The following is a 57671-nucleotide window of genomic DNA, read 5'->3' as shown; positions in this document are numbered from 1 at the left end:
TTACCGTTCGGAACCAGACGAACTCCGGTGCAGTCCACCTGCACCAACTGGTCATCATGGCGGTTCGGGTGCAAGTAGAGAACATGATTAGAGGTATCGGAATGCAGCCACGTGAAGAACTCCACGACCTTGGCTTTCAGATCCACCTCGGCACAAATCGCTGCGAGCATCTTCTGCGAGTCAATACCCTTGTCGGTAATACGGGCCACCTCCCACAGCAAGGAGCGATAGGGCTGGTTGGGGCCAATCTCGTAGGCTTTGTCCTTCCAGACGAGATAACCGATATGGTCCCTGTCGCGATAGCACTTTCCGCCGTTCTCGGTGAACCAGCGGAAGATCACTTCGCCTAAATCCTCGGGCGTCGCTCCGAGCACCCGCAAGCGCGGCAGCAACTCTCTGAGATCACGACCGACCAGGCATGACACCTTCAGTGATTCGCGCGCCATGCGTCGCAGGTCGGTGCCGGGGATTCCACCGCGCTTCTCCAGATCGGCCAAGAGCCGATCCTGCTTCCCGGCCGAGAGTACAGGAAATTCCTCCCGGAAGCAGTCTGCCGTCAGTTCTTCCTGCTCGTTGCCCTTGGCGGCAAGGATCCTACCAAGTAAGGCGTCAAGATCCACACAAGTACGCCAGCCGGCGGGCGCTTTCGGTGACCCTGCGGGTAGCTCGAATTCCAGACCTTGTTCACGGAACTTCTCATACGTCTGCGGTCCATGGAAAGCCAGCACTTCATCAAGAATGCGGTCGATCTCCCGCTGGCTGAAGTTCGCCGTGTCCTTGCGGCTAAGCTCAACAAAGCGTTCCCACCCGCCTTTGAAGACGACATAGTTGCTTGCAATCCCAAGCCAGTGATCATAACGCCAGCCAATGGGGCTCTCGACCCATTTCTTGATGATGGGGCAATTCGCTTCCATCTTCTCCAGCCCTGGCTGGTTCTGTTCGATACCGGTACCCTGCTTTGACGACGACGCTGGTGCAGTCGTGTGTGCCTGCAACGGCAGCATCCTGTCGGCAAATTGCTTGGCGTTAGCAGCGTCCCAAGCGTTAAGCGCTGCGCGCTGATCCGCGTACACGGCACCGGTTTCATCGATGAACACGGTTCGGCTAGTTGGCACACCACCTCCCCGACGGCCTTCGCGGGACTTATTGTAAATGGTATCTTCAGCGCCTCCAAAGAGGGGCAGCCACACGAAGTGTCCGATGCCGTTATCCCCCTTGGGAAAGATCTCATTCTGGAAGGGGCCGAATAGCTTCCGGCCTAAATCGCGCAAACTATCGCGGATGAGCCGGGCCGATAATGGTTCATCAAGGCGGATATGCAGGTGGTAGCATCTTCCGTTCAGGTTCTTGCTACGCTCGAGAAGACTGGGAATGCCCAAAGCTTTGAGCTCTTGCTGGTAACGGAACGCGTTCGCCAGACAAATGTCTTCCCAGGCGGTATCACCATCGTGATCTTCAAATTCTACGACGGCCCACTGGGCGGTTCCGTCAGGCAGAAGATCGTAGAGTCCTAGCCGGAGCTCTCCGGAGAGGTGTTTTTGTAATCTCTTTACTACGTCCGCCCGGCCGGATACTGGCGTCGACATGGTAGTGGCCTGTCCGACGCAATCGTCACGGCTGACAAATTTCTCTAAGATTTCTTCGGTAAGGTCATCATGACTATGATCAGCGTGGCAACCGTTCATGGACGGCATGCCTGTGGTCAGCAGGGTCTTTGCCTGCGCTTCTTCATTACATAGTAAATTCTCGTCTATGAAGTTCATATTCTCTATCTCCATATGCTTGTCTCCTCAGGTTGAAAATAAGTGTTTTGATGTGTTTGAGGCTGCTCATAAAATCAGCCACGTTTACTGTCGCGCTGCCGCTGTAGAAGTCTCGTACGAGCTTGTTAGCAAGCTCTGTGTCGCGCCATTCGATCCATACTTGACCCCGCGGGTCAATCTCATGTCCTACCATCTCACAGTGGTTGGATGCCAGAAGGCAGTTAATCCCGTAATCCTTAGTCTTCATTTGTGTCTCCTTGTGTTTGAGAAAGTCGTTCGCTTTCGAAGTATTCCATGATGCGAATGCGATCGCGAAACGACAGGTAATTTCGTATTCCTCCAGCCCCTTCTTCGGAACAGGGAATGCATTGCATCGACTGCTTCGCGAAAAAGTGTATGTTCTGCGCCACCTCTCGTGCATAACGTCTTTGATCTTCTTGCAGGCATGATTTCAGAACCAGCAGAAGTTCTGACGTGCGTGAGAGATCAATTAATTGTCCGCGGAGAAGCATTACGTCGCATGCACCGTATGCGTAAAATTGTGCCCCTGCTTGCTGAAGTCTCTGCAGTAATTCTCGGGCTCTGTCCACAATGTAGTCCCACTTCACTTGCTCGCTCCACGTGGACGGTTTTGTCGGTTGTTCCATTTCTAATCTCCATATCGTTTGTTGGAACATGCCGGCCATAAAAAAGCCGGCAGTCAATGCGACTCCGGCCTGGAAATTCTGAATGTAAGGGATCATCTACATACGTGTCATTTCATAGGCGAAGAAGTCGCGGGTAATACGCGCGATTCGGTCGTTTGAGAAAACGAGAATATCCGAATGCGCTCGCTCTTCGGTCTGTCGTAGGTAGTCGATCGTCTATGGGTTTGCTAGTCGTCAGGGCAGATAGGTCCCTTTCGTGTTTGGCTAGGTAGTCTTGGGGGGACGGGCGGCCTGACTATTCAAATATAATCAAGTGCCATAAATTGTCAAGAACACCACCCATATTACAATATAATCAAAACCAGAGGCGATTGCAAGTCGCTTGACTTTTCGCGGACTTTTTCGTAGAATCCAACCCCTACCAAACCGCCCATTTCCCCTCCGGGCGCAGAGTCTCCACTATTCCCAAAAACGACAATATCTCCGACCGCGCAAAGGCGGTTCTTTGCCGTTTCCGGAATAAGCTAATAAAGGAGGCTTTCCATGTTCCATTTCTCTCCCAAGATCGTGAATTCCCGCGATTCCCTTGACCAAACACCGGTGATCACCGCCGAAATCCCCGAGGGCCATCCGCTTCACGCCGTTGCGACCGAACTAGCGCGCGATCTGTTTCTGGCCAGCCTTGACTGGGATTGGCCGGAGCCAGCCGGCGATTGCTTCAAGAAGCGAATCCCCGGCAGTGCCTGGGAATGAATCGAGCCAGCGATTGCGCTGGCTTTTCTCGCTTATGGCTTCCTTCTCTCCTGATTGACTTTCTTATGTTTCCCGAAAGCCTAACTGGGGCATTTTCCGTCGGCCAGGCCGGATGACGAGCGAATCGGACCCAGTTTGGCAGAGTGTCAAGGTTAACTTTCGAATAAACAATGTCGGTGCTTGCAAGTGGTATAATGCGCGCCGGGACTTCCGTCGATTGGCCGAGAGACCGGCCTTCATGCGTATCATGTCTTCAGCCTGGAAGGCATGGGCCAGCGAAAGAGACGGCGGTGGGTCAAACGCCGCAGTGCGGAACAGGAGATCATTGCGAATGTCAAGAACAAATTGCATCCCGAGGTCACACGACGCCATGATGCCCACGACGGCGAAAAGTCTATTTTCAGAATTGCCGGTAACACTTGACTCTGTGATCCTAAACAACTTAATTATGGAGCCAGGCTGGGTAACATAGACGAACTGGATACCCAGTGCAACCACATCTCGATGTTGAAGAACACGTGTGCCGCCGACCGGCCTTGAATAAACTTCAACACGATAGGCACAGTCATCGATTTGACTGAGGATTTTTCGGAAGCACAGACGACCACACATGGGCGAACTAAGTGGACGCAGAGGAAATGCACAAGAGTCTCCTGCATTCGTTAGTGGACGCTCTGACAGTGCAATGGTCAGACAACGGGAAAATTTCTGCTGATGCGGCGCGCAGCATGCCCTTCCATAAAATGATCTAGAGATACCTATGGTCCGCTACGACCTAAGTGAACCTGATTACAATCTTACATCAGTCATCAACAGCATTGTTGCTGGACCGCGCGCGCAACGCGGTGCTTTGGCAGTTTCTGGTGGCGCAGAACCCAAGAAGGATGCGTACTTGGAAGATTTCTGGCCATGTCCATCTGACCTGCTTACGCAAGCACTCGAAGTACGCAGTTTGCTCCGGGAGTGCGAGCCGCTGCTCACGAAAAGGAGAATGGTGACAGCGCTGACTCGCGAGCTTCACAAGTTACCCGATCCTTGGGTCGAAGACCCACCTCTTCTCTATCAGATGGCGCTCAGGTTATTCCAGTGGCAGAAACGTGACTTGGAGTTGTCGTTTCTGGAACGAGCAACGGTAGCGCAAATTCACGTGTCTGTGCATGCGTTATGGCAATCCTGTTTGGTGGCAACCCAGATGAGATTGCGGGCGTGCATCGCGGAGATCAGGGACCTTGTCAGCCACGGAGGATTCGCAACAGCAAATCGGCTCTTCATGGATATACGTCGCAATCTGCTAGAAGGACACCTTGCATTTCGAGTCGGCCGCGACGAACAATTCGTCGAATTGCTGCACCAAGTTGCAGAGCTGAGGTCTGAGGCTCAATATCTGTTCCGCCCGAGAACTCTCAACCTCGCCGATAGTTACAGTGCGGCGATTGAGCATGCGGACACAAGAAGGCTGACCGAACTTGGTAGCGCGGTTGTTCCATTGCCGGTAGAGATGGGGATCGGCTCTGAATATCGTGAAGCCACATCTCCAGTAAGCGTGAGTCCCTTTCGCCGCGTGTGGAATATTCGCCGGAACCTGCCGAGGGCAACGCGACTGATTCACGAGAACGAGCGGCTGAAATGGAACACTCACGATCAATGCACCGATGAATTTGTTAACGCAGTCAAACTCAACGAGGTGTTGGAACGTGCGGATGTGAGCGATCTCAGCATGTTATGGGAGATGCTTCCTGTGCTAATGCCAGGAAACGACTTGGGTGAGATCGACCCTCTGCAGGAAGACGCGGAATCGTTGCGGCGCCTCCGCGTTCTTTGCATGGATTCCCGAAATCCCTTCATGGCCAAAGCGGCGATCGATCTCATGTTGCCCGTGTATTTTGCATTCTTCTCACGGGGTGTGCCTGCACCGGTAGTTCATCGGGCGGCTCGCATCCTTTTACCGGTAATCGCTAAGCTGGACAGTTTCGGAGCTGAGTCCTGTCAGCACTTAGCGCGCGCGGCAGCGTTGATCGCGCCTGACTGTCATCTGAGTTTTGGCGAGGCCTGTCAGATATTCATTCAAATGCAGGATAGCCCAAAAGCTCCTCGCACGTACCCGGAATTAGGGACATGGATGCGTAATCAGTACGGCTTGAATTTCAGGTTCAAGGACGAAGCGCTCTTCAGCCAGCCAATGTACGGCGCGGCATATGCTGTCGCCAACATGATGAGAGCCTCGTTAGGTACGGATTTCGTCCAGCACCAGTACTCTCGTTTCGGGCTCCTTGTACCGGATATATCGTTGGAGCCTGATCGCCTGCAGAAATATCGCAACTGGTGGGACATTGCACAGCGTCCACGTGTTCCTGCATTCGAGGAATGCGAATGGTGCATTCCCTTGTTTGGCTTGGAGTGGAACGACGATTTCAAGTCTGATTATGAGAAACTGCTGGATTGGCGGAACGAGCGGAACACGCACACAATTCGGGATCGAGTAATCCGGCCGAAAGCGCGTGAAATCCTTGATGAGATTGCGGATCAGGGCTCACTCGGTAAGACACTGGCCGTAAGGGTGATGGAGCGAAATACAGGGTGCCCCGCCATTGTGGGTAAATGCGTTGCCAGGCTTGTGGTCAAGCAAATAAGTGGGCAGAAGCGAATCACCAGGAGCGATGCCATTCACTGGCTTGGTTTTGACAGGCCTGCACTGAGAGAAAAACTGACCAAGGTGACAGAGCCCAAGTCAAAAAGGGCCGAATCAAAGTCGACTCCAAAACGGATTCGGGAGCCGCTCGGTAACCAAGTAGCGCACCTTCAGGATAGTCTTCGTCAGTGGGGATTGGCGGGGTTTGATGTGGAGCAGCCGGCGGAGCTGGATCGCTGGACTGACGACGAACTCAGTTTCGTGTACCCGTAAACACTTTGCGTTTTCCCGACCACAGCCCGGCCAGCGCCGGGTTTTTTTGTTGCCTCGACTGGCGCCCAAAGAGGCGTGTTTTTTGGATCTGTGCACCGCGCGGCACCCAACGTCGTAAGGTGTCACGCGTAAGTAGTTCAAGAACAATTAGTTGGGTTGACTTCGGCCATGAGATTCGGTATATTGGCGCATAGAGGAATTCGTGCGGCCGAAATTCCGCAATTGCACGATAATAGGTAATGCCAGAACCATGGGAGACAAAAGTGACCAGGACGACCAAAACGCTCAGCACCGTAGAGGTGCAGAAGGCCCTTTCGCAGGAAGACCCTTTCGACGCGGAATTGGCCAGAGCCACTGACATGATCGCCAAGAACCCGACCGATCCGAAGGCCTATGTAGCGCGTGCTCTGCTCTACCTCGACGATGGCTATGATGAGGCGGTGATGCGCGACGTCGAGAAAGCCATCGAGTTGAATCCCGACGACCCGAAGGCGTTTGCTATCCGTGGGCTGTGCTACTCGAGCAGTTTCTTCGATGATGATGCCAAGGCGCAGGCGGATTTCTCGACCGCCATGAACCTCCTTGCCAAGAACCATTCTGTCCGTTTGGCTTCCCGCGAAAGCGACGTGAAACCCCGCACCGAACTGATGTCAATCATACAGCAGGCCACCAAGGATATCCGAAACAAGAAAATGGTTGACGATGCACTGATCCGTAGGGGACGTGCCTATTATGATCTGGGTGCTGCGACGAAAGCGCTCCGTGACGTCGAAAGGGCGATTGCCAAGAACACGGCGAACGTCGATGCCTATTTGCTGCGAGCAAAACTGTGCCGGGCAGACGAAGATGACGTGCGAATGAAGGCCGATGTTGAAATGGCGCATCGTCTTGATACTTCGCGTCCCGAGGGATACACTTTCCTCGCGGAGGCTTACTTTCATGCGGGCGCCGGTCTCACCGATTTGGCCTTGGACGCGGCCGACAAGGCCCTTGCCATTGATAACGACTATTCGTCGGCGCATCTTGTCCGCGGGCAGATCCTCTGCGAATTGGGCAAGCGGTCTGATGCCCTGGCAGAGTTCCGAGCGGCGCTGTCGCTGGATCCGTTGTACGCGGATGCGCATCTCGAATTTGCAGAGTGCCTTGAAGAAGAAGGGCTGATCCCGGACGCCATCGAGGAATTTAAGGCGTACATTTCAAACGCCGATAGGGTGGATGTTCTCGCAATTATTGAGACCATCGAGCACGTCGATGAGCTGAAAGCGGCCGCCAACTAACACGATGAAAAGCGCACAATCAACACCGAGCGCCGTCCGGCGCGTGACCGACTTGGAAACTCGGGTGCTCTGCGCCACGGTGACTGAGGCCGTCCCGGAAGCCGAAAGTGTGAGCGACAACATCGCCGTCGCTGCGCAGCACCTCAACCGAGCCCAGTGGAGCGCCATCGGGTATAGCAGCCTGTCACAGATTCGGCGCAAGGAGGCACTTGGTGCGGCGTGCAGGATCCGCGGCCACATGAAGGCGATCTCTTCGGTAGTCCCGTTTCATTTCGAGGGCGAACTGGCGGACAAGATGACTCTGACGATTGCGGACACGTCCGCGGACGAAATTCGCACTGCGACCATCGTGGACGATGGCCTTGTCCGGCGCCTTCCCGAGATGTTCCACAGCCACCACATGCTGGACTTTCTCGGCTGTCCCGTGACCCTTCCCACGTTTAGCTCTGGCGGGAAGTTTACCGGGTTGGACTACCGGTTTCTATTGGCGGATGTGGCCCTGTCCGATGATCCCCTCCAGATCATCATGGCAACGCCGGAGGAAACCTTGGCCGCGGAACAGCGGGTGAAGAAGCTGTCCCGAAAAGATGGCGCTCTGATGGCCTATATCCGCGATCAACTGATCAAGTCGATCGGCATCAGGGGGATTGAGAAGGCGCCACACTTGGACCGCAGCCTTTCCGCCGTTATCCTCCAGTCGGTGTCCGACGGATACGACTCCAAACGGTCGCTACCGCATCGGCTTCACAACTTGTTCGTCGGCTCGCCAGCCGTGGGCAAAAAATTGCTGGTCGAAGCGGCGAAGATCCTGAATCCGGTATTCACGGAGGCGCACCCGGCAAAGATAAGTGTGGCGGGCATCGCGGGTCGTGCGGTCAGCAAAGACGGCGGCTGGACATCGGAGCCCGGCCTTATCCCGCAGGCGCATCGCGGCTGTTTCGCTGTGCAGGATTTTCACCACGTTCCAGACAACGTAAAAAAGGAGGTTATGGGCGTGTTGTCGATGGCAATGGAGGACGGTAAAGTTATTGACTCGACCGCTGCGAAGCGCACTCATCACGCGCTGACCGCCGTTCACATCGACATGAACAAACACAGCGATGTTTACTTATCTGAGTCGGAGGGCGTAGACAGCGGACATGCGCGCCTGCGCGATCTCGGGCTTTCGATAAACGTGCTGAGCCGATTCGATTTCGCGATCGAGATTCCGCGCGATACCGAGCGGCAGGCAGAGATCGCGCTGGACATGCACGACGGTGCTCAGCACACCGCCCGCTACCCTTCCGTGAAAGCTCAAGATGCGGTCGAAAGGCAGCTAAAGGTGTTGGTGGCCTACCTTCGGTCGAAATATGCTGAGGTGGAGATTCCAGCCGAGGTTGTGCAGTACATTCGTGAGAAGCAGCAGGCGCTGCTCGATGAGAACCGAGACCGACGGGAGCAACTCAAGCTGCTGGGTGATTTCCAGACGCGGCTTTCGAATAGCGTCGACAAGCTGATTTTCGCCATCGCGCGCGGCAACGCGCGGTCCGTCGCGACGCGTGAAGACGTGGGCAAGGCGTTCGAGTTCATTGCGGTGAAAATGGAGTTCCTCTCGAATATCGAGGCGTTCACAACGCCGGAATCATGGCGGCAGGCGGGTTCCGAGGCCAAAATCGATGTCCGCCGGCGGTTTATCCGTGAGACCTTCTCCGACACGGACGTGACTGCCGAGGAGGTCCGAGCGGCTGTGTGCAAGAAATTCGACGCCGAGTTCTCCGCTTCAACGATCCGACGGGACTTGGCAGAGGTGGCCGACAAACGCGAGCACGGGAAGTTTCGCGTGCGAAAATGAAAAGATGGTGATTTGCTTTTGCGGTAATGACTTACGGATGCAATTTGTCAAGTTTCCATCTTGCCATCCTCGCGAAACCGCTCACCTACGCGGGAAGGGCGGGGGGATGGCAAGCCATCAGGGGTCGAACAAGGGTTTCTTACAACCAACAAGGAGAGAATCATCATGGAAAACATCCTGGATTTGAAGGTGGGGACGATGTCACGCGCGGGGGTTGTGTTGGAGGTCAGCGTTGAACAGCGCCGCGACGGGGCTGGCAAGTTGTCCCCGAAGGTAATCCTGACAGTGGAGGGGGAGGATAAGCTGAAGTACATCGTAGATAGCGCTTGGGTAGAACGTTCTGGCAAGGGGTCTGAATCACGCGGTCTGTGGCTGCGACGGGATTTCAATGGCCAGATATTGCATACGAGTACGGTGGCCGAAGTCCTCCGGCATCATAGCGTAGACACTCTCGGCGGATTGATCGGCCGCGAAGTCACACTGCACCCGAAACACAACGGCTTTCTTGCCATCGTGGTTACGAATGCCGAGATCACGCCCCGGAAGGCGAAGGGCGTGGGCTCTAATCCACCTAATGCGTAGCGGCGCGCCTCACCGCCACATTTTCTCGTTCGAAAACTTAGTTCACTGTCAATTTCTGAAACACAACCAAAACTGGAGAATTCCCATGGAAGAACTTTTCCCGATTCTCGATGATGACGAGGATATCGGCATCTACCAATTCAACCTGGATCCGGATGACGAACTCGAGGACATGTACAATCGGTCGGCGCCGGCCGAAGCTGCTGCTGGGGTGACTCTTTTCTACCGCGACGATGAAGGACGAGCGAGCGCGTCGGCACTGATCGGCGAACTCGCAGCCGAAGGCCATATGGAGTCAATTTCGCCATTTGAATTCGCGCCGGATGTGATGACCTACTTGGGTCTGCATCGGCTCCCGACCTACTTGGAGGACATGATGTCGCCGGCACAGGATGAATGGTGGTACCGGGGCGTATATGTTCAGGTGGGGTTTTGGCGCCCAGAGTTGGCGGATGAGGAGTCTCTAATCCGAGGCATCGCTGTCGCGATGACCTTTTACGACGCTACCGTCAAACCTTACTCCATGCACCAGAAGATCAGGGCAGAGGCGAGGGCTTTTGAGGGGCAGTACGAGGACGACCCCACACCTGGCGTTATCGCCCGGAATTACCGTCTTACCGTGGGCGACATCTTTCGCGAAGGGGTGGGAGTGTGGTGCCGCGACCTGGTGATGCCGCGGAACGAAATTCTTGTGAAGGTGCGGGCGCGTCTGGCAAATGCAGACCCGCAGCAGGAGTGGGAGCGCTTCAAAGCGTCGGGAATGCCGTACTACTTGGACCTCGATCCGGTCTCACCGTAATACGCGGGGCGCGGCGACCAATCGATCGAAATTCTATATCGTGTGCGAGTGTACACTGGCGTCAAAACCGGGCATAAGGGAATAGTGGACGACCACAGCGCGAAAATCGACCGGATACAGGGCCTGCTTGAAGAAATTCGGGCAGGCCTTCGTGCGCCACCCAAGGTGTGGCTCAGTCCGGCCGAGGCTGCGTCGTATCTGGGCGTGTCGGTCACCCGCATATCAACGGTGTGAGATGCTTGCGAGAAAGGCGGCATGAGGAATCTGAGAAAAGTGCAAGGAACCGGCGAGGAGGTACAAATAGCGAAATGCTAGTCACAACACGGCTGAGGGCGACTCGCCTGAGTGGGGTAAGGGGGGACCCATGAGGCTGCGGGCCTTTGCGAGGGACTACCTCGAATACTCCCGCGCAACCAAGGCGCTCAAGACCTGTCAGGCCGACGCGAGTGCTCTCAAGGACTTCACGCGGGTAGTGGGCAACCTTGAAGTTAAAGCTATCCGCAGGGAGCATTTCGAGCAATTCAGATTGGTACGGTTGCAGCAGATCAAACCTACCTCTGTAAATATTGCTTTGCGCCACTTGAGAGCAGCGTTTTCATGGGCCGCAGATCGGGGCTATGTTTCGATTAACCCCGCGACACGAGTCAAGCTGAATCGAGTTCCGCATGATCTGCACCCGCGGTTCCTTAGTGCGAGCGAGATCGAGCGGTTGAGAGGTGCTGCTCAGCAGGACGCTCCTCTGTTGAACGCAATCAACGTGGCCCTCTGGACTGGTATGCGCCGCAACGAGCTGGTGAACCTGCGATGGGCAGACGTGGATCTGAACCGCCGAGTGATCACCGTGCAGTGTTACGGCAATTACCGCACGAAGTCCGGGAAGTCGCGGATGATTCCTTTGAACGACGCGCTCCACGCACTTCTGACGGGTATCTTGCCTGAGAACGTGTCGCGCGAAGATCATGTGATCTCGCTTCGCTACGGAACGCTGGCGCGGCGGTTTCGACAGGCGGTGAAAAGGGCAGGTCTGGATGGCGGAGTCTCCCTGCACGTGTTGCGGCACACATTCGCCTCGCATCTCGCGATGGCTGGTGTGGACTTGCGGTCGATTCAAGCGATTCTGGGCCACTCCGATATTTCGATCACGATGATCTACAGTCACCTGAGCCCGGAGCACCTGGCCCGGACTGTGGAAAGACTGCCGTATTAATGCGGCACACATGGGGCGATTCTTGTCCCCATGTTTTTAGCTGGAAGAGAAGGACTCCTATGCTAGACACCCCAATAAGGTTGTTGAAATCGTCAGAGGCGGCCACGCGACTTGGCATCAGCAAATCCACGTTGCACCGCTGGGTCAAGGCGGGGAAGATCGAATGCATTCAGGTCGAGCGCAATGCCGTGTACTTCACCGAAGCCGCGTTGGCGGCGTTCGTGGAGCGGCACCGCAAGCTCTATGCGCCACGGAAGGTGGCATAAGAAATGAGACGAGCCCGTCTTCGCGGGCTCTGTGATATTAACCGGCACCAAAGGAGGTGATGATCTGTGCCGTCATTGAGAAAACGCATTCTGAAATCTGGGACCGTCGTGTGGGACATTCGTTATTCGGTGGGCGGCAAGCAGAAGTCTTATCACATCGGCGAGACCGATCGGCGAACTGCGGAGAAGATCTTCCACAAGTTCTGCAACTCTATTGTGGAAGGGAAGGCTGACGGCACGCAGTCATCGCCGGCTGAGTCCACCGGTCCTACGCTCAGTCAACTTGCCAGCGAAACTGCGATCTACGCGGGGTCGAACAAGAGCCCGAAGACCCAAGAACGGGAGGCATTGGTGTTCCAAGCTGTGATCCGGGAATTGGGCGATATCCCGCTAGTGGAGTTGACGCCGGCCAAAATCGAGGGTTACAAGGCCGCACGTCTGACCGTGGCGTCGCCTTCCACGGTGAATATTGAGATTCGCGTGCTCAATACGGCCTTGAATCAGGCCGCGGAATTGGGATGGTACAGGCTGGACGGTAGGAAGGCGTTCAAACAACTTCGACTCCCCGAGTCAGAACCGCTTGTGTGGCTGACGAAGGAACAGATCACGGACGTCCTGAGCACTCCAGATCCGGAGTTTAGGCGGTTTCTCCAGTTCCTGCTTCAGACAGGCTGCCGGCGGAATGAGGCACTAGGGATGACCTGGCAGGACATAGACCTTGCCAGGAAACAATTGGTGGTTCGCGGGGAAATTGGCAAGATGGGAAAGCGGCGCACCGTTCCGGTCAGTACTGTCCTACTTCGGGTGTTAGATGAATGGCCCGGTCCCCGGATTGGCAGGCTGTTTCCGCATTACGAGCCAAACCAGATTTCCATGAAGTTCAGACGGTGGGCGCGCCAGATTGGCCTACCGCCGGGTCTGTCGCTCCACAGCCTGCGTGCGACGTTCGGGTCGCAGTTAGTAGCGGCCGGAGTCAATATCTACGTTGTTTCGCGGTTGCTTGGCCACAGCAGCGTCCGTGTCACCGAAAAGCATTATTTGACCCTGGCTCCAGAGCACGTTCACGATGCCGTGAACCGACTGGATTTCGAATGACCGAATGTTCAAGATCACCGCTTGGACACGCCACGTAAATTCGGCTGGCTGTTGGTTTCGTACGACCTTGATGGACACGCATGGACACATTGTGGACACGGCCACTATGGCATACCTTTGGCAGACACAACAAAAAAGGTAAGTAGATGACTCTACTTACCTTTAGGTGTACCGCCTAGGGGATTCGAACCCCTGTTACCGGCGTGAGAGGCCAGCGTCCTGGACCACTAGACGAAGGCGGCAAGGTCCAAAACTTAAGAACTCTTAATATAACGATTCCCGACTTTACTGTCAAGCCACCGCTTCATACGGACAATGCATGCCGGTAGCGTTCGTTATGGGATCTTTCTGAATGGACGCGAGGTGTCACGCTCGGACCTTTTGCACGGAGTAGGCGACCTTGCGGATGTGATGCGGAAAGATGGTCACAGCATAACTGAGTGAGGATTCAATTCAGTCGGCAAGTAATAGGTCGGGAAAAAGGAGAGGACATATGGCAGAATCGAAACAGATCGCCATGTATCGTGCTGTATGCGAAGACGGAATCGGCAAGGGAGACCTGAAGGTCGTTGACCGCTTCATCGCCCCCAACATGAAGGAACATGAGACGGGAGTGGAGCCGCCGAACAGTGAAGGGCTCAAGAATTTGATCCGGATGATGCACACTGCGTTTCCCGACCTGCGGGTGACCGTGGAAGACGTCTGGGAAATGGGCGACACGGTCATTGGCCGCATCACCTGGACCGGCACGCATACGGGACCGCTGGGCGACATTCCGCCCACCCGCAAGAAGGTGAATGTTACCGGGATTGACATTGTCCGCTTTTCCGGGGACAAATGCGTTGAGCATTGGGGGGTGACGGATCGCATGTCGATGATGGAACAACTCGGAGTTGTGCAGCCGATGCAGGCCTGAACTTGCCTTGAATCTAAGGGGAAGGGCGGCCGCACTGGCTGCCCTTTCTCCATATTCAGGACCCAGCTTCAAGCGGTGGAACTTCGGTGTGGAGTAGACGAGTTTTTGAAAGGGAGTGGGTTGTTGCAACCTACTCCTTTTTGTTCAAAGACTTACAGGTTGAAGGACTTCGCACCGGCAAGAACAAGCCATTGCGGGGCGATGATTTGTAAGCAATTATTAATAGTATTGTTATTCGGGAAGTTCGGGGCTTGACAATCGGGTCAAAGTTCCGTATTTTTCATGGTTAGAGTTTTTGGGAGAAAAGGCCAACGGGTTTGGCTGCCAAAAGAAGCAGATTCTCTCTGTGAATACCCATGCGGAAGAGGGGCAAGGTGCTTCAGCGCCTTGTCTCAGCACCTTCCCCCTTGGAACAAAGGGGAAGTAGAAAGGCGTTCTGCTTCAGCTTAAGGTCTGGTTTTCAGAATGAATTCAGCGAACAACAAGATGCCCGTTCTGACCACGCGTGAAAGGCAGATCCTCAGCGCCGTGGTTCAGCATTTCATCCTCACGGCTATGCCGGTGGGGTCGCGGCAGCTTGCCCGCAAACGAAACCTCGATCTTTCTCCCGCCACGATCCGCAATGTGATGGCCGATCTGGAGGAGATGGGGCTGCTGGTGCATCCGCACACGTCGGCAGGGAGAATCCCCTCCGATCTGGGATACCGGATCTACGTCAATGACCTGATGGACACCCGCGAATTATCCTCCGAGGAGCGGGAAGCCATCGAACGCGAGTTCGAGGGCGTGTCGCAGGAACTCGATGAGATTATGGCCGTCACGGCTCGTGTGCTGTCATCGTCATCCAAGCTGCTGTCCATTGCCATGATGCCCGCCCTCGATGAGGCCGTGCTCAATCGCATCGATCTGGTGCGCCTTTCCGAGAACAGGGTGCTGGTGGTCATCGCCCTCGAAAGTGGGCCGGTGCGCACGATCATGGTGGAACTCGAGCAGAGTGTTCCCGAAGAGCAACTCCGGCACATCAGCCGTTCGATGAACAACCGCCTGGCGGGCTTGACGCTCGATGAAGTGAAGGCGGAAATCGGCGAACGCTTTGCCAGCATGTCGGTCGGCCATCCGGGTTTGGTAAGGTTCTTTGTAGACTCTGCGGAAAAACTGTTCAACTTCGGCGAACACGAAGATCTGAAGATCAGTGGCCGGGCCGAAGTGCTGTCGCAACCGGAATTCTCCGATCCCCGCACCATGCGCGGTATCATCGAGCTGATCGAAGACAAGGATATTATCGTCCATCTTCTGCAAGGCTTGCAGGCCGAAAACCACGTGCTGATCACCATCGGCAGCGAAAATCCGGACATGCGGGCCAAGGATCTTTCCGTGCTGACCTCCAGTTACCGGGTGAAGACGATTTCCGGCAAGCTTGGCGTCATCGGCCCGACACGGATGGACTACTCGAAGATGAAGAGCATTGTAGAATTTACCGCCCACACCATCGGCCGCCACCTCAGCGGCGGATCCCAGGTGCGCTGAACCCGCAAAGGCGGGCGTAGGGGCCGATGGCATCGGCCCGCTTGAAATTCCCGCATCTGCACCCCGACCGAAACGCAAAGAATCAAAACCGACAAAACGATACCATGAGTACGGACGACAAGAATCAGACGCCGGAAGAGCAGAACACGCTCGACAACGGCGCGGCGGAATTGGAGGTCGCCAAAGCGGAGGCCGCCGACTGGCGCGACAAGTATCTGCGCAAGCTGGCGGAATTCGATAATTTCCGCAAACGGTCGCGGCAGGAACTCTCTTCCGTGCGGGATCTGGTCGGCGAAGAGCTGATCGTGAGCCTGCTTCCGGCGATCGATGACTTCGACCGCCTGCTGCAAAACCCGTCGATCTCCGAAGAGCAGTACCGCCGGGCCGTGGACATGATTTACGGCAAGCTGCGGTCTTACCTCGATGCCCGGGGCATCACCAAGTTCGAATGCGTCGGCCAGCCCTTCGACCCCGCCCTGCACGATGCCATGCTCATGCAGCCGACTCCCGACTTTCCGGCGGGCACCGTGCTGGCCGTAATGACGCCGGGATACAAACTCGGTGACCGCGTGATCCGCCACGCGCAGGTGATTGTTTCCGCCGAGCCCGCACTCACCGCCGGCGCCGATGACGGATCTTCGGGCGAGTCCTCGAACGGACAATAGACTACTCAGGGTCTCCGGGGATGCCCTGCGTCCCCGCACGACGTGTAACTTTCTCCACCTCAGACAATTCCAACAGGCAGATGGCAGACGAACCAAAGGCGGCGTGGCTGAACTGGCTCGCCATCACGACGATTATCTTTTCGGCGTGCGCAACTCTTTCCACCTTCAAAGGCGGTGGATATTCTACCAAATCGGTGCTGGCCCAGACCAGTGCTTCCAATCAGTGGGCATACTTCCAGTCCAAGAGCGTCAAGCAGCACACCTGTGAATTGCAGCGCGACGCCTTCGAAATGCAGCTTCTGCAAGTGTCCGATTCGGGCATTGCGCACACCTACCAGACACGGCTTGCCGATCTGCAAAAGGACATCGATCGCTACAACAAAGAGAAGAATCAGATCAGCGACAGTGCCAAGGCACTGGAGCAGGCTAAGGTTGACTTTCAGCAGCACAGCGGGCGCTTCGGCCTTGCCGTGGTCTATCTGCAGGTTGCCATTATGTTCTCCGCCCTCGCTGCCCTGATCAAGAAGAAATACGTGTGGGTGCTGGGCGTAGTGGTAGGCGCTTTTGGCCTGCTGAATTTTGTGAACGGCATCCTGGCGACAATGAAATAGGTTTCCGAATATACCCTACATGGCGAACAAGCGAGATTATTACGAAGTTTTGGGCGTGAACCGCGACGCGAGCGCCGACGACATCAAGAAGGCCTACCGCGCCCTGGCAATGCAGTACCACCCCGACCGCAACAAGGGGGATGCCGCTGCTGAGGAGAAGTTCAAAGAGGTGGGCGAAGCTTACGCCGTGCTCTCCGATCAACAGAAACGCGCCCAGTATGACCGCTTCGGACAGGCGGGCATGGGCATGGGTGCCGGCGCGGGCGCTCCCGGTGGCGGCGGTGGCTACGGCGGCTTCGAGTTCGACCTGTCGGATGCTCTGCGCCAGTTCATGGAAGGCGGCATGTTCGGCGGCGGCTTCGGCCAGCAGCGCGGCGGCGGCGGTCCGGCCCGCGTGCGCGGCACCGATCTTCAGGTGAAGCTCAACCTCAGCCTTGAGGAGATCGCCACCGGCGTGCAAAAGAAGCTGAAGGTCAAACGCTATCAGGCCTGCGCCGAGTGCGGCGGCAGCGGCGCCAGGAAGGGCACCCAGCGCAAAACCTGTCCCACCTGCCACGGCACCGGACAGGTGCGGCAGGTGTCCAACACGTTTCTCGGACAGTTTGTCAATATTCAGATCTGCCCTCAGTGCCATGGTGAAGGCAAAATCACTTCCGATCCCTGCCCCGTCTGCAAGGGCGACGGACGTGTGCGCGAAGAGACCGTCGTCACGGTGGACATCCCCGCAGGTGTCTCCGCCGGGCAATATCTGACGCTGCGTAACGAAGGCAATGCCGGACCGCACGGCGGGCCTTCGGGTGATCTTGTGGTGGTGATCGACGAACTGCCGCACGAATATTTCACGCGTGACGGCGACAACATCATCTACGTGCTGCCGCTCACCATTCCGCAGGCTATCCTTGGTGACGAGGTGGAAGTGCCGACCCTCACCGGGCGTGCCCGCTTGAAAATTGATCCGGGCACCGAGCCGGGCCGCATTCTGCGCATGCGCGGCAAAGGTCTGCCGTCGCTTAACGGCTACCGCGCCGGTGATGAACTGGTGGAAATCCGGCTGATGGTCCCCAAGCGGATGAACGCCCGCGAAAAAGAGATGATCAACGAACTGCGGAACTCGGACAATTTCCGCACGCCCACGGGCGAAAAGAGTTTCTTCAAACGTTCCCGGGAAACCTCAGGCACATGAGATGATCGGTAATTTCGGCTTCCGCCCGCGTACCATGCTCTGGTTGCTCGGCATCGCCTTCGCCGCGGGGCTGGGAACCCGTGTGGTGCAGGAGATCCGTCACAAACCCGTGCAGTATCCGCTGACGGTCGTCGAAAATGACGTCGCGGCGCAGGACCTGAAACGGCGCGCCGATTCCATCATGGCGGCGCGGTTCGCCGCGCAGAACGCGCCCATTGACATCAACACTGCCACCGCAACGGACTTCGAGCGGCTCGACGGCATCGGCCCGGTGCTCGCCGCGCGCATGGTGCAGTACCGCGAGCAGCACGGGCACTTTGCCTCGGTCGACCAACTCGATGATGTGCCCGGCATCGGTCCCAAACGCCTCGCCGCCATCCGCGACAAATGCATAGTGGGCACGGAAGAAAATCGAAAATAGGAAATGTGAAATAGAAAAGGAGTCCCCTGCGTTTCTGCTCTTTGCTTTTTGATTTTTGCTTTCTTTCCTATTTCCAATTTCTAATTTCAAATTTTCTTCGGAGGTGGCCCGTGGCTGTTCGACTTTCCTCCGGTTCCAAACGCAATAGTCATCACGGAGAGCTTCGCCCGACGGCGGCGCGCACGCTGCAATCGGTGTTCGGCATGCTCACCGATGAGATCGAAAATCGCCGCGTGCTCGATCTGTTTGCCGGAGTCGGCTCCTATGGAGTCATGGCCCTGCGGCAGGGAGCGGCGCAGGCGGTGTTCGTGGACAAATCCCACGAATCCGAAAAACGGATGATGCGCGTCATCGAGAAGTTCCACCTCGAAGACCGCGCCTTCATTTTTCGTGAAGATGTGTCCCATTTTCTCCATAAATCCGACCGCTGGATGGAGCCCTTCGACCTGATCTTCGCCGACCCTCCCTACTCGGACGTCCTGCCCGCGCGGGTGATCGAGGAAATTCTCGACGCCGGAATGCTGCTGCACGGCGGCGTGCTGGTCTTCGAACATTCCCGCCGCAACGCTCCGCCGGATATTCCGCCGCTGGTCCTGCGCAAATCGCGCATCTTCGGCGAAACCACCGTCAGCATCTGGGACATGCCATGAGCGCCGTCCTTGCCAAAGGTCTTCGCAAATCTTTCGGGAATGTGACCGCGCTGGGCGGCGTGGATCTGGACATTCAGAGCGGCGAATTCTACGGCCTGCTCGGACCCAACGGAGCGGGGAAGACCACGCTGCTGAGAATCCTCTCCGGTCTGCTTCAGCCGGACGATGGACAGTTGACCATCGCTTCCGCTCCCAACGGGATGCGCGCCATCGGCGTCGTCCCGCAGGAGATCGCGCTCTACGACGTGCTCACCGCGCGCCAGAATCTTGAAGTCTTCGGTTCGCTCTCCGGACTGCGCGGCGGCGCGCTGTCCTCGCGCATCCGCACGGTGCTGGACGCCGTGGGACTGGAGGACCGCGCGACCCACAAGGTCAAAACCTTTTCCGGCGGCATGAAACGGCGGCTGAACCTTGCCGTGGGGCTGCTGGCCGATCCGCCCATTCTGTTGCTCGATGAACCCACCGTCGGCGTGGACCCGCAATCGCGCGCCCGCATCTTCACGCTGCTGCATGATCTTCATGCCGCGGGCAAAACGCTGATCTATACCACGCACTACATGGAAGAGGCCGAACGCCTCTGCCGCCGCATCGGCATCATTGATCACGGTGCGCTGCTGGCCGAAGGCACCCTCAGCGAACTCCTGTCGCTGGTGAAGACGCCGCGGGTCGTGCGCGTGCACGGCGCCAAGGCGGCGCTGCCGCGGCTCGATTCCGTCACCAGCGTGGCGGAAGGAGACCATGTGGATTACATTCCACAGCGCACGCAGGATCTCGGTGACATCGTGACGCGCCTTCATGGCAGCAACGTCCCCTTCGACCGCCTCGAAATCACCGGACCGAATCTCGAAGCGCTCTTTCTGCAATTGACCGGAAAGGAGCTGCGCAATTGATCCGCCGTCTCTTCACTCTGGTCGGCAAGGACTTTCGCATTTTTGTTGCCGATCCTGTGGCCATGGGCCTCGGCTTCATCGTGCCCGCCGTCATGATCCTGGTCTTCGGTCTGGTCTTTGGCCGCTCGGGCGACGCCCTCAGCGAGATGACCGTGCTGGCCGTCAATGAAGATCAGGGCCCCGCGGGAAAACGGCTGCTGCGCGCACTCGATGATCTGGATGAAATCGAGATCGTGCAGAAAGCAAAGGCGGACTCGTCGCTGCTCGACAGCGTTTCGGCAAGGCAGCGGGTGGAGCGCGGTGCCAACAGCGTGGCCCTCATCGTCCCGCGCGACTTTTCCGATGGCCTGAAGAGCGGTCAGGTGCGCCTTAGCATGCTGCAGGACCCGCGTGATCCCTTGGCATCGGGCATCGTCTCCGGCCTGTTGCAGCGGCAGGTCTTCTCCGCCTTTCCCGGTCTCATGCCCATAAGCATGATGAATCAGTCCGCGTTCGGCGCGGATTCCCTGATCCAGAAGAGCTTCAACGGCGACATTCGCCGCGCCATCGAGAAAAATTTCGGCTTCACGTTTCCCGATACGCTCGATGTCGGCAAGATGTTCCCCGAGCAGATGGTGCTCGGCAGCGATCCGGACTCGAGCAAAAAGGCCGATACCTCGGGCTTCAGCTTCGACAAGGCCTTAAGCGGCATGTTCAAGATCAAAAATGAAGCCGTCGTCGGCCAGAACATCGTCAATCCCGGCATTGCCCAGAGCGTCGCCGGCCCCGCCGTTATGTTTCTGCTGTTTGCCGTCGGTGCCATCGCTGCGTCGCTGCTGCGCGAAATGCGCGACGGCACGGCCAGCCGCCTGCGCGTCACCGGCGTCTCGCCCGGCGAGATGCTCTTCTCCAAATACCTTTACGCGGTGCTGCTGGGCAGCACGCAGCTCGCCGTCATGATGGTCTATGGCCGTCTCATTTTCGGGCTGAACGTCATGGCGCATCCGCTGGCGCTGCTGCTGATGATTGTCGTTACCGCCCTCGCCACCAGCAGCCTCGGTCTGATCATCGCCGCCTTCAGCCGCACCGAAGAACAGGCCAGCGGCCTTCAGGTGACGATTATTCTGGCCATGTCGGCCATCGGCGGGGCCATGATCCCCAGCTTCCTCATGCCGCAGGCCATTCGCAATCTGGCGGTCATCACGCCGGTGCATTGGGCCATGCAGGGCTTTCTGAATATCTTCTGGCGCGACCACGGCCTCGGCGGCATTCTCACCGAGTGCGGAATGCTGCTGGGCATGGCCGCGCTGCTCGTAACGGTTTCCGTCGTTGTGTTCTACAAGCGGTTGCAAACAGAACTGAGTTAACGGCAAGGCAACTTACTGAGGGAAAGAACATGGACAAGAGAATTTTGGCGCTGGACGGCGTGAACTTCGTGGGGATGCTGCTCGTCGTGCTGGGGCTGGTGCAGTGCGTGGCCGCGCCGCTGTTCACGATGGAAAACACCCTGAAGCAGCTCTACCCCGAAAACAAAAACGAAGTGCTGTACATGGTGCTGGCCACTGGGGTGGCGGTGGCCTTTGCCGGAACACTCCTCATGTCGGCCTCCAAAGATATGCGCCGCATGCAGTGGTGGGCGTGGCGGCTGGGCTGGCGCGTCACGTGGTTTCTGGTGATCCTCGGCGTCGGCGCCATGGTCGCCATGTGGCAGAATCCGTTCTCCGAAATTCTGATCGTCCTCGACGTCATTCTGCTCCTGCTCCTCAGCAAAGCCAAAGAAATTCTCCGCCCCGACCCCAACAAGGAATGGCCGAAGTAGTTGCAGAAAACGTGAGATAGCAAGGGCTGCTGTAGCGCCGCACGGCTGTGCGCTCTTCACTTTCTTCCTGAAGCACATACACAACCCGGACGAAACGCAACGATACCGATTTTCTTTCGATACCCCCAAATAGCAATTTCAACCCCCATTTTCCTATGGCAAAACATTCAATCGCATGGCTTCCCGGCGACGGCGTCGGCGTCGAAGTAATGGAAGCGGCACGCATTTGTTTAGACGCACTTGAATTCGACGCGGAATACACCCACGGCGACATCGGCTGGGAATTCTGGAAGAGCGAAGGCAATGCCCTTCCCGACCGCACGCTGAAAATCCTCTCCCAGACCGAATGCGCGCTGTTCGGCGCCATCACCTCCAAGCCCCGCGACGAAGCCAACGCCGAACTCGACCCGTCCCTGCGCGGCAAGGGCTATGACTATTTTTCGCCCATCGTCCGCCTCCGCCAGGAACTTAACCTGCACACCAATATCCGGCCCACCAAGGCCTATCCGGGCAACCCGCTGAACTACAAAGAAGGCATCGACATCGTCGTCTTCCGCGAGAATACCGAAGGCATGTACGGCGGCGTGGAGTTCCATCCTCTGCCGCAAAGCGTCTTCGATGCCATTTCCGCCGCCAACAAGAAGATGAAGAAGTTCGGTGACTACGGCCTCGATAATCTGGCGGTGACGCTCCGTATCATGTCCCGTCAGGGCTGCCGCAGTATCACCAAGGAAGCCTTCAAGTTCGCCAAGCGTCACGGCCGCCGCAGCGTCACCGTCTGCGACAAGCCCAACGTGCTGCGCGAGACCGGCGGCCTGATGGTCCGCACCGCGCGCGAAGTCGCCAAGGAATACCCCAGCATCCCGCTGTACGAAACCAACATCGACGCGCAGTGCATGTGGCTGGTCAAGAATCCCTTCGACTACGATATCATCGTGGCGGAAAATATGTTCGGTGATATTCTCTCCGATCTGTGCGCGCAGCTCGTCGGCGGCCTCGGCTTTGCGGCCGCGGGCAACATCGGCGACACCTACGCCGTGTTCGAACCGACCCACGGCAGCGCGCCGAAATATACCGGCATGTACAAGGTCAACCCCATTGCCACGTTCCTCGCCGCCAAGATGATGCTGGACTGGCTGGGCGAGACCGAAAAGGCCGTGCGGCTGGAAAACGCCATCGCCGCGGTGATCGCCGACGGCAAGGTCCGCACCTATGACATGGGCGGCAAGTCCACCACCATCGAAATGGCCAACGCCGTTGTAGAGAAACTCAAAGCGCGCGTCGCGGTTGCCTGATGACTATGCCTGATTCTCCGCCACGCGGTGCTCTGACGCACCGCGTGGCGGTGGGTGCCTATCTCTTTCGAGGCGAGCGGATTCTGCTCCTCCTGCGGGCGAATCCGCCGCTCACATTTGCCCCTCCCGGAGGCAAATTGAATGTCGCCGAGGACCCCGAAGAAGGTCTGCGCCGCGAAGTGCGCGAAGAGACCGGACTCGACATCGAGATCCTTGGTGTGGCCCACACATGGTTCGGCGCTATTCTTGATCACCTGCCGCCGATGTTAGGGATCGATTATATCGCCGAGTGCGCTTCCGGTGACGTGACCATCAGCGACGAGCACCACGAGTTCGTGTGGGCAACCCGCGAGCAGGTTGCCGCAGGCACTCTCAAGATGCTCGACGAAAAAAAATACGGCTACGCCCCGGAGTATATTCTGCAGGCCTTTGACCTGTACGAGCGGCTGAAAAAATGAAATTCCTCAATCGCCTCATTCTGGCGCTACAACGCTCGGATGACCTGCAGGGGCAGTTGATGACCTTTCTGCGGAGCCCCGGCGAGGAGTTTCCGATGCTGAGCGGCAAGACGCTCTCCCGCGAGGAAGCCCGCGCGCTTGTTCAGGAATTGATACCGGCGCGGATCGAAATGCGCGGCGTGTGCGGACGTTCGCTGGCTGTAGTGGCGGCGGCACCGCATGTCAGCTTTGACAACTGGTCGGAGTACTTCTGCAACCGCGTGGCCCAGCGCTACCGTCTCGGCTGGGTGGTCGCAAAAAATTACCGGGATCAGGATCCGCATACCATACCTGCGGCCATTGGGCGGCACATTCACGTCAACCGTCCCACCGAATCGGCCGGACCGGGGCGCATCGAGCGAACCACCGAGCGCGCGCAGGACATTCACCGCCTGTATGTGCAGGCGCTGGCCGAAGCCTCCGGACGTGGCGCACTGCCGCTGGATCTGCTGATCGAGTTTCATGCTCACCACCGCACGCCATACCTTGAGGTGGCAACTCAAGGCGTGGAACGGGAACTGGCCGAGCAGATTGCCGGTTGGTATGCGGGAATGCGCGGCAAATTGCCGATGCTTCCGGAGATGGCCATTGAACCGCTGCATGCCATCCGCATGACGGCGGAAAACACAAAGCAGACCGGTTCACTGCGGTCCGACGTGACGCGGCGTGCGCTGCACATCGAGATTCCGCGCGGTTCGCGGCGCAGCGACATGGGCCGGCGCGCAATGTGCAAGGCCCTGTTTAAGGTGACGGAAGAACTTCTGAAGACCCTTTCTGCGAAAGCCGCTGCGTGATCGCTCCGCCGCTGATCTGGGCATTGCCCTTCGTGCTGATTCTGCTGAGCATTGCGGTCTTTCCGCTGCTCGCCCCGGACTGGTGGGGCAAGCGGTATCCGTGGGTGATTCTGCCGCTGGGCCTGCTGGTGGTCGTGTATTACACGGCGTTCTTCGGACACGGCGAGCGCATGGTCGAGACCGCGCACGATTACGTCGCATTCATCGTCCTCATCGGGTCGCTGTTCATCGTGGCGGGCGGAATCCATGTCGGCATGTATGGTGAACTGACGCCGAAACAGAATGTACTTTTGCTGGCCGTCGGCGCGGCGCTGGCCAACATCATAGGAACCACCGGCGCGTCGATGGTGCTGATAAGGCCCTATCTGCGCGGCAACCGGTGGCGGTTCGCGCCGTTCCACGCCGTGTTCTTCATCTTCATCATCGCCAATTGCGGCGGCGCGCTCACGCCCATCGGCGATCCCCCGCTGTTTCTCGGGTATCTGAAGGGTGTGCCCTTCTTCTGGGTGATTCAGCACCTCTGGTACAGGTGGCTGGTTGCTATCGGACTTTTGCTGGCCATGTTCTTCTGGCTCGACAACCGCCATTACCACAGACAATCGCTGGGCGAGCAGGAGATGGCCGCCGCGCCGGATGTGTTCACGCTGGAAGGCAAACGCAACCTCTTCTTCCTCGCGCTGATTCTTGCGGCGGTGCTGGTGGGCGCCTTTCTGCCGGAGAATCTGGTGTGGATCCGCGAACTGATCATGGTCACTGCTGCCGTTGGCTCATATCTCAGTACGCCGCGCGCGATTCACCGGAAAAACGGCTTCACCTTTCACCCGATCCGCGAAGTGGCTATCTTGTTCGCGGGGATTTTCGCGGCTATGGTCCCGGCCCTCGACTGGCTGGCTTCCAATGCGTCACTCTTGGGACTGACCACCCCCGGCGGGTTCTACTGGGCCACTGGCGCCACCTCCTCCGTGCTGGACAACGCGCCATCCTATCTGAATTTTCTGGCGGCGGCCATGGGTCTCGAAGGGCTGTCGGTCAATGACAAGCTGCACGTCCTGCAGTGGATCGAAACCCACAGCCACATGCTGCGTGCCATCAGTATCTCTGCCGTGTTCTTCGGCGCGGCCACCTATATCGGCAACGGGCCGAACTTTATGGTGAAGTCCATCTGCGACCATGCGGGCGCAAAGACTCCGGGCTTTGTCGAGTACATTTACAAGTACTCGCTGCCGTTTCTGCTTCCTGTGTTGATCATCACCTATTTTCTGGTACGGTGACGTAGTGATCCGTTTGTGCTGCATAGTCCTGCTCTGCACGGCGCTGCTCCTGGGCGGCTGCGGTCTGTTCTCCACGCGTCCTGCCGAAACGCCGGACACGGGACGGCACACCTGGACCACGCCGGTCAATCCGCAGGACGTGCTGACCAACATGCGCTCGGCGCTGTTTGAGCATGACCAGAACAACTATCTGCTGTCTTTCGATCCCGACCACTTCCAGTTCGTCGCCGATCCCGTCACCGTGGCAAGTTTTCCGGCGATGGGCCACTGGGACTACGAGGCCGAATCCCACCACGCCACTCAGCTTTTCAATCCCGGCACGCTGCCCGCCGACAGCATAATCATTGTGGTGTTCAGTTCTCTGGTCACGCCGCAGCCGCTGGGCGACAGCGCAGAGGTGATCGCACGCTATGACCTCACCGCCGGCGTGGCCCTCACCAACGTGCCGCATCACGTGACAGGCACCGCCGATTTCTGGTTCCGCAAGGGCCGGGCGAATTACTGGCAAATCTACCGCTGGCAGGACACACGCACACAGGACGCCGCCACATGGAGCGATTTCAAGTCGCAATTGCCCTGAGTCTCACGCTGCTGATGCTGCTCGCGGGAGGCTGCGCGAATCCCTTCGCCCCGGCGCTCAGCGGCAACTCCGAGTCGCTGTGGACCGACGCGTCGACCGTCGGCGGTCTGCTGAAGAATTTCTCCACGGCCTATCAGCTCGGCGATTCGCTGCAATATGCGGATCTGCTCGATGAGCAGTTCCAGTTTCAATATTACGATCCGAACCTGCAGCGCACGGACGGCTGGTACCGCGACACGGATCTGCGCGCCACTTCGCGCATGTTTCGCAGTTTCCACGACGTCTCGCTGATCTGGGGCGGTCTCACTCCCGCCGACGAGGCGATCTCCGCGCCGGACAGCATGATTGAAATCCGCGTGCAGTATCAGTTGATTCTTGATGAGCTATCGCCGCTGCTGGGCTTTGCCCGTTTTACGGTGTTCAAACCGCGCGGAGGAAAATTCCGAATTGTCCTCTGGCGCGACGACTTCTGATTTCTTTCCCCATTCCGGTATCCACACTATGCCAACGTACGAATATCGCTGCGAGAAGGGTCACGTGTTCGAAGAGTTCCAGAGCATTCTCGCCGATCCGATTCAGGTCTGTCCCGTTTGCGGCGCCCATGCCGAACGCATTATCTCCGGAGGCACCGGGCTGATTTTCAAAGGCTCCGGATTTTACATTACGGATTATGCCCACAAGAACAGCGCGGGCGGGCGCAATCCGAAGTCGCTGAAATCGTACGACTCCGAGATGGCGGCGGACTCTAAGGCGTCGTCCGACAGCGCGTCTCCCGCGCCCGCGGCGGAAACCAAGACGGAGAGCACTCCGGCGGTGAAGACAGATGAGAAGAAGAGTAAACCGGAAGGCTGATCGTGCGACTATTTGACCGCTATGCCAAATTGCGCGACGCCGTACAGACCGGCACCGTGCACACGGGACAAAAGGAAATCCTCACCTTTTTGAAGGGCCGCCTTGGCAAAGAAGATTTGCCCGATGTGGTGGTGGAGCCTGCCAATGATGAGGAATTGCGCGCGGTATTCGAGTACGCCGCGTCCAAAGAGATGAAGGTGGCGGTGGCTTCGGGGCTGCGCCCGGTGGAGGTGCGGGACTTGAAAGGGCAGACGCTTGTGCTGACCACGCGCATGATGGGCACGCCGGCATTCTCGGCGTCGCGCAGCAGTGTGCGCGTCAATGGCGGGTTGCCGCTCGAGGCCTTGGCGATTGACCTGACGCGCGCCGGGCAGCGCTGGGTGCCGCTGATGCCGGTTCCCGCGCGGACGTCGGTGGGGGAGATGCTGGCGACGGGATGGGAAGGGCTGCGCAACTGGCGGGACGGCGGAGTGCTGTCGCACATCAGCGCGGTGGAGTGGATGGGCACGGACGGTGTGGTGCACCGCACGGGGCCTGCCGTGGCCACGGCGGCGGCGCTGGATGTGTCGGGGTTTCTGTTCGGATCACGCGGGACCGCGGGGGTGATTACCGCGCTGGAATTGAATGTGCAGCCCGCGCCGCAATCGCGCGCGTCGGGTCTGTTCGAACTGCCTTCCGCGCGGGCGGCGGTGGAGGTGATGGCCGCGCTGCGGGAGTTTGAGCCGCTGGCCGAGACGGTGATTTACTGGGGCGAAGCGGCGACGGATGTGCTGCGCAAGGGCAATGACGGCACGGTGTCGGACAAGGCGGCGGTGCTGATTTCGGCGGAGTGGCGGGATGAGATCCGCTGGCCGGATGCCTGGCGCGCGTTCGGCAGGCCGTTTTTCGATGATCTGGCGATTGACGCGCTGTGGCAGGATCTATTCCGCTTCTCACGCACGGCGGCGAGGCTGTACCCCGAGCGCACGACCGCGAGATTGCGCGTCCCCGCGCCATCGGTGCCGGAACTCGAAGAGGCGGTCAAGGAACTGGGCCGCGATTTCAATTTCCCGGTTGCGCTGTGGGGCACGGTGGAAGCGGGCCATATGAACGTGTGGATCTTGCAGCCCGATGCCGAGCCGCGCACAACGGTCCGCGCTGAAGAACTGCTGAAGAAGATCATCGAGGTGGCGGTCACGCTGGGCGGCTGCTGCGCGGCGGGCAACTTGCTTCCCTTCGATATCCGCAATGGCCGCACGTCCATCACCCGCACACTCCGGGAGCAGTTCCTGAAGAAGTGCGACCCCGCAGGCGTGGTGGTGCCGCTGTGCAAGTAAGGATGAAGGCGGAAGGATGAAGGATGAAGGGAAGACGCTTCCTTCAGCCGCAGGGGCAACGGCCTTGTGTAAATGTCTTCTTAACGGAAAATATATTTGTGACCAAACGAACTGTCTTACCTTAGGGAAATGCTGAAATTCTGAAAGACTGAAACGCTGAAAAAGTGCGTTTTTTGTGAGCATTTGGGCGCGGTGTCATAGTGTGGAATGTGTGCGTGTTTTGAGGTGATGGTGCGAAGAGAAATGCGCACGCTGTAACGGGAATTGGCAGGGATAAGATACGATGGCGGACAGGGGGAACGCAAGGGGGAGCGGCGCGAAGGTGCTATGTGCCGGTTGCGGAAGATCATAGCCTGCGGCGCATCACAAGGGAACTTGCGTGTGCATTGTAAGATAGCCGTTTGTGAGTTTCGGTGCATGGCACATGGGTGCATGAGGCGGGGAGGCATGATGGGCCTCGGCTGATGCGAAAGGGAATTCGCAGTGCATTAGTGGGTAGGGGCTGATTGCATTGCCCCTTGCAAGCATGCCGAGCTGGGTTGAGCCGAATTAGATGGTGACCGAACCACGAACACAACCCGGTCTTATGAAGGGCAACGCCGAACGGATTTGTGACTCCAAAACCCCGCCGCGTTTGCGGGAACGGTAATGAAGCACTGTGGGAACTTGGTATCCAACGGAGGTCCAGTGAGAGCAGAAGGTAGGAGGCCGAGGCGAGTTTTGACATCCATCGTCGCGGCGAGTGTTGTGCTGTTGCTGTGGCTGCTTGCCGGTTGTGCATCGCCGCAAGAAAAGGCGCAGAAGCTGTTCGGGGAAGGGAAGTATCAGGAAGTGGTGGCACAGTATCCCGACACTCCGGCTGCCGAGCAGGCGAGGCAGAAGCTGGCCGAGAAGTTGTACAACGAAGGGAAGTTCGAGGACCTGATCAAGACCTACGGTCAGACGCCGCTGGCGCTCAAGGCCAAGGCTCAACTCGATGAGCAGGCGGCAAAGAAGCTGTTCGACGTAAAGGATTACGAGGCGGTTCTGAAGCAATACCCGAACTCGTCGCTCGCCGGCATCGCCCGTGATTCTCTGGCCCAAAAACTCTACGGCGATATGTACTCCAACCCGGAAGGCTGGGAGAAGGTGCAAGCGCAATATCCGAACATCAATGATCCGAACCCCAGGGCCACCGTCGCCAAGGAAGAATTGGAGCGGATCATGCACTTGTCGAAGAAGGAGAAGATGGCGGCGCTCGAAACGTTCGTCCAGAATCCTAAGGTCCAGAAGACACTGGCTGACGCCAAGGCCCGCAAAGAACTGGCGAAGATGAAGGCGGGAAAGTAGAGCGAAATCCATTCAGGCCGCACGGCGGACTTCTGGTCGAAGACTCCTGTGAGGTTTGGGATTCCGTTCCGAAGACGGAACGGAATGACAAGGATTGGTAGCGGGTTGGCGGGGATCCGTTTTTCGCCCACCCCCGGAGGGTGTGGAGTAGTGTCGTTAGGGGGGCAAGGCGATGAAGAGGCGACCGGGAGGCCGCCGGAAGTAAACGGTGGGAGGTCGCGCCATAGGGGGACAGCCGACCGCCGTATCTACGACTGAACCGGGTTGGTACGGACAACTACCTGCTATCTACTCTGCGCGGCAGAGTCAGATAAGAACTTCGATAACCCTCAAATACGCTGAGGTCAGCACATGGTCAAGGTCATCTCCGTAAGTGTCATGGCGCTTTTTGTTGCGGCTCTCCTGTCCACATCTTGCAAGAAAGATGACAGTGATAACAGTAATGAGGAACCGCTGCCGGCAGGGTTACAGTACGTGTACAACGACACCCTGTATATCATACCGGATTCGGCTGTTGCGTATGCCGGCCCGCGTGACACGCCGAATCATTTAGATGTGCATGCCTACCTGTATGCAGAGTATCTTATTGCCTCAGATTCGATTCGAAATGGGGGACGACAGGTCTTTCATGGCGAGTTTGCTCAGTATCGATTGTTACCCTGGAACGAACGGTACATGCATTTGCCTGCGCCGTTCACCCACGATGTGATGACAGACACCCTTGCGAGCTACTACTTCATGATTGGCCATTTCTCCTCACAGTTTGGTTGGGGCTGGCAGGATACCTACAACGGCGGAAGCAATCCGTGGGCTCAGGCGGGAAGCGCGGATTGGACGCAGCCTGCTGCGGGTTTGGCAGCCGATAATGTGAACACTATCGCATTTGATGGTGAATCAACTATGATGAGCCGTTACCGCGCGATGATTACCAAACGGCCAAGGTAGACCATCTATCAGGCGACGCAGTCTGGTCCTCAGGCCGCAAGACGGGAAGTACGGCCTTGAGGGTAAAGCGCCTTAGGAATTCTATTTTTCGCCCACACCCGGAGGGTGTGGAGTAGTAATAGTTAGGCGGGCCGGTCTTAGACCGGCCCCTACATCCGGCGGCGCACTGCTGTGAGCCCCTACGATCGTGTCCACGACATATGCATGGCGGGCGAGGCAATTGGCCCCTACACGGAGGGTAATCATGGCGGCTACTGAGCTTGTTCTTGATCCAAAGACCACGGCACTGGTGGTGATTGATTTGCAGAAGGGGATTGCCAGCCGGACGACGGCGCCGCATGCGGCGGAGACGGTGGTGAAGAATTGCGCGCGGTTGGCCGATGAATTTCGCAAGCGGGGCGGGACGGTGGTGCTGGTGCATGTGGTCTTCTCCGGGGACTACGGCGACAGGCTGGTGCCGCTCTCGGACATGCCGCAGACCATTCCCGCGGTGCTGCCGCCGGATTGGAGTGACTTTGTTCCGGAGATCAAACCGCGCAAGGGTGATCTGGTCATCATTAAGCGGCAGTGGGGCGCGTTTTACGGAACCGATCTGGATCTGCAACTGCGGCGGCGGGGGATTGTCACCGTGGTGCTGGGCGGCATTGCGACGAACATGGGTGTGGAGTCTACGGGACGCAGCGCCTTCGAGCATGGCTATCAGCAGATTTATGTCGAAGACGGCATGGCCTCCTTCAGCGCGGAAATGCACACGTTTGCGATTCAGAATATTTTTCCGAGGATCGGACGGGTGCGGAGTGCGGAAGAGGTTTTGGCGGGGTTGGCGGGGTAGGAAGATGCATCCCTTAGTTCCCTCGTGAGCGCAACCCCCTTGCCCCCGCTGAAGCGGAGGGAATGTGAGGAAGATTCGGGAACGGGTATGTTTCGGCCGGGTTGTGTTTGTGGGTGCGGCCAGTGCGTGATCCGGCTCAACCCGGCTCGGCAGGGGTGGGATGCAGTCGGGACGACACATTGGGGCGAAGAGAAAGCCCGCTCCTTGCGGAACGGGCTTTCGAAACGAACGATCTTTGAAAGCGACTACGCCGGGACGGCGGCCGACTTCTTGGCGACGATGGCCTTGAGATCTTCGAAGGTGATGGACTTGGGACGTTCAATGGGCTCGCCCCACGCGCGGCTCATCACGAGCTGGGCACACATGCCGAGCGCGCGGGAGACGCCGAACATCACGGTGTAATACTGCGCCTGCGTCACGCCGTAGCTGTGAATCAAGCTGCCCGACATGGCATCCACGTTTGGCCATGGATCTTTGATCTTCTGGATGGTTTGCAGGATCTTCGGCACGACGTCGTAGACCTGGCAGGCCAGCTTGAAGACCGGCGAATTCGGAATGTGCTTCTCGCCGAAGGCGCGGAAGGCCACAAACCGGGGATCGGTGATGCGCAGCACGGCATGGCCGTAGCCCGGGATCACGCGACCGGCGCCGAGAGTTTCGCGCGCGAACTTGTCGAGTTCTTCATCCGACGGATTGCCGCCGAACTGCTTCAGAGTGGCTTCGAGCCACGCGAGGCATTCCTGATTGGCCAGACCATGCAGCGGGCCGGCCAGACCGTTGAGACCGGCGCTGATGGCATAGTACGGATCGGACAGCGCGGACGCGACGCAATGCGAGGTGTGCGCGGAGACGTTGCCGCCTTCATGATCACTGTGCAGCACCATGTACAGACGCATAAGGTCCGCAAAGCTGCCGTCGGGATCCTTGGTGCCCATCATGTACGCGTAGTTGCCGGCCCAATCCAGATCGGCATTCGGCTCGATACGCGGACCGAGATCATACTTCCAGCGATAGACTGCCGCGCCGATGGTGCCGATGCGGGCGATAATGTCGAGGGAATCTTCGAGCGCGGCTTCCCAGTATACGTCCTTCTTCATGCCTTCGTCGTAGCGCTTGCGGAAAATCGAATCGCGCTCCATCGCAAGAATCAGGGTGTTGAACACGGCCATCGGATGGCTGTCCTTGGGGAAGGCATCCAGCATCTTCCACACATAGCCGGGGACCTTGTTACGCTTGGCAAGATCCGCCTGCAGGTCCTTGACTTCGGCCTTCGTCGGCAGATCGCCGGTCAGCAGCAGCCAGAGGGTTTCTTCGGGCGATTTTTCCACGAGATCCATGAGGGGGATGCCGCGGATAATGAGGCCCTTGTCCGGCGGTACCAGAGAGGTATCGCAAAGCAGACCCAGAACTCCGCGTTGACCGCCGAGCAGGGCACCGACCGAGACTTGAGAAATGACAACGTCGCCGTTCGCTTTCTGAAAGTCTTTCAACGCATTTCTGTACTCGGGCACAGTGGTGCGCAGTTTTTCAACAAGCAGTGACATGACTATCATCCTTTTGAATTTCTTTAAATTGCAGAGTGATCTGCACCGCCCACGGGTGTAATTTCCAGTGGACAACTTTGTTCAGAATATCGCATTTTGGGCTGACAAAGTCAACTCAATTGCGTAAATTGATAATCGATGAGCCGTTCCCCTACCGTTTTACTGCTTGAGCAGCTCGACCTCTTCGCTGTTCCCCCTCCTCCCCCGCCGCCTTCTGCCGAGCCTGTGGTGCGCCCTCGCGGCCCCCGCCACCAGCCGCAAGGTGATGTTTATGATATGGAAAAGTTCTTCACTGTGATCAATCGCACGGCATTCCGGAACGGTATCGCACCGTGTGTGCTGCGCTGGTCACGGAATCGCTGGCGGGTGACACTGGGGTTGTGCGATGTCAAACGGCGTGTGATCACGCTGAACTGTGCGCTGGACGACGCCCGCGTTCCGGATATGGTGATTGCACAAGTCATGCATCATGAGATGCTGCATCTGCTGTATGGCTTCTCCGAGGCGAAGAACGGCACGCGGCGTTTCCACACTCCGGAATTCCGTCGCTCGGAGAAGGCTTTCCCCGGTTATGCCGACGTGGACACGTGGCTGGGACAGAATTGGCCGATGAGAGGCCGTCCGGCAAAAAAACAGAAAACCACGGACAGTCAGTTTCTGAAATACCTTGAGCTGATGTGCCCTTGAAGAAAAGGCTGAAAGGCTGAAAGAATACCGGGCGTAGGGGAGGGTTAAGGTCTTCCGCAACCCTCCCGTCTTGGCGATTGCCGGGATCATAACGGGCGGGTTGCGCGTGAGGCATTCTCTGAGGTGTGGCATCTTCTGCTTAACCCGCCCCTACACGGGGTGTACACGCAGGGATCACAACGGGCGGGTTGCGCATGTTGCATTCTCTAACATGTAGCATCTGTCCGCTTAACCCGCCCCTACAAGATTTTGCGGTGGATGGCGCAGCCACATTCATCAGTCGCGGTCGTAGAGAGCTGGATCGCGGGGGATGTCGAAGGTTTCGCCACGGTGGCCGTTGAGGGTTACTCGCGCTGTGAAGGGAATGGAGCGGTCAATCGAAAGGGAAACCGAGCAGTATTTGGTGAGCGAGAGCACAAGTGCGCGGCGGACGAGTTCTTCGGTGATCTCATCTCCAGTTATACGCGCGTGGAAGCAAAGAGATTTCGCGATTTTGGGAGGGTGATCCGCCCGCGTGACTTCGACATCGAGTTCGTAAAGTGTAAAGTCCTTGCGGCTTTTTTTCAGAATGTCCACGACGTCAATCGAGACGCAGCCGCCGCAGGCGATGATGAAAAGTTGAAAAGGATCATTGGCGCCGCCTCCGCCTCCACTGGCAACGCCGGTGTCGAAGGCTACCCAATGATTGGAATCGGATTTGGCCACGAAGGCGTGACCGTCAACGTGTCTGATGCATACTTTCAAGGGAACCTCAATCTGGTTTCCTGTGTACTACAGTGGGAAAATACGGAGTAGAGTTTTGAAGAGCTACGCTTTGCTGATGGCGATTCTGCTGGCCGCCTGCGCGGCGGTATTCGCCCAGGAAGGGCCGCCTGTACCTGTGAAGGCCGTGTGGAACCAGTCGGGAATTTCCGCCGGCGGCAGCGCCGTGCTGGCGGTGGTGTTTGACGTGCCCAAGGGGCATCACATTACCGACGTGGATAACGGCCTGTTTCTTGTTGAGACCCATGACACGCTGGGGCTGACCTTCGATAGCGCGCAGTTTCCGGCGGGGACCAAATACAAAGGCGACCGGGTTTATCAGGGCAAGGTGGTAGTGCGGGTGCCGGTGAAAGCGGCCGGCGACGCCAAAGCGGGGCAGTATGCGTGGCCGATTCACATCGGTTACCAGATGTGCCAGGAGTTCGGGCAGGAGGTATGCTTCCTGCCGATGGACCGGGACCTGGAGGTGACGGCGACGATTGTGCCGCAGGGCACCGCGGTCACGGCGGCGAATGCAGATGTGTTCTCGCCGCAGGCGGCTCCGGCAGAAGATACCGGCGGAACGACTCTGGAAGCGCGGCTGATTGCGGCGCTGAACAAGGGATCGTGGCTGGCGTTTCTGCTGGTGTTTGTCGGTGGAATTCTGGCGAGCTTTACGCCGTGCGTCTATCCGGTGATTCCGATTACCATCGGCTACATCGGCGGGGCGAGCCGGGGCAAATTGCACGGCCTGTGGCTGTCGTTTATCTATGTGCTGGGCATTGCGGTGATCTACAGTTCACTGGGGCTGATCTCCGCGGCGACGGGCACGCTGTTCGGTTCGATTTCGGGTTCGCCGATTGTGACCTTTACGGTGGCGGCGATCTTTGCGATCATGGGTGTCAGCATGCTGGGCGCGTTTGAAATCGCGCTGCCGTCCTCATTGCAGTCGAAGATGCAGGGGGGAGGCCCCAAGCGCGGACTGTTCGCGCCGCTGGTGCTGGGCATGGTGTCGGGACTGGTGATGGCGCCGTGCGTCGGCCCGGTGATTGTGGCGCTGTTGGCGTGGGTTTCGCGCAACGGCAATCTGCTGTTCGGCTGGTCGCTGCTGTTCGTATTCTCGCTGGGATTGGGCGTGCTGTTTTTGGTGATCGGCACGTTTTCCGGAGCGATTCAGGCGCTGCCGAAGGCCGGCGCGTGGATGGACAATGTGAAGAAGGGTTTCGGCTGGATCATGTTGTTCGGCGCACTGTACATGCTGCGCCTGGCGATTCCCGAGCCCTTCAAGACCGGCGCGTGGGCGGTGCTGTTGATTACGATGTCGGTGTTTGTCGGCGCGTTCGATTCGCTTGGGGAGTATCCCAGCGGAGCGCGGCGGCTGGGCAAAGCGGTGGCGCTGATGGTGTTTCTGGTCGGCGCGATTTTCCTCTTCAAGGCGATAGGTCCCGCCGGAAACATGGCGGCGGTGGCCGATAAGCAGGAAGTGGCGTGGCTGGTGAACAGGGAGCCGGAAGCGTGGACGACGGCGAAGGATCAGAGCAAGCCGCTGCTGGTGGACGTTTACGCCGACTGGTGCGTGGCCTGCAAAGAGCTGGACGAAAAGACCTACGTGGTGCCCAACGTGATTCAGCGCACGGGCAGTTTTGTGCGGCTCAAACTGGACTTTACCAAGCAGAACGCATGGGTGGAAGATATGAAGAAGAAATATAAGATCACCGGCATGCCGACGGTGATGTTGTTCAGTCCGTCCGGCGAGGAAATCACGCGGTTTACCGGGTTCAAGTCAGCGGACGACTTTGTGGCCCTGCTCGATCAGCACAATCTGTAACTCATCTTCGCAAGGAGCGATAACGCATGTCTCATTTGATGGAAATTAATGACGCGGATTTTGAAGAGAAGATTCTCCGCGCGGATAAACTGGCGGTACTGGATTTCGGAGCCGAGTGGTGCGCCCCCTGCAAAAAGGTGGAGGCCATGCTTGCGGAGCTGGCCCCCAAATGGCAGGACAAGGTGGTGATCGGAACGCTGGATATTTCGGCCAGTCCCGAAGTGCCGCGCCGCTACGGCGTGCTCAATATTCCGCAGGTGCTGTTCTTCAAGAACGGCCAGCTTGTGGAGACGGTGACCGGCGTTCTGCCGCGCGCCAAGTTCGAGGAGAAACTGAAGAACCACTCTGCATAACAGGATCCGGAGCGGGCACGGCATGCCGTGCCCCTACGACGGACCCGTGATCGCGAATCCTTGCGTCTATTTCTTCGTCGTTTTCTTAGGTGTTTTGGTGGCTGCCGCGGCTTTGGTCGCGGCAGCTTTTTTTGGTGCGCGCTTGGGCGGGGCGGCGGGCTCTGCGACGGGAGTCTCGGCGGCCACCGGGGCCGGAGCCTCTTCGGTTCCGCTGAGGGCCTCCAGCTTCGTCTTCAGGTCCTCGAGCTTGTCTTCGAGGCGTTTGCGTTCGCGCTCGCTGGTGCGGGCAATCTGTCCGGCATGGCCGGCACCCAGCCACTGGCCGAGTCCCGCGTTATGTTTCGTGGCCTGCAGTTCCTTTTCGACGTGGAGGATCTTGAGCTTCAGATCCCGAGCTTTATGCGCAGTAGCGTCATCCATGACTCTTCTCCTTGCGTGTTAGGTTCGCCATCGGGGGCAGCATCTCGCGGGGAGGCCTGATCCCGGTTGCATCACAAAAAAATGTCAGTAACGGCTGCGGCGCAGAAGGAGCATCCTCAATGCGGATGGCCTGCTCCAGCCGGCGCAGCCCCTCGCCGGCGTCAATCGCCTTTGACCAGCAGACCGTGGCAATGAGATCGCCGGCGGCCACCGGGTCGCCCTGCTGCCGTTCGAAAACTACGCCGGCGCTGTGGTCCACCGGATCGGTGGCCTTGCGCCGCCCCGCTCCCAAATCCACCAGCGCAAAACCCACATCGCGGGCCGCGACGCGGGAGATAAATCCGTCGCGCGGAGCGCGAATTTCACAGCGATGGGCCGGCGTCCACTGCAGGTGGTAAGACTCAATGGCTTCCGCATTCGATCCCTGCGCGGCGGCGATTTCCTTGAACTTCTCGAATCCCGCACCGCTGGCCAGAGTGTGGTCAAACAGCGCCGCCGCATCGGTCATAGTGGCGGATTCCCCGCCGAGCCAGAGCATGGCCGCGCCGAGAGCCCGGCAGAGATCGAGCAGCCGCTTGTCCCCTTCACCGCTGCGCAGAATCTGGAGGCACTCGATAATCTCCGGGGCATTGCCCGCGGCTTTGCCGAGGGGCTGCTCCATGCCGGTGCCGAAAACGACCGTGCGGACACCTTCGGCAGCAGACCAGCGTACCAGCATCTGTGCCAGTTCACGCGCTTCCTCTTCGCTGCGCAGAAAGCCGCCGTCGCCGACCTTAACGTCCATCACCAGCGCATTGGTACCCTCGGCGATCTTCTTGGAGAGAATACTGGCGGCGATGAGCGGCGGAATGGACACCGTAGAGGTCACGTCGCGCAGCGCGTAGAGCTTGCGGTCGGCAGGCACCAGTTCGGCGGTCTGCGCGCCGAAGGCACAACCGGTCTCGCGCAGGACCTTCTCGAATTCGCACTCACTAAGGCCGACGCGGAAACCGGGGATGCTCTCCAGTTTGTCAAGCGTGCCGCCGGTGTGCCCCAGGGCCCGTCCGGAGATCATCGGCACATGCACGCCCGCCGCGGCGACCACGGGCGCGACGATGAGCGAGGTCTTGTCGCCGACACCGCCGGTGGAGTGCTTGTCCACCTTGATTCCGGGTACGGACGACAGATTGAGCCGCTTGCCGGAATCGATCATCGCCTTCAGGAAACAGCGGCCTTCATCTTCCGTCAATCCCTGAAAGTAGATGGCCATGAGCAGCGCGGACATCTGGTAGTCCGGCACGTCGCCGTGGGTGAAGCCTTCCATCAGCGCGGAGATTTCCTGACAAGCCAGCGTGCCGCCGCCCTGCTTTTTTGCAATCAGTTCGACAACCAGCACGCTATTTTTTCCTCTCCGGGATGCGCATCCCGTCGGGAATCGTGGAATCCTTTTCGATGATCACAATCCCGTCGCGTACCGCGTAGCCCGCGCCGTCGATGTCCGGGCAATCGTCGCCCGGGTCAATGGTCACGCCATAGCCGATGCGCGCGTTTTTGTCCACGATGGCGCGGCGGATCATGGTATCGCCGCCGATGCCTACGTCGGGCCGGTGCAATTCACGGTTCTCTTCCAGCATATCGGGAGTTTCGAAATAGTCCGCGCCGACCATGACCGTGTCGGAAATGTTGACGCCGCTCTTGAACATGCCGCGCGTTCCGAGAATACTGTGGTCCACGGTAATGGCGTCACCCTGTACGCCGGAGCAGATCAGGCTCTGGTTGATGCGGCTGTTGCCGAGACGGGCTCCGGGAAGGAAACGCGCGCGGGTGAACAGGCGCATCTGGGGATCGAACAGCTCAAAGCGGGGAGAGTGATCGGTGAGCGCGAGGTTCGCTTCATAGAACGTGCCGATCGTTCCGATGTCTTCCCAATAGCCGGAAAACGGATAGGCGTATACCCGGTGCTGCCGGATGGCATTGGGGATGACGTCCCTGCCGAAGTCCGGGCCCACATCCTGATGGACAATATCTTTCATCGCATCATAGCGAAGAGCGTAGATGCCCATGGAGGCCATGAACACCGGACCATGTCCCGGCAGATTCTTGTCGCCGTTGAACAGCCCGGGGGCGAGATCCCAGCCTTTCACCAGATCGAGGGACTTGGGCTTTTCGCAGAAGTCCGTCACGCGTCCTTCGGAATTCATGCGCAAGATGCCGAACCGGCCGATTTCCGAGGCGCGCACGGGCAACGCGGCGATAGTGATGTCGGCCCTTTGCTGACGGTGCAGCGCCACCATCACGCGGTAATCCATGCGGTAGATGTGATCGCCGGAGAGGATCAGCACATCATCCGACTGGGTGGGACGGATGTGGCGCAGATTTTTGCGCACGGCATCCGCCGTCCCCTGATACCAATCCATGTTTTCGGGAGTCTGCTCGGCGGCGAGAATCGTCACAAAGCCTTCGCGGAAAGCGTCGAAATTGTAGGTGAGGGCAATGTGGCGATTGAGGGAAGCCGAGTTGAACTGGGTGACGACAAAGATGCGATAGACATCCGAGTTCAGGCAATTGGACACCGGAATGTCAATCAGGCGATACATCCCACCGAACGGCACAGCCGGTTTGGAGCGATGTTTGGTTAGCGGATGCAGACGCGTGCCGCGCCCGCCGCCGAGAATTACGGCAACGGTTCTTTCCATGTTCGTTAATCCAGTTGCGGTTTCAAACTTCCGTTCACGACATCTCTTCAAGTTTATGCAGGACCGTCTCTGCCAGCGATTGGGCTTCCTTCTCATCGGGCGCTTCGGCAAAGACGCGCACGATGGGCTCGGTATTGGAGGCGCGCACCTGCACCCAGGATTGCGGCAGAGTCCACTTGAGCCCGTCCAGATGATCGGCATCGCCGAGCGAGACTTTTGATTCGACGGTTTGAAGGGCGCGGCGCAGTTGCTGAACGTCGTCGAAGGCCAGACGCCGCTTGACCAGATGGTAGCGGGGAAGGGAGGCGAAATATCCCGACGCCGTCTGGCCGGACTCGAGCAGCGCCTCAAGGATCAGAGCGATACCGACTGCGGTGTCGCGCGCGGCATGAATGGCGGGAAACATGACGCCGCCGTTGCCTTCGCCGCCGATGACCGCGCCGATCTCCTTCATCTTTCGCGCCACGTGCGCTTCGCCGACCTTGGTGCGGGTAACCGATACACCATAGCGTGCGGCAATATCTTCGATGGCACGGGTGGTGGAGCAGTTGGCGACGACCGGGCCGCGCTGATACCGCAGCACGATATCCGATGCGGCAACGACGGTGAGTTCCTCGCCGGCGGGCTGGCCATTCTCGAGGATCACGACGAGGCGGTCCGCGTCGGGGTCCACCACAAAGCCAATATCCACCTGCGCGGCTTTCATCGCGGTGCAGACGTCGCCCAAGTGTTCGGGCACCGGTTCGGGATTGCGCGGAAAGATACCCGTGGGGGCCAGATGGAAGCCGACGACCTCGCATCCCAATTCTTCAAGGAGTGTTTTGAGCAGCATGCCGCCGGCGCCGTTGACGGCATCGAGCCCGACCTTGAAGCGGCGGGCTTGCAGTTCGGCGCGGCGGAGAAAGGGGATGGCGAGCACGGCGTCCACGTGGCGATAGAAGGCGAGGTCATCCTTCTCGAATGAACCCACTTCCACCACCGTGACGGAGAACTGAGCATCGGATTCCACCATGGCGCGCAGCTTGTTGCCGTCGGCCTCATCGAGGAAGATTCCATCCGGACCGTAGAACTTGAAGGCGTTCCACTCGAGAGGATTGTGGCTGGCGGTAATGGCGATGCCGCCGCGCGCATGATGATGCTCGACCGCAAGGCCGATGGTGGGCGTGGGGACGATGCCGACATCGATGACGCGGGCGCCCGACCCGGACAGACCGGCGAAGGCCGCCGCGCGCATCATCCATTTGGAGATGCGGCTGTCACCGCCCACGACCACCGGGCCGGGTTTACAGAGGCCGCCGAAAGCTTCCGCCCAGCGCAGCGCGACTTGCGGAGTCATGGATTTGCCGATCACGCCCCGGACGCCCGAGACGGAGATCATAAGAGGGGGATCTACCATTTGCCGGGCCATTGGTTGCCGATGTATTCCGCAAGGGCTTCAAGAAACTGTTTGTCTTCAGCGGTGAAGGCGGCTTTCTCTTTGCCGTCGATGTCAATTTCGCCGATAATTTTGCCTTTGGCGCGGATGGGAACGACGATTTCCGAGCGCGTATCGGCGAAGCAGGCGAGGTAGCGCGGATCGCTCTGCACGTCGTCGACGATGATCGTCTGTTTCTCGCGCACGGCGGCGCCGCAGACGCCTTCGCTGATGGGTATCTTTTTGTGTTCGGTTTCTTCGGGGCCGCTCCACGGGCCGAGGACGAGGTTTTCGCCCTTTACCCAGTAGATGCCGACCCAGTCATAATGCCGGTCCAGTTCGCGCAAACCGCCGCAGATGCTGAGGCAGAGTTCGCGGAAGTCTTCGTCTTCGACACCGCTTAGGAATTCTTGAAGATTCGTCACGTTTCTCTCGTATGAATGTTACACCAGTTTAAGAAGGTATCTACCGGCCATGTCGAGGGACAGTTCGCCGCCGTGAGCGGGCCTTTGGCAGCGACCTCCACGCCATAACGAATTTCCCACAGGCCGTCTACAATGTGAGCATCGGGGTTGAGCGGCACGGGGACGCGCGCGGCTTCGCACTGTGCCAGCCAGCGCCAGTCCAGATCAAGTCGGTGCGGATTGCTGTTGAGTTCGATGGCTTTGCCGTGCCGGGCGGCGCACTCGATGAGCCGCTCGTGGTTTACCGGGTAGCCGATGCGCTCGAGGAGCAGCCTTCCCGTGGCGTGACCGAGGATGTCCACGTGGGGATTCTCCAGCGCGCGGCAGAGGCGATTCGTCGCTTCGTCCTCGGTCATGGCAAAGCCGGTGTGAATCGAGGCGATCACGAAATCGAAGCCTGCGAGCAGGTCATCATCGAAGTCGAGACGGCCATCGGCGTGAATATCGACCTCCGTTCCCTTAAGAACGCGGAACGGGGCGACTTCACGATTCAGCTCATCGATCTCTTTCCACTGGGCGCGGACGCGGTCGGGGGTGAGGCCGTGGGCGTAAGCTGCCGCCTGCGAATGGTCGGCAATGCCCAGATATTCATAGCCCTTGTCGATCATGGCCGTGACCAGTTCGCGCAAGGTGCTGTGGCCGTCGGACGCGGGCGTGTGGCAATGCAGAATGCCGCGAATGTCGGACAGCGCGACCGGAGTGGGGAAGGTGCAGCTACCGGCGGCAACGACCGTATCGGCGCTCTCGCGCAAGGCAGGCGGAACGTATTCCAAGCCGAGGGCGGAGTAGACGTCTTGCTCTGATTGCGCCGGAAGCTGCTCGGGATCGACGCCGCGCCGGGCCGCAATGGCGAGCAGGGCGCGGACATGGTCCTTTGATCCGGTGACGATGACCTTGCGCAGCGCCGCCTGTTGCGGCGGGATCAGGGACAGTTCGACGGGGAACCGTGCCGCGGTTGCGCCGCGCAGAATTGGGCCGGTGTCTGTCCAGGTGAAGCCGGAGTGCTGCTCGATGCTGCGGCGGACCGATGACAGGGCATCGGGCAAGGCGATGACGAGCACATCCAGGTCGCCGACGGTCTCCAAGCATCGCCGCAAGCTGCCGCCGAAGAAGACCTCTTGAATTCCGGGAATGGCTGCGAGGCTCTGGCGAACGGCTTCGGCGGCGCGGTCGGCATGGTGCCGCAGATGGCGGCCCGATACCGTCTTTAAAAACTCCAGACTGATGCGGAATTTCTCCGCAGTTTTGGCGCCGAAGCCCGGGAGCCGGGAGACGATGTCCTGATGCAGGGCCGATTCCAGCTCATCCAGCGAGGTGACGCGGCCTTCTTTCCAAAGGACGCGGGCCTTTTTGACGCCGAGGCCTTCGATGCGAAGCAGATCGAGCACGCCGGGCGGGACCTTTTGCTGCGCGGCATCGAGATCGGAGAAAGTGCCGCGGGACGAGATCTCGATCAGGGCGGACGCAATGCCGGGTCCGATGCCTTTGATTTGCTGGAGGCGGTTCTGGGCAATCAGGGCATCGAGGGGCTCTGCTTGAGCTTCCAGCATGCGGGCGGCATTGTCATAGGTGCGGGCGCGGAAAGAATCCTCGCCGAGCAGGTCGAGCAACAATGCATAGTGCCGCAGAAGGGCGGAAGCTGCTTGAGGAGTCACTTAAGAAAAGGCTGAAAGGCTGAAACGCTGAAATACTGAAAAGGGAACGTAGCCGCGCAAGGCAGCCCTGCGCGGCTACGGACCGATTATGCTTCGACTTCTGCCATATGGAACAGGCCGACGAACTCGCGCATGAACGCGGGGAGGTCATCGGGACGGCGGGAGGTGACCAGATTGCCGTCCACGATCACTTCGGCATCGTGCCATTTGGCGCCGGCGTTGATCATATCATCTTTGATGCCCGGATAGCTGGTGACCTCCCGGCCCTTTAAGACTTCCGCCGAGGCGAGTACCCAGCCGCCGTGACAGATACAAGCCACAGGTTTGTTCTTGCGGAACATGTCGCGCACGAGGTTGCGGATGGAACTGGATTGGCGGAGCTTATCGGGAGCCCAGCCGCCGGGGATCACCAGCCCGGCCAACTCGGATTCCTTGATCTGATCGGCGGTGCGGTCTACGGTGGCCGGGTAGCCATGCTTGCTTTTGTAGACGTCGGCGCTGCCTGTGCCGACGAGCAGCACTTCGGCGCCGGTTTCCCGCAGGCGATAGACGGGGTACCACACTTCCATGTCCTGATAATCCTGCTCGATGAGCACGGCGAATACGGCTTTCTTTAAGTTCATGATTACTCCTTGGCGAGATGGGTTCTTTTTAATAGTTCAGCGACGCGACGATTTGCAAGCAGGACGGGAGCCTGCATGAGCAGGACTCCGCCGATGACCAGCAGGCCGCCGGTAATCAGCGGCAGGCTGAGAGCTTCTCCGAGAATCAACACCGAGAGGGCCGTGGTGACCACCGGCTGCGGGGTGGTCATGATGGCCACCTGCGAGGGGTCCACGCGCTTGAGCAGCGCGAACCAGACCGTATATGAAATACAGGTGCTCATGATACCCGAGTAGGCGGTGCCGATCCACCCGCGCCACGTCAGGATGGAATAGTCCTGCGCGAGGGCGGGTTTGATCAGAAAGGGCAGCCCCATCAACGTTCCGACCATCAGGCAGGCGAGGGTGGCCTGCACCGCGCCGTACTTGGCGACTAATGGCTTGGCGAACACGGTGTACCCGGCCCAGGCAAACATGCTGACGGTGATGAGCGCATCGCCGCCGAAATTCTCGGTGCCGAGAATCGGCGTGCGGCTGGAGGTGACCACCAGCACCAGTCCGAGAACGGACACGCTGATGGCGACGACTTTGAACCGTTGCAGCTTTTCATAGCCGAGGACGGTGGAGAGCACGAGGGCGATGACCGCCGTAGCACCGTAGATCAGCGATGCGTGGGACGGTACCGAGTGTTTCATGCCCACCAGATAGAACAGTTGATTGGCCGGTACCGCCAGCGCGCCGAGCAGCAGGACGCGCGGCCAATCCTTGCGGTCAATCCTCGGCCAGGCTTTCAGGACAACCGTGGCGGTGAGCAGGCCGGCCAGGCCGATGACAAAGCGCCAGAAGGCGAAGGCCAAGGACGAGAATTCGGCGAGTCCGACCTTTACAAACAGATAGCCGCCCGAACTGATAGCCACATGCAGCAGCATCAGGCTGAAAACGGTTCTGCGAAACTGCGGCATCATCCGGCGCGGTGAACTCTCTTCGGCTGTAGATGGGCGAGCGAGGGCTTCGCCGGGACTATGGGATGTTCGAAAGATTGCTGACGGCCTCCGGCCGCGGTCAAGTTCACAAAAAAGGGGCTGTGCCGGTTGGGCTTAATCAAGCCCGAAGGCTGACAGGACGGCTGCCGTATCGGACAGATCATTGAACACGACGTCCGCATTGGATACTCTCAGATCCTCCGCCGTAAAGGCTCCGCCGGTGGCCACGCCCATCGTCATCAATCCGGCCAATTTGCCGCCTTCGATGTCATGGATGGTGTCCCCGATGACCCATGTGTCCTCAGGGGCAAAGTCCCGGTGATAGAAGGCTGAAGCGTTGCGCAGCGCATCGTGCAGAATATCGAGTCGGCGGTGATGGACGTCGCCGAAACCGCCGACCGGGAAATAGGAGTTCAAGCCAAAGAAACCGATCTTGAGCCGCGCCCCTGCCTCCATGTTGCCGGTGCCGAGGGCGAGGGCCGCCGTGTTTTCCCGGACTTTAAGGGCCTCGAGGAGGTCGATGACTCCGGGCAGCACCTTGGCTTTGGGGGTGGCGGCGATAGAGGCCGGCAATTCTTCGAGGTAGACCTCTCGGAAGCGGGCAAAGTTGTCCTCCGGAGTGCCACTCAGGCCGGAGAGTTCATGGAGTTCGCGGAAAATGATCGGATCGGTGCGGCCATGGAGTTGGAGGCGGTCGACGGCCGCATGCATTCCGAAGACTTTGACATAGGCGGCATCGAAAGCCCGCCGTGTGGCCCCATCCAAGTGCGTGAGAGTCCCGTCGATATCGAAGATTAGAAGCTTCACAAGAATCCCTGAACAATTGAGTTAGCAACAATCTATGACAAGGCGAGCAGAAAATCAAGAGACTCCCACGGCGTTCACCCTTGACAATTCGCTGCGAGACTCCTATCTTAGAGTTGTCCATCAAACTGTAAATTAGCCTTTTGCGACAGGCCGCGGCTTTGGTGCCGCTGGGGCCCGACAGACTCTCCTTGAAACTGACTCCCACCTGCTACGGTTTCACTATTGCAAGTACTGAACCTACCCGATCACCTCCTCTCGCGCTCTTCCTTTACGGCGGAGTTTCCACTGGATCGTCCGGCCTGGCCGGCGCTGCTGACTGTGCCTCTGGCGGCCCTTTATGGGCCTGCCGCGGATGTTTACCATCGTGTCTTCGATGCGATGCACGTTTTTCACGCGCCCGCACCGGTGATCTCTGTGGGGAACATTGTAGTGGGAGGCACAGGCAAAACGCCCTGCACGATCGCTCTGGCGCAGATGCTTGCAGACCTTGAGCCGGCATTGGCAGAGCCTAATGCCGTTGCGATCCTCAGCCGGGGATTCGGGAGGGCCACCAGCGATATGGTGGTGGTGGATACGGATTCGGACTACCACCGCACCGGGGATGAACCGCTGCTGATCAAACAGGCAGTGCCGAAACTGGCCGTGCTGGTGCATGTCAATCGGAACAAAACGGCAGTCTTTGCCGTGTCGAAATTCGGGTCGAAGATCCTGCTGCTGGATGACGGCTTTCAGAATCGGAGGCTGGCGCGGGACTTGGACCTTGTGCTGCTGGATGGTGCGCATCCCTTCGGGAATGGCAAGGTGCTGCCTGCCGGGCCGCTGCGGGAAGGAATCCGGGCCTTAGAGCGCGCCTCGGCGATTATCGGCGTTGGCAAGGACTTTCTGGCCGCCGAGCAGGTAGCCAAGAGGTATGGCAAGCCCTTCGCGGCGGCGATTCCCAAACTGACCCTGCCGACCGAGTTATCCACAGAGTTATCCACACCTGTCTATCTGCTGACCTCCATTGCCCGGCCTTCCCGCTTCTATAATATGTTGATTGCCAAGGGATTGAATGTGCTGGGCGGCGAGGCCTTTGGGGACCACCACCGCTTTACCCAGAAGGAACTGGCTCGCGTGGCAAATGCTGCTCAGAGTGCGGGTGCGCATTATGTGTTAACCACAGGCAAGGACCGCACACGGATCCGAACCTGGCCGTATGATATTCCGGTACTGGTGGCGGATCTGCGGCTGGATTTTGTACACCGTGAAAAGATAGAAATTCTCCTGAGGCCGATTATCCAAAAGGCTCTGGGCAAGGTGGAGTAATATGCCGAGAGGAGACTATCCATTCGATTGATTCATCTAATCGTTGTTATTTGTGTAAATAAGCGCTATTGAAGAGTGGTTTGTCCCCTTGACATTGCCGCCATGTTTCGTATATTTTAAAGATTAGCTGTGGCGGCTGCTCTCGGGCGCGTGTTAGGCTGCTTTTCCACATTCAGCGGGGGTCTGGGACCGTGCGCGGAGGGTGGAAACGGTACGACAGGTGGGGCCTTGCGGGGAGGCGGTGGCCTTCTGTCGGGACAGGGCTCTTAGCTCAGCGGTTAGAGCAGCGGACTCATAATCCGTCGGTCCCAGGTTCGAATCCTGGAGGGCCCACGAGTGATCACAGCATCCCAAGCTTTATGAAGTTGCCAAATGTTCCTTGTCTTGAAATGCTTAGACGACGTCGCCGCTGCTTACTCTGTTCGGGGTACGTTGCGACTGCTTGTGTCAGGCGGATGACGAGGTGTGAGGTGTGCATGGGATTACTGGCACACCTTTTTTTTGGCTTTTACCGATAAACCAACCTTGATGAGGAAACGTGAGTAACGAAGTCGGTTTGGAGAACAAGGTCCGCGACGCGGTCAAGCTTCTTACGGAACTTCAACAGATTGACGATGAGTTGAAAGACATCGCCATGGAACGCGGCGATTTGCCCGAAGAAGTTGAGCGGCTGAATAGCAGTATCGTCGAGAGTGAAGCCTTTTTGGAGAGCCGTACGGCCGAACTTCAAGACGGCGAGAAGGCGATTATTGACCGCCGGAAGGAGCTGGAAGAGGCACTGGACAAGCAGAAGAAGCTCCAGCAGCAGCTCTACGCGGTGAAGAACACGCGCGAGTACGATGCGGTAACGGCGGAACTCACTTTTGTGAAAGAGGAGATCACCCGTTGCGAGACGGCCATTACGGCGACGACTGCCCGCAAGGCCGAACTGGAACGCCTGCTCGATGAACGCCACACGGATCTGACTTCGGTGCGCGCCGAGCATAAGGTGAAGAATGCCGATCTGCAGGAGAAGCTTTCCGAGACCGCCGAGGATGAGCGGCAGCTCATGCAGCGCCGGGACGCCGTCGTGGCCAAGATCATGAAACCGCTGTACGCCCACTATGAGCGCATCCGCAAGGCCAAGGATGGCCGCGGCGTGGCCCATATAACCGATAGCGCCTGTGGCGGCTGCTTTGCCGTGATCCCCCCGCAGACTCAGGTCAACATCCGCAAGCTGATGGACATCGTGCTTTGCGAGACCTGCGGGCGGATTATTGTTCCTTAAGAAAAGGCTGAAGGCGGAAGGATGAAGGATGAAGGAAGACATCCAGAGTCTGCGTGATCGCACACGGCAATTTGCCCACCGCATCATCCGTCTGTACATGGCATTGCCTAAGACCGATCCCGCGCATGTGTTGGGACGGCAAATTCTGCGGTCTGGAACATCCATGGGCGCGCAATATCGCGAAGCTTGCCAGCAAAGTCTAATGCGGATTTCATTTCCAAGATGGAAGGCGCATTGCAAGAACTTGACGAAACCGCCTACTGGATGGAACTGTTGGCAGACACTGCAATCGTGAATCCCAAGAATTTGAAACCGTTGCAGGAAGAGGCCGACCAGCTAACGGCGATTATCGTGACCGTGACCAAAAAAGTCAAACAGAAAGCATCCGCATGATATTCGGGACGCTGCTTCATCCTTCATCCTTCCGCCTTCATCCTTGGATTTAATAGCGCATATTGATGGCGGCGCCCGAGGGAATCCGGGGCCCGCGGCGATTGGAGTGGTGGTCAAAGACAGTGACGGGAAGCTGCTCTTCGAAGAAGGGCGGTGCATCGGGCACGGCACCAACAACGAAGCGGAGTACCGGGCGCTGATCCGGCTGCTGGAAGTGGTGGGACAGAATCCCGCGTTGCGGGAATCCGGCGCAAAGACGCTGCGGGTGCACTGCGACAGCAAGCTGATTGTGATGCAGGTGATCGGCGAGTGGAAGATCAAGGAACCGCGGCTGCGGGAACTCTACGATCAGGTGCAGCTTGTCAAACGCCACGTGCCGTTTGTGCTGCGCATCAAGCATGTTCCCCGCGAGGAGAACAGGGACGCGGACCGGATGGTGAATATGGCGCTGGACAAGGCGTAAGCCATCCCCGCGAGCCGTTCGTTCTGTCCATTGTTTTCGAGTTATTGCACTTCTGGTTCCGGTCGAATCCGCTTCGGCATCGCGTCAGGCGTTCGAGCCGGGCCGCACTTCACTTACACTGCATGGAGAGACCATGAAGCGTTGTACTTCCTGTATTATGCCGGACACGGTTCCGGGAATCACCTTTGATGAAAAGGGCAAATGCTCTCTCTGCCGCAGCTACGTGCCACAGGTGCTGGCAGGCGAAGCGGCCTTCTCTGCGCTGCTGTCCAAGAGCAAGAAGACGGCTTCCGGATATGACAGTGTGGTGCCGCTGAGCGGCGGGCGGGACAGCACCTATGTGCTTTACCTTGCGAAGAAGGTGTACGGTTGAATCCGCTGGCCGTGAACCACGACAACGAGTTTGTCAACCCGCAGGCGGCAAAGAACATGCGCAGCGCCTGCAAGGCACTCGGGGTGGATCTTTCCGTCGTGCGTTCGAAGAAAGATGTTGCGACGAGCATTGTGCGGTCCAATACCAAGGCTTCGGTGCCGCTGGGGCTGGCGGAAATGGCGCGGGGCTTCTGCCGCCAGTGTGCGTACGGTTATCACAGCGCGGTTTATATCGAAGCCGAGAAGCACGGCGTGCCGCTGATTTTGTGGGGAACATCGGCGGCGGAATCCACGGAGAAGGTGCGACGCAAGGCGTTGCAGGGGATGTTGAAGTCCCGCTGGAACAAGCTGGCGGACGTCAATTTTTACAAGACCGAATACTTCTCGTTCATGCAGCGGCTGGAGTTTCCCGTGAGCGGCAACCCGCTGTTCGGACGGGCCGAGCCGAAGTTGAAGAATCCGGCGATTCAGGAAGTCAGCGTCTTTGATTATCTGCCGTGGGAGCGGCAGAAGCTTAAAGAGACCATTCAGCGTGAACTGGGGTGGGAGAAGCCGGTCGGGCATGTGACGACGTGGCGGTCGGACTGCACGCTGCATCAGGTCGTGAACTTCTTCTTTGTCAAGACCGTGGGCTGCACGCAGGACTGCATGGGTTACTGCAATATGATCAATGCGGGCCAGATGACGCGGGACGAAGCTCTCGGGCAGGAGGAGCAGGCGATCTTGCAGCCGTGGCAGGAAGTGGAGAAGTTCCTGCGCGAGCAGATCGGGCTTTCCTCCGGCGAACTGGAGCGGATCAATGCTATGCAGAAGGCATCACCGCTGCCGGGAGTTTGAAGAAGAAGGGATAAGGGCTTAAGGATAAGGGATAAGTGGCGGCGGGGGCCGCCAAATGTAGATTTCGAGTTCGCCAGGCGATCGCGGCGGGGAGAGATCTTCGTCGAGGAAAGTCCGAACTCCATAGGGCAGGACGCCGGCTAACGGCCGGGTGCGGCGACGCAACGGAAAGTGCCACAGAAAAAATAACGCCGGAAGACGAAATTAAAAATCAAAAATGAAAAACTAAAAAGAGAATGCGTGCAGACGTTCATTCCTGTTTATCGTTTCTAATTTTTCATTTCTAATTTCGTCTTTCGGTAAGTGTGAAAAGGTGCGGTAAGAGCGCACCGCGTTTCTGGCAACAGGAACGGCAGGGTAAACCCCGTCCGGAGCAAGACCAAGTAAGCCGTCAGTCCTCGCGGCCCGTGGGGCACAAGTGGCGGCGGGTAGGTCGCATCGAGGTGGTCAGTAATGGCCACCCCAGACAGATGATCGTCGCCCGATCCGCCGGGCGGATCTATGGATCCATCCGGCGAGATTTGGGAACAGAATTCGGCTTACCGGCGAACTCGAAGAAAAGGATGAAGGCGGAAGGATGAAGGATGAAACGCGGCGAGACGCCGCCCTTCAGACATAGGAGATGGCGGTGGGGTTTGTGAACGTCTATGAAGACGCGGAGCGGGCGAAGGCGTATGCGGCGCTGGAGTTTCCGGGGACCTATTACTTAGCCTACCGGGATTTGCCGCAGATTATACGTGCGCACGTGAAGGGATCGAAGGCGCTGGACTTCGGTTGCGGCGCGGGGCGTTCGACGCGATTTGTGAAGTCCCTCGGATTTGACGCGGTGGGGATCGACATTTCCGAGGACATGCTCACACTGGCACGGGAACGGGATCCGCAAGGGGATTACCGGCTGGCCGGTGTGGGTGGATTGCGGGAACTCGGTCCTGCGGCTTATGACCTCGTGATCTCCGTGTTCACATTCGACAATATTCCCCTGCTGGAAACCAAGGTGGCGCTGTTTCGCGGGCTGAAAGACCTGCTCGGACCGGAGGGCCGGATCATCAGTCTGGTGTCCGCACCGGAGATTTACACGCACGATTGGGCCTCCTTCAAGACGAGCTGTTTTCCGGGGAACAAGACGGCCCGGCGCGGGGATTCGGTGTACACGATCATGAACGACGTGGTGGACCGCCGACCCGTGCATGACATTCTGTGGCCGGATGAGGCCTATCGCGAGACCTATGAGTTGGCGGGGCTCGAGGTTGTAGAGGTGTACAGGCCGCTGGGAAGAACGGAAGACTCCTGCGAGTACGTCAACGAAATGACGGTCGCGCCGTGGGTAATCTACGTGCTGTGCAAAGCAAATTAACGGGGCGTCTCATCCATGCGACTGACGGCTCTCTTACTTGCAACAATTGCTCTCTGCTCCATAGCGGCGGCAGATTCCACTGCAAGCCGGTTGAAAATTGAGACCTTCCGTTTGCCCCGAGTAGAGAAAGTGTGGGGAGACTCGGTGTACGGGTACTGGGAGCCGGGATGGATTGAATTCGAAATGTATGTCGGCAAACCCAGCCGGGACCTGCACGGAGTCTATCACGATCCGGAAACCGTGCTTGATCTTCTCGATACCCTGACGGAACCGATTCGGGATAGTCCCGAAAAGAAAGGGCAATCATTTTCCCCGTTCACAGATGAGGCGGGAAACGTCTGGAAGCGGCGCGGAGAGTGGCAAGGCAGCACGCAGACTCATTGTCCCCTCTACACACTGCTGCGCAACGACACCGTGCTTTACGGTTTCCGCGACTGTATGGTGACGGAAGCTCCCGGGATGTACTATCGCACCGGACACTGGTGGATCGAAACGTGGGACTATAAACCGGCGGATGATACCCGTTCAAATGAGGAGCGCGGCAAGGGTTTTCAGATCATTGCCGATGGCGAGTTCTTGAGCGACAAATATCACTGCTCGGAAACATTCGATTATCACTATGTGAATGACCAGCCGTTCTTTATGTTCCGCCGGGACAGTTTGTGGGGATGGAATTACGACGGCGTGGAAACGGTCACGGATTTTGACGATTTCTTTCACGGTGGTTGCTGCGAGCTGGGATGTGCGAATCCGCGGTTCTATGCCGATGACTTCTCGTTTTATGCACGGCGTGACAGCGTCTGGTATCTGGTCGTAGGAACGATGAAGGAAAAATAGGCGGCGTTACACTATTATTGGACTGTACAAACGGATCTACGAATCGGTCACCTATCCATGATTTTTTTGTTGAATAAAATACAGGACCAGACATGCAATCAAAATGGGAACTGGTGGAAAGCCGGCCCCATGAGGAGATTGAGAGCCTAAGCCGACAGTCAAATATTCCCTACGCCGTCAGCCGCATTTTGATCAATCGCGGCATCGATACTGCCGAACAGGTGGACCGGTTCTTTAACCCGAACACGTCCCACCTGTACGACCCGTTTTTGATGCTCGATATGGACAAAGCGGTGGACCGGATTGTCAAGGCGCTCGGGCAGCGCGAGCGGATCGCCATTTACGGCGATTACGACGTGGACGGTATCACGTCGGCTTCGATGCTCTACCTGATTCTCAAGGACCTCGGGGGTGATGTCATTCCGTACATCCCCGACCGGCAGAATGAGGGCTATGGAATTTCCGAACTGGGAATTCTCGAACTTCAGAAATCCGGCGCCAGCCTGATCATCTCCGTGGACTGCGGCATCACCTCGATCAAGGAGGCCAAAGTTGCCACGGCGCTGGGCATTGACCTGATTATCTCCGATCACCACGAGCCGGGGGATGCGATTCCCGAGGCTCATGCGGTGTGCGACCCCAAGCGTGAAGGCTGCGGCTACCCGTTCAAGGAATTGTCGGGCGTGGGCGTGGCGTATAAGATTGCCCAGGGGATTATCCAGAAGCTGAATCTGGAGAATGAATACACCGAGAAGTACATGGACCTCGTGGCCCTCGGCAGCGCGGCGGATATCGTGCCGCTGGTGGACGAGAACCGCGTGTTCGTGAAGCTCGGTTTGGAAAAGATCAATAACATGCCCGAAGTGGGCCTGGCGGCGCTGATCGAAACGGCGTGCATCAAGGCGGGCAAGATCGAAGTCGGCGACATTGTGTTCGGCATTGCGCCGCGGATCAATGCGGTGGGCCGCCTGGGCAGCGCGCTGCGGGCGGTGAAACTGCTGACCACGCGCGACCGTTCCTCATCGAGGCAGATTGCGCAGGTGCTCGAAGACGAGAACCGCCGCCGCAAGGATATCGACAACGCCACGCTGGAAGAAGCGGTGCGCGAAATCGAGATGACCATCAATCCTCTGGAAGCACGCTCGCTGGTGCTCGCGCGCGAGGGTTGGCATCCGGGCGTGATCGGCATCGTGGCTTCACGGCTGATCGAACGCTACTACCGTCCGACGGTAATGATTACCATCGAGAACGGGCAGGGCAAGGGATCGGCGCGGGCGATTGCCAAATTCGACATCTATCAGGCGCTGAAAGCCTGCGGCGATCTGCTGCTGCAGTTCGGCGGCCATAAGTATGCGGCGGGTTTGACCATCGCGGCGGAGAATATTCCCGAGTTCAAGCGGCGCTTCGAACTGGTCTGCCGGGAGATTATCCCCGAAGAGGACCTTGTGCCGAAGATCAAGATCGAGAGCGAGATTTCACTGGACGAGATCACGCCGGACGTGGTGGCTTCGCTCAAGCGGTTTGCGCCGTTCGGGCCGAAGAACAACCGTCCGAATTTCTTCTCCCGGGGTCTGGACATACTGGACAGTCCGCGGATTGTGGGCTCCAATCACCTCAAGTTCCGCGCGGGGCAGGGCGGCGTGGCCTTTGAAGCCATCGGCTTCAACCTTGGCCACAATATTGACCGCGTGACCGGGGGCGGACGGCCGATCGAGATGGTGTATGCGGTCGAAGAGAACGAATACAACGGCCGCAAGACGGTGCAACTGAGAATCAAGGACATTCGCTGAGGAGGGCTATGAAACGCGGACTCCCGTTCTTTTTGCTGCTGCTGGGTCTCACCGCCTTGTCCCTCGCCATGGGACACAAACAGGCCAAAGAGAAGCAGTCGCATGGGGTGGATAGCGCCGTGACGATTGCGGCAAAGGACTCGCAGGGAATATCGGGCCGGGTAGAGATCTGGGAAGGCAACTTCATGCCGATGGTCGATCCGGCGAAGGCGAAGAGTCAGATCAAGCCCGGCGCAGGACGGCGCGTGCGCGCCTATCTTCCCGTGGTGGGGGATGGCGGTATGGTGACGGCCCATCGGGATTCGATTCCCACGGCGATGGTGGCGGAGACGGTTTGCGACTCGGCGGGAGCCTTCTCGATGGCGACGCCTCCGGGCTGGTATAGCGTCTATGTGGAAGACAACAAGGGGTGGTATGCCAACGGCTGGAACGGCGCGAATGTGCAGGGCGCGGTGAATGTCATCGAAGGCAAGACGACCGCTGTTGTGATCAAAATAACCACCAAGGCGACCTTTTGAAGCTCGACCTTACCGGCAAGAGTTTTCTCGTCACCGCCGCGTCCAAGGGACTCGGCTTTGGCGTTGCAAGGGAACTGCTGAGGGAAGGCGGACGGGTCATGCTCTCCAGTTCCAACGCGAGCCATCTGGCCGATGCCGCGCAGAGATTGTGGGATGAGAAACTGGAGGATTTCCAGACCTGCGTGGCCGATCTGAAGGCGCCGCAGGATTTGGATGAGATGGTCAGCCAGACGTTGAAAGCTTACGGGCGGATTGACGGACTGGTAACCAACTGTGGCGGGCCTCCGGCGGGAGCGCCGCTGGCTATCACCGATGAGCAGTGGCAGCACTCCTTTGACCTGGTGTTCATGTCGGTGGTGCGGCTGTGCAAACTGGTGGTGCCGGGAATGATTGCGCAGGGTGGAGGGTCCATTCTGGCGATTGTCTCGACCACGGTCAAGCAGCCGATCCTGAATTTGACGACGTCGAATTCGATCCGGCCCGGACTGGTGGGATTTCTCCGTTATCTGGCAAACGAAGTCGCCGATAAGAATGTACGTGTCAACAGTGTAGCGCCCGGGCGGATTTTGACCGAGCGTACGCAGGAATTGGATGCGGCTTTTGCCGCGCGCACCGGAAAGACGCTGGAAGAGGTGCGCGCGCTGTCTACCGAGGAAATTCCGATGAAACGCCTCGGGGACCTTGACGAGTTTTCTCCTCTATGCGCGTTTCTGCTTTCTCCCCGGGCATCGTACATTACCGCGCAAACCATCTGCATCGATGGCGGGCGCGTGCAATCGCTGTGGTGAGGCCAAGGTTCCTATGAAAAAGACACTCCTGTTTGCCATTTTCTGCTGCGCCGTGCTGCTTGCTTTGGGCACGCGAACGGCGTATGCCCAGTATGACCTGACTCCGGACACGGCGCAAGTTGCGGTGCCGGATACGACCCATCCTGTTCCCGCCGATTCCCTGAAGCCGGATTCCGCCGGGGGAAACGCGGCGAATCCGGACTCGGAGAAGCCACGGCAACTCAACAATGATGATGAGATACCCGCAGCGCCGGATACGGTTCCCACGGTGACGGCCGCTCCCAATTCGGGCGCGGTGGCGCTGGCCAATCTGTGGCTGCGCCGATTGCTGTACCGCGGGCATTTGAACGCCACAGAGATCGGCGCGTATGCGCAGTATCAGCTTACGCCGTGGGATGAAAAAGTCGGCTCGTATGGCGCGGTGGAAGCGCGACTCACCGTCTACTATCTTGGCTCTTCCGAATGGATGGGGCGGGATGCGGAATGGCTGCAAGCGGTTTTTCAGACCGTTGAGGGCGAGCCCACGACGGTGGAATACGATCTGATTGTTCCCTCCGCCGGGGATATCAAGACCGTGCACCGCGCATTGTACCGGGTGGACGGCGGCGAACTCAAGGCTCTGAGTTTTGCTCTCCCTAACAACGAGCTGGATTACGACGCGGCGGACAAGCCGACCGAAGAGGGGCAGGATCAGCTTAAACTGTATTCCGGGACGTTTGCCGTGAGCAAGTTTCGCGGCTCGGGAACGGACGGCGCGACCGTAATGTGCTACCGGTCTTCGACCGTGCCGCCGCTGGACGTCGTGCGCCTAGGCTACGGAGATGCCGGTTTGACGCTGACAGGCACGGGGAGTGATGCCGCGCCGCGACTGGATGTTCCGGCGCCGCCGTCGGTCGGCCATGCGACCGATGATGACACCACACCACACTAAGTTCTAAACTTACTTTTCCAACCTACCGGCCCTTGCAGAAAATTCAAACCAACATCCGCACGGCGGATCCTGACTTTCAGGCGAATGTCGCCGCGATGAAGACTCTGGTCGAGAACCTGCGCGCGCGGTTGTCGAGGTTGCAGCCGGCTGCCGGGCCGAAGGCGAGCATTGACCGCCACCGGGAACGGAACAAGCTGCCGGTGCGGGAACGGCTGGAGAAGTTGTTCGATCCGGATACTCCGTTTCTGGAGTTCTCTCCGCTGGCCGCCAGCGGCATGTACGATGATGAGGCTCCTTCGGCGGGGATGGTGACGGGAGTCGGCGTGGTGCACGGGCGGGAGATTCTGGTGGTGGCCAACGATGCCACGGTGAAGGGCGGCACCTATTTTCCGATGACGATCAAGAAACACATCCGTGCGCAGGAGATCGCCATGGAAAACCGCCTGCCGTGCGTGTATCTGGTGGACAGCGGCGGAATTTTTCTCCCCGAACAGGCGGGAACCTTTCCCGACAAGGAACACTTCGGGCGGATCTTTTACAACCAGGCACGGCTGAGCGCGGAGAGAATCGCGCAAATTGCCGTGGTGATGGGAAGCTGCACGGCGGGCGGGGCCTACGTGCCGGCAATGTCCGATGAGACCGTGATTGTCAAGGGGACGGGAACGATTTTTATCGGCGGACCGCCGCTGGTGAAGGCGGCTACGGGTGTGGAAGTGACGGCGGAAGAACTGGGCGGGGCGGACGTGCACACGCGGATTTCCGGCGTGGCGGATCACTTTGCCGAGGACGACGATCACGCGATTTCGATTGTGCGTTCGATTGTGGAAGGTCTGGGACCGAATCCGCGCTTCGAATTCGACCGTGTGGCTCCCGAAGAGCCGGCGTACGATCCGATGGAATTGTACGGCGTGGTGCCCTCTGATTTGCGCAAGCCGTTCGACATGCGCGAGGTGATTGCCCGCATGGTGGACGGGTCGCGCTTTCAGGAATTCAAGGCGCGCTACGGAACGACGCTGGTGTGCGGGTTTGCGCGGATTCACGGCTATCTGGTCGGCATCATCGGCAACAACGGGATTCTATTCGGCGAGTCGGCCAAAAAGGGCGCGCATTTTGTCGAACTGTGCGGCACGCGGAAGATTCCGTTGCTCT

General features: G+C 58.5%; 61 protein-coding genes, 2 tRNA genes and 1 other RNA gene (2 of these 64 cut by a window edge). 49 read left to right on the top strand and 15 right to left on the bottom strand.

The genetic code is table 11. The annotated features are described in order from the left end of the window. The 3 genes in view from VGL38_05930 to VGL38_05920 are tightly spaced (each overlapping or abutting the next) and all read right to left on the bottom strand, a layout consistent with a single transcriptional unit that may run on beyond the window. Positions 1 to 1763, bottom strand: the 5' portion of a protein-coding gene (locus tag VGL38_05930; protein HEY3294954.1) for a hypothetical protein. Its footprint begins 1318 nt before the window's first position; the window shows 1763 of its 3081 coding nt (coding positions 1-1763); it begins with the start codon at positions 1761 to 1763; the stop codon falls past the left edge of the window. Continuing rightward, a complete protein-coding gene (locus tag VGL38_05925) occupies positions 1732 to 2010 on the bottom strand; it encodes a hypothetical protein (protein ID HEY3294953.1) in 279 nt (92 codons plus the stop codon). The genes VGL38_05930 and VGL38_05925 overlap by 32 nt, the downstream gene beginning before the upstream one ends. Continuing rightward, positions 2000 to 2506, bottom strand: a complete 507-nt coding sequence (locus VGL38_05920; GenBank protein ID HEY3294952.1) for a hypothetical protein — start codon at positions 2504 to 2506, stop codon at positions 2000 to 2002. The genes VGL38_05925 and VGL38_05920 overlap by 11 nt, the downstream gene beginning before the upstream one ends. A gap of 447 nt (positions 2507 to 2953) precedes the next feature. Here VGL38_05920 and VGL38_05915 point away from each other — a divergent pair, with 447 nt between their 5' ends. From VGL38_05915 to VGL38_05875, 9 genes are all read left to right on the top strand, one after another. Then, positions 2954 to 3163 (top strand): hypothetical protein, encoded by a 210-nt coding sequence (locus VGL38_05915; protein HEY3294951.1) that lies wholly within the window; start codon positions 2954 to 2956, stop codon positions 3161 to 3163. A gap of 760 nt (positions 3164 to 3923) precedes the next feature. Then, the gene (locus VGL38_05910; GenBank protein ID HEY3294950.1) at positions 3924 to 6065 is read left to right on the top strand and encodes a hypothetical protein; all 2142 of its coding nucleotides are present in this window, start codon (positions 3924 to 3926) and stop codon (positions 6063 to 6065) included. Between the two features lie 263 nt (positions 6066 to 6328). Then, the gene (locus VGL38_05905) at positions 6329 to 7342 is read left to right on the top strand and encodes a tetratricopeptide repeat protein (GenBank protein HEY3294949.1); all 1014 of its coding nucleotides are present in this window, start codon (positions 6329 to 6331) and stop codon (positions 7340 to 7342) included. 109 nt (positions 7343 to 7451) lie between these two features. After that, entirely contained in the window at positions 7452 to 9173 is a 1722-nt protein-coding gene (locus VGL38_05900) for a hypothetical protein (protein HEY3294948.1), read from the top strand. A 165-nt stretch (positions 9174 to 9338) separates the two neighbouring features. After that, positions 9339 to 9755: a hypothetical protein gene (locus VGL38_05895; GenBank protein HEY3294947.1), complete on the top strand. Its 417-nt coding sequence runs from the start codon at positions 9339 to 9341 to the stop codon at positions 9753 to 9755. Between the two features lie 85 nt (positions 9756 to 9840). Beyond that, complete coding sequence (locus VGL38_05890) at positions 9841 to 10554, top strand: hypothetical protein (protein HEY3294946.1); 714 nt, start codon at positions 9841 to 9843, stop codon at positions 10552 to 10554. A gap of 364 nt (positions 10555 to 10918) precedes the next feature. Continuing rightward, positions 10919 to 11761: a tyrosine-type recombinase/integrase gene (locus VGL38_05885; GenBank protein HEY3294945.1), complete on the top strand. Its 843-nt coding sequence runs from the start codon at positions 10919 to 10921 to the stop codon at positions 11759 to 11761. A gap of 59 nt (positions 11762 to 11820) precedes the next feature. Next, the gene (locus VGL38_05880) at positions 11821 to 12027 is read left to right on the top strand and encodes a helix-turn-helix domain-containing protein (GenBank protein ID HEY3294944.1); all 207 of its coding nucleotides are present in this window, start codon (positions 11821 to 11823) and stop codon (positions 12025 to 12027) included. Positions 12028 to 12093: 66 nt separating this feature from the next. Next, a complete protein-coding gene (locus VGL38_05875) occupies positions 12094 to 13122 on the top strand; it encodes a site-specific integrase (protein ID HEY3294943.1) in 1029 nt (342 codons plus the stop codon). Between the two features lie 169 nt (positions 13123 to 13291). On the opposite strand, the gene VGL38_05870 is transcribed toward VGL38_05875, so the two are convergent. Continuing rightward, positions 13292 to 13364 (bottom strand) — tRNA-Glu (locus VGL38_05870). 251 nt (positions 13365 to 13615) lie between these two features. Between VGL38_05870 and VGL38_05865 the strand changes: the two genes are divergently transcribed. The 21 genes from VGL38_05865 to VGL38_05765 all read left to right on the top strand — a co-directional run bounded on the left by VGL38_05865 (position 13616) and on the right by VGL38_05765 (position 31494). Beyond that, positions 13616 to 14038, top strand: a complete 423-nt coding sequence (locus tag VGL38_05865; protein HEY3294942.1) for an ester cyclase — start codon at positions 13616 to 13618, stop codon at positions 14036 to 14038. A 465-nt stretch (positions 14039 to 14503) separates the two neighbouring features. Then, positions 14504 to 15565 (top strand): heat-inducible transcriptional repressor HrcA, encoded by a 1062-nt coding sequence (gene hrcA / locus VGL38_05860; protein HEY3294941.1) that lies wholly within the window; start codon positions 14504 to 14506, stop codon positions 15563 to 15565. A 104-nt stretch (positions 15566 to 15669) separates the two neighbouring features. After that, positions 15670 to 16230 carry a nucleotide exchange factor GrpE gene (locus tag VGL38_05855; GenBank protein ID HEY3294940.1) on the top strand — a complete coding sequence of 187 codons (561 nt, stop codon included), beginning with the start codon at positions 15670 to 15672 and terminating at the stop codon, positions 16228 to 16230. A gap of 80 nt (positions 16231 to 16310) precedes the next feature. Continuing rightward, complete coding sequence (locus VGL38_05850; protein HEY3294939.1) at positions 16311 to 16841, top strand: DUF4337 domain-containing protein; 531 nt, start codon at positions 16311 to 16313, stop codon at positions 16839 to 16841. A 19-nt stretch (positions 16842 to 16860) separates the two neighbouring features. Next, entirely contained in the window at positions 16861 to 18024 is a 1164-nt protein-coding gene (gene dnaJ, locus VGL38_05845) for a molecular chaperone DnaJ (GenBank protein HEY3294938.1), read from the top strand. Position 18025: 1 nt separating this feature from the next. Next, positions 18026 to 18445 (top strand): helix-hairpin-helix domain-containing protein, encoded by a 420-nt coding sequence (locus VGL38_05840; protein ID HEY3294937.1) that lies wholly within the window; start codon positions 18026 to 18028, stop codon positions 18443 to 18445. A 110-nt stretch (positions 18446 to 18555) separates the two neighbouring features. Further along, positions 18556 to 19095: an RsmD family RNA methyltransferase gene (locus tag VGL38_05835; GenBank protein ID HEY3294936.1), complete on the top strand. Its 540-nt coding sequence runs from the start codon at positions 18556 to 18558 to the stop codon at positions 19093 to 19095. Next, positions 19092 to 19985 carry an ABC transporter ATP-binding protein gene (locus tag VGL38_05830; GenBank protein HEY3294935.1) on the top strand — a complete coding sequence of 298 codons (894 nt, stop codon included), beginning with the start codon at positions 19092 to 19094 and terminating at the stop codon, positions 19983 to 19985. The genes VGL38_05835 and VGL38_05830 overlap by 4 nt, the downstream gene beginning before the upstream one ends. Beyond that, positions 19982 to 21331, top strand: a complete 1350-nt coding sequence (locus tag VGL38_05825) for an ABC transporter permease (protein HEY3294934.1) — start codon at positions 19982 to 19984, stop codon at positions 21329 to 21331. Before VGL38_05830 ends, VGL38_05825 begins: the two co-directional genes overlap by 4 nt. Positions 21332 to 21360: 29 nt before the next feature. After that, positions 21361 to 21783 (top strand): hypothetical protein, encoded by a 423-nt coding sequence (locus VGL38_05820; protein ID HEY3294933.1) that lies wholly within the window; start codon positions 21361 to 21363, stop codon positions 21781 to 21783. A 155-nt stretch (positions 21784 to 21938) separates the two neighbouring features. Further along, a complete protein-coding gene (locus tag VGL38_05815; GenBank protein HEY3294932.1) occupies positions 21939 to 23078 on the top strand; it encodes an isocitrate/isopropylmalate dehydrogenase family protein in 1140 nt (379 codons plus the stop codon). 5 nt (positions 23079 to 23083) lie between these two features. Next, positions 23084 to 23536 (top strand): NUDIX domain-containing protein, encoded by a 453-nt coding sequence (locus tag VGL38_05810; GenBank protein ID HEY3294931.1) that lies wholly within the window; start codon positions 23084 to 23086, stop codon positions 23534 to 23536. Beyond that, positions 23533 to 24369 (top strand): hypothetical protein, encoded by an 837-nt coding sequence (locus VGL38_05805; protein HEY3294930.1) that lies wholly within the window; start codon positions 23533 to 23535, stop codon positions 24367 to 24369. The genes VGL38_05810 and VGL38_05805 overlap by 4 nt, the downstream gene beginning before the upstream one ends. Next, complete coding sequence (locus VGL38_05800) at positions 24366 to 25640, top strand: sodium:proton antiporter (protein ID HEY3294929.1); 1275 nt, start codon at positions 24366 to 24368, stop codon at positions 25638 to 25640. Before VGL38_05805 ends, VGL38_05800 begins: the two co-directional genes overlap by 4 nt. A 4-nt stretch (positions 25641 to 25644) precedes the next feature. After that, a complete protein-coding gene (locus VGL38_05795; protein ID HEY3294928.1) occupies positions 25645 to 26220 on the top strand; it encodes a hypothetical protein in 576 nt (191 codons plus the stop codon). Then, the gene (locus tag VGL38_05790) at positions 26190 to 26693 is read left to right on the top strand and encodes a hypothetical protein (GenBank protein ID HEY3294927.1); all 504 of its coding nucleotides are present in this window, start codon (positions 26190 to 26192) and stop codon (positions 26691 to 26693) included. The genes VGL38_05795 and VGL38_05790 overlap by 31 nt, the downstream gene beginning before the upstream one ends. Before the next feature lie 28 nt (positions 26694 to 26721). Beyond that, positions 26722 to 27072, top strand: a complete 351-nt coding sequence (locus VGL38_05785) for a zinc ribbon domain-containing protein (GenBank protein ID HEY3294926.1) — start codon at positions 26722 to 26724, stop codon at positions 27070 to 27072. A gap of 2 nt (positions 27073 to 27074) precedes the next feature. Further along, positions 27075 to 28388, top strand: coding sequence for an FAD-binding oxidoreductase (locus VGL38_05780; protein HEY3294925.1), 1314 nt, complete (start codon positions 27075 to 27077; stop codon positions 28386 to 28388). A 720-nt stretch (positions 28389 to 29108) separates the two neighbouring features. Beyond that, a complete protein-coding gene (locus VGL38_05775; GenBank protein ID HEY3294924.1) occupies positions 29109 to 29717 on the top strand; it encodes a hypothetical protein in 609 nt (202 codons plus the stop codon). A 351-nt stretch (positions 29718 to 30068) separates the two neighbouring features. After that, entirely contained in the window at positions 30069 to 30662 is a 594-nt protein-coding gene (locus VGL38_05770) for a hypothetical protein (GenBank protein ID HEY3294923.1), read from the top strand. A 244-nt stretch (positions 30663 to 30906) separates the two neighbouring features. Beyond that, positions 30907 to 31494 carry a hydrolase gene (locus VGL38_05765; GenBank protein HEY3294922.1) on the top strand — a complete coding sequence of 196 codons (588 nt, stop codon included), beginning with the start codon at positions 30907 to 30909 and terminating at the stop codon, positions 31492 to 31494. 245 nt (positions 31495 to 31739) lie between these two features. On the opposite strand, the gene VGL38_05760 is transcribed toward VGL38_05765, so the two are convergent. After that, positions 31740 to 33038: a citrate (Si)-synthase gene (locus VGL38_05760; GenBank protein ID HEY3294921.1), complete on the bottom strand. Its 1299-nt coding sequence runs from the start codon at positions 33036 to 33038 to the stop codon at positions 31740 to 31742. A gap of 138 nt (positions 33039 to 33176) precedes the next feature. Between VGL38_05760 and VGL38_05755 the strand changes: the two genes are divergently transcribed. Next, positions 33177 to 33725, top strand: a complete 549-nt coding sequence (locus tag VGL38_05755; GenBank protein ID HEY3294920.1) for a SprT-like domain-containing protein — start codon at positions 33177 to 33179, stop codon at positions 33723 to 33725. A gap of 276 nt (positions 33726 to 34001) precedes the next feature. Here VGL38_05755 and VGL38_05750 read toward each other — a convergent pair whose 3' ends face one another. Beyond that, positions 34002 to 34469: an OsmC family protein gene (locus VGL38_05750; GenBank protein HEY3294919.1), complete on the bottom strand. Its 468-nt coding sequence runs from the start codon at positions 34467 to 34469 to the stop codon at positions 34002 to 34004. 55 nt (positions 34470 to 34524) lie between these two features. Here VGL38_05750 and VGL38_05745 point away from each other — a divergent pair, with 55 nt between their 5' ends. Together VGL38_05745 and VGL38_05740 are read left to right on the top strand one after the other, a co-directional pair. Further along, positions 34525 to 36294, top strand: a complete 1770-nt coding sequence (locus tag VGL38_05745; protein HEY3294918.1) for a cytochrome c biogenesis protein CcdA — start codon at positions 34525 to 34527, stop codon at positions 36292 to 36294. A gap of 26 nt (positions 36295 to 36320) precedes the next feature. Continuing rightward, positions 36321 to 36647, top strand: a complete 327-nt coding sequence (locus tag VGL38_05740; GenBank protein HEY3294917.1) for a thioredoxin domain-containing protein — start codon at positions 36321 to 36323, stop codon at positions 36645 to 36647. A 66-nt stretch (positions 36648 to 36713) separates the two neighbouring features. Here the strand turns inward: VGL38_05740 and VGL38_05735 are convergent, their stop codons facing one another. The 9 genes from VGL38_05735 to VGL38_05695 all read right to left on the bottom strand — a co-directional run bounded on the left by VGL38_05735 (position 36714) and on the right by VGL38_05695 (position 45667). Continuing rightward, complete coding sequence (locus VGL38_05735) at positions 36714 to 37067, bottom strand: hypothetical protein (protein ID HEY3294916.1); 354 nt, start codon at positions 37065 to 37067, stop codon at positions 36714 to 36716. Beyond that, positions 37060 to 38442: a thymidine phosphorylase gene (locus tag VGL38_05730; protein HEY3294915.1), complete on the bottom strand. Its 1383-nt coding sequence runs from the start codon at positions 38440 to 38442 to the stop codon at positions 37060 to 37062. Before VGL38_05730 ends, VGL38_05735 begins: the two co-directional genes overlap by 8 nt. Before the next feature lies 1 nt (position 38443). Further along, the gene (locus VGL38_05725; GenBank protein HEY3294914.1) at positions 38444 to 39742 is read right to left on the bottom strand and encodes a glucose-1-phosphate adenylyltransferase; all 1299 of its coding nucleotides are present in this window, start codon (positions 39740 to 39742) and stop codon (positions 38444 to 38446) included. Between the two features lie 34 nt (positions 39743 to 39776). After that, positions 39777 to 41120, bottom strand: a complete 1344-nt coding sequence (glmM, locus tag VGL38_05720) for a phosphoglucosamine mutase (protein ID HEY3294913.1) — start codon at positions 41118 to 41120, stop codon at positions 39777 to 39779. 11 nt (positions 41121 to 41131) lie between these two features. Continuing rightward, positions 41132 to 41581 carry a GAF domain-containing protein gene (locus VGL38_05715; protein ID HEY3294912.1) on the bottom strand — a complete coding sequence of 150 codons (450 nt, stop codon included), beginning with the start codon at positions 41579 to 41581 and terminating at the stop codon, positions 41132 to 41134. Further along, entirely contained in the window at positions 41578 to 43275 is a 1698-nt protein-coding gene (locus VGL38_05710; protein HEY3294911.1) for a helix-hairpin-helix domain-containing protein, read from the bottom strand. Before VGL38_05710 ends, VGL38_05715 begins: the two co-directional genes overlap by 4 nt. An 86-nt stretch (positions 43276 to 43361) precedes the next feature. After that, positions 43362 to 43898 (bottom strand): type 1 glutamine amidotransferase domain-containing protein, encoded by a 537-nt coding sequence (locus VGL38_05705; GenBank protein HEY3294910.1) that lies wholly within the window; start codon positions 43896 to 43898, stop codon positions 43362 to 43364. A gap of 2 nt (positions 43899 to 43900) precedes the next feature. Then, on the bottom strand, positions 43901 to 44842 hold the full coding sequence (locus VGL38_05700; GenBank protein ID HEY3294909.1) for a DMT family transporter: 942 nt from the start codon (positions 44840 to 44842) through the stop codon (positions 43901 to 43903). Positions 44843 to 44974: 132 nt separating this feature from the next. After that, positions 44975 to 45667, bottom strand: coding sequence for an HAD family hydrolase (locus VGL38_05695; GenBank protein ID HEY3294908.1), 693 nt, complete (start codon positions 45665 to 45667; stop codon positions 44975 to 44977). Between the two features lie 222 nt (positions 45668 to 45889). On the opposite strand from VGL38_05695, the gene lpxK reads away from it, so the two are divergent. The 16 genes from lpxK to VGL38_05615 all read left to right on the top strand — a co-directional run. Further along, positions 45890 to 46972 carry a tetraacyldisaccharide 4'-kinase gene (gene lpxK, locus VGL38_05690; protein HEY3294907.1) on the top strand — a complete coding sequence of 361 codons (1083 nt, stop codon included), beginning with the start codon at positions 45890 to 45892 and terminating at the stop codon, positions 46970 to 46972. 260 nt (positions 46973 to 47232) lie between these two features. Next, a tRNA-Ile gene (locus VGL38_05685) sits at positions 47233 to 47305 on the top strand. Between the two features lie 205 nt (positions 47306 to 47510). After that, positions 47511 to 48239 carry a C4-type zinc ribbon domain-containing protein gene (locus VGL38_05680; protein HEY3294906.1) on the top strand — a complete coding sequence of 243 codons (729 nt, stop codon included), beginning with the start codon at positions 47511 to 47513 and terminating at the stop codon, positions 48237 to 48239. A gap of 28 nt (positions 48240 to 48267) precedes the next feature. Next, entirely contained in the window at positions 48268 to 48534 is a 267-nt protein-coding gene (locus tag VGL38_05675; protein HEY3294905.1) for a four helix bundle protein, read from the top strand. Next, entirely contained in the window at positions 48474 to 48632 is a 159-nt protein-coding gene (locus VGL38_05670; protein ID HEY3294904.1) for a four helix bundle protein, read from the top strand. Before VGL38_05675 ends, VGL38_05670 begins: the two co-directional genes overlap by 61 nt. 43 nt (positions 48633 to 48675) lie before the next feature. Beyond that, positions 48676 to 49095, top strand: coding sequence for a ribonuclease HI family protein (locus VGL38_05665; GenBank protein ID HEY3294903.1), 420 nt, complete (start codon positions 48676 to 48678; stop codon positions 49093 to 49095). A gap of 133 nt (positions 49096 to 49228) precedes the next feature. After that, positions 49229 to 49468: a hypothetical protein gene (locus tag VGL38_05660; GenBank protein HEY3294902.1), complete on the top strand. Its 240-nt coding sequence runs from the start codon at positions 49229 to 49231 to the stop codon at positions 49466 to 49468. After that, positions 49465 to 50304, top strand: a complete 840-nt coding sequence (locus VGL38_05655) for a hypothetical protein (protein HEY3294901.1) — start codon at positions 49465 to 49467, stop codon at positions 50302 to 50304. Before VGL38_05660 ends, VGL38_05655 begins: the two co-directional genes overlap by 4 nt. 65 nt (positions 50305 to 50369) lie before the next feature. Beyond that, positions 50370 to 50862: RNase P RNA component class A (gene rnpB / locus VGL38_05650), an RNA gene on the top strand. 70 nt (positions 50863 to 50932) lie between these two features. Further along, positions 50933 to 51658, top strand: a complete 726-nt coding sequence (locus tag VGL38_05645; protein HEY3294900.1) for a class I SAM-dependent methyltransferase — start codon at positions 50933 to 50935, stop codon at positions 51656 to 51658. A gap of 111 nt (positions 51659 to 51769) precedes the next feature. After that, positions 51770 to 52495 (top strand): hypothetical protein, encoded by a 726-nt coding sequence (locus tag VGL38_05640; GenBank protein ID HEY3294899.1) that lies wholly within the window; start codon positions 51770 to 51772, stop codon positions 52493 to 52495. Between the two features lie 92 nt (positions 52496 to 52587). Next, on the top strand, positions 52588 to 54285 hold the full coding sequence (gene recJ, locus VGL38_05635) for a single-stranded-DNA-specific exonuclease RecJ (GenBank protein ID HEY3294898.1): 1698 nt from the start codon (positions 52588 to 52590) through the stop codon (positions 54283 to 54285). An 8-nt stretch (positions 54286 to 54293) separates the two neighbouring features. Next, on the top strand, positions 54294 to 54803 hold the full coding sequence (locus tag VGL38_05630; GenBank protein ID HEY3294897.1) for a hypothetical protein: 510 nt from the start codon (positions 54294 to 54296) through the stop codon (positions 54801 to 54803). Further along, positions 54800 to 55591 carry an SDR family oxidoreductase gene (locus VGL38_05625; GenBank protein HEY3294896.1) on the top strand — a complete coding sequence of 264 codons (792 nt, stop codon included), beginning with the start codon at positions 54800 to 54802 and terminating at the stop codon, positions 55589 to 55591. The genes VGL38_05630 and VGL38_05625 overlap by 4 nt, the downstream gene beginning before the upstream one ends. A gap of 13 nt (positions 55592 to 55604) precedes the next feature. Then, on the top strand, positions 55605 to 56522 hold the full coding sequence (locus VGL38_05620; protein ID HEY3294895.1) for a hypothetical protein: 918 nt from the start codon (positions 55605 to 55607) through the stop codon (positions 56520 to 56522). Positions 56523 to 56554: 32 nt separating this feature from the next. Next, a protein-coding gene (locus VGL38_05615; GenBank protein HEY3294894.1) for a carboxyl transferase domain-containing protein crosses the window boundary here: on the top strand, positions 56555 to 57671 show its 5' portion. Its footprint extends 494 nt past the window's final position; only the first 1117 of its 1611 coding nucleotides appear in the window; its start codon is at positions 56555 to 56557; the stop codon falls past the right edge of the window.

Source organism: bacterium (assembly GCA_036504735.1).
Classification (GTDB): domain Bacteria; phylum Electryoneota; class RPQS01; order RPQS01; family RPQS01; genus DASXUQ01.
Note: the sequence above shows the minus strand (reverse complement) of the source record. Positions and strands in the feature narration are given on the sequence as shown.

Bases quoted from the DNA above. Each gene is read 5' to 3' on its own strand.
- VGL38_05925 (HEY3294953.1), bottom strand. From the start codon at position 2,010: ATGAAGACTAAGGATTACGGGATTAACTGCCTTCTGGCATCCAACCAC.
- VGL38_05920 (HEY3294952.1), bottom strand. From the start codon at position 2,506: ATGATCCCTTACATTCAGAATTTCCAGGCCGGAGTCGCATTGACTGCC.
- VGL38_05915 (HEY3294951.1), top strand. From the start codon at position 2,954: ATGTTCCATTTCTCTCCCAAGATCGTGAATTCCCGCGATTCCCTTGAC.
- VGL38_05910 (HEY3294950.1), top strand. From the start codon at position 3,924: ATGGTCCGCTACGACCTAAGTGAACCTGATTACAATCTTACATCAGTC.
- VGL38_05895 (HEY3294947.1), top strand. From the start codon at position 9,339: ATGGAAAACATCCTGGATTTGAAGGTGGGGACGATGTCACGCGCGGGG.
- VGL38_05890 (HEY3294946.1), top strand. From the start codon at position 9,841: ATGGAAGAACTTTTCCCGATTCTCGATGATGACGAGGATATCGGCATC.
- VGL38_05885 (HEY3294945.1), top strand. From the start codon at position 10,919: ATGAGGCTGCGGGCCTTTGCGAGGGACTACCTCGAATACTCCCGCGCA.
- VGL38_05880 (HEY3294944.1), top strand. From the start codon at position 11,821: ATGCTAGACACCCCAATAAGGTTGTTGAAATCGTCAGAGGCGGCCACG.
- VGL38_05865 (HEY3294942.1), top strand. From the start codon at position 13,616: ATGGCAGAATCGAAACAGATCGCCATGTATCGTGCTGTATGCGAAGAC.
- hrcA (HEY3294941.1), top strand. From the start codon at position 14,504: ATGAATTCAGCGAACAACAAGATGCCCGTTCTGACCACGCGTGAAAGG.
- VGL38_05855 (HEY3294940.1), top strand. From the start codon at position 15,670: ATGAGTACGGACGACAAGAATCAGACGCCGGAAGAGCAGAACACGCTC.
- VGL38_05850 (HEY3294939.1), top strand. From the start codon at position 16,311: ATGGCAGACGAACCAAAGGCGGCGTGGCTGAACTGGCTCGCCATCACG.
- dnaJ (HEY3294938.1), top strand. From the start codon at position 16,861: ATGGCGAACAAGCGAGATTATTACGAAGTTTTGGGCGTGAACCGCGAC.
- VGL38_05840 (HEY3294937.1), top strand. From the start codon at position 18,026: ATGATCGGTAATTTCGGCTTCCGCCCGCGTACCATGCTCTGGTTGCTC.
- VGL38_05830 (HEY3294935.1), top strand. From the start codon at position 19,092: ATGAGCGCCGTCCTTGCCAAAGGTCTTCGCAAATCTTTCGGGAATGTG.
- VGL38_05820 (HEY3294933.1), top strand. From the start codon at position 21,361: ATGGACAAGAGAATTTTGGCGCTGGACGGCGTGAACTTCGTGGGGATG.
- VGL38_05815 (HEY3294932.1), top strand. From the start codon at position 21,939: ATGGCAAAACATTCAATCGCATGGCTTCCCGGCGACGGCGTCGGCGTC.
- VGL38_05810 (HEY3294931.1), top strand. From the start codon at position 23,084: ATGCCTGATTCTCCGCCACGCGGTGCTCTGACGCACCGCGTGGCGGTG.
- VGL38_05805 (HEY3294930.1), top strand. From the start codon at position 23,533: ATGAAATTCCTCAATCGCCTCATTCTGGCGCTACAACGCTCGGATGAC.
- VGL38_05790 (HEY3294927.1), top strand. From the start codon at position 26,190: ATGGAGCGATTTCAAGTCGCAATTGCCCTGAGTCTCACGCTGCTGATG.
- VGL38_05785 (HEY3294926.1), top strand. From the start codon at position 26,722: ATGCCAACGTACGAATATCGCTGCGAGAAGGGTCACGTGTTCGAAGAG.
- VGL38_05770 (HEY3294923.1), top strand. From the start codon at position 30,069: ATGGTCAAGGTCATCTCCGTAAGTGTCATGGCGCTTTTTGTTGCGGCT.
- VGL38_05765 (HEY3294922.1), top strand. From the start codon at position 30,907: ATGGCGGCTACTGAGCTTGTTCTTGATCCAAAGACCACGGCACTGGTG.
- VGL38_05760 (HEY3294921.1), bottom strand. From the start codon at position 33,038: ATGTCACTGCTTGTTGAAAAACTGCGCACCACTGTGCCCGAGTACAGA.
- VGL38_05755 (HEY3294920.1), top strand. From the start codon at position 33,177: ATGAGCCGTTCCCCTACCGTTTTACTGCTTGAGCAGCTCGACCTCTTC.
- VGL38_05740 (HEY3294917.1), top strand. From the start codon at position 36,321: ATGTCTCATTTGATGGAAATTAATGACGCGGATTTTGAAGAGAAGATT.
- VGL38_05735 (HEY3294916.1), bottom strand. From the start codon at position 37,067: ATGGATGACGCTACTGCGCATAAAGCTCGGGATCTGAAGCTCAAGATC.
- VGL38_05725 (HEY3294914.1), bottom strand. From the start codon at position 39,742: ATGGAAAGAACCGTTGCCGTAATTCTCGGCGGCGGGCGCGGCACGCGT.
- glmM (HEY3294913.1), bottom strand. From the start codon at position 41,120: ATGATCTCCGTCTCGGGCGTCCGGGGCGTGATCGGCAAATCCATGACT.
- VGL38_05705 (HEY3294910.1), bottom strand. From the start codon at position 43,898: ATGAACTTAAAGAAAGCCGTATTCGCCGTGCTCATCGAGCAGGATTAT.
- VGL38_05700 (HEY3294909.1), bottom strand. From the start codon at position 44,842: ATGATGCCGCAGTTTCGCAGAACCGTTTTCAGCCTGATGCTGCTGCAT.
- VGL38_05675 (HEY3294905.1), top strand. From the start codon at position 48,268: ATGAAGGAAGACATCCAGAGTCTGCGTGATCGCACACGGCAATTTGCC.
- VGL38_05660 (HEY3294902.1), top strand. From the start codon at position 49,229: ATGAAGCGTTGTACTTCCTGTATTATGCCGGACACGGTTCCGGGAATC.
- recJ (HEY3294898.1), top strand. From the start codon at position 52,588: ATGCAATCAAAATGGGAACTGGTGGAAAGCCGGCCCCATGAGGAGATT.
- VGL38_05630 (HEY3294897.1), top strand. From the start codon at position 54,294: ATGAAACGCGGACTCCCGTTCTTTTTGCTGCTGCTGGGTCTCACCGCC.
- VGL38_05620 (HEY3294895.1), top strand. From the start codon at position 55,605: ATGAAAAAGACACTCCTGTTTGCCATTTTCTGCTGCGCCGTGCTGCTT.